The organism is Pseudoxanthomonas sp. CCNWLW251, from assembly GCF_037402255.1.
Classification (GTDB): Bacteria; Pseudomonadota; Gammaproteobacteria; order Xanthomonadales; family Xanthomonadaceae; genus Pseudoxanthomonas_A.
The window spans coordinates 1-57,275 of the sequence record NZ_JBBEGA010000005.1 but is presented as its reverse complement, the minus strand read 5'-3'; the positions used below and the strand labels follow the sequence as shown (position 1 = coordinate 57,275).

Here is a 57,275-nt window from a genome sequence, read left to right as displayed (position 1 = left end):
GGCTGCTGGCGAACGGCCAGCAAGCCCAGCCAGGCGAGCACGAGGCCCAGCACGCCACCGACCAGCCCGACCGTGCCCGCTTCCACCAGGCATTGCGCGAAGATGGCCTTGCGCGTTGCACCCAACGCGCGTCGCACGCCGATCTGCGAGGCGCGGCCCAGGAACTTCGCCAACAGCAGGCCGACGGTGTTGAGCAGGCAGACGGCCAGGAAGCCGAACGCCAGCCACACCTGCAGACGAACGTCGGCGGGAACGGCGCCCTGCTTGTCCAGCCACTGCATCACGTTGTGCAGGTCCACGTTGGCGGCTCGTTCGAAACGGCCGGCAGCACGCTGCTGGTCGGAGTAGTTCTTCAGGTAATGCTTGTATGCCTCGACCTTCGCTGGCGTGCCCAGCTCGACCCAGTACTGCAGCCACGCGCACGGCGCATTCGGGCCTTGCGAGCCTTCCTCCTCGGCGCTGGAATCTCCCCAGCAGTTCATGTTGCCCTGCGTGCCCATCTTCAAGGCGCGCGAGGTCCAGAACGGCACGAACAGCTGCTCCACTTCGGTGAAGCGGTCCTGGGTCATGTCGTAGAACTTCGGCGCGGGACGCCATTCATCCAGCACGCCGATCACGCGGAACGTCGCGCCGGAGGCCTTGATCTCGCGGCCCACGCTGTTGGCGCCGCCGAACAGTTTCTCGTTCAGCGCCTTGGAGATGACGGCCACGCGCGCGCGCGATTCGTCATCGGCCGCCGACCAGCCATTGCCGTAGCGGAATGGCACGTCGAACATCGGGAAGAAATCGGCCGTGGTGTAGCGCGAGTCGATGCGGAATGGTTCGATCCTGCCGTCTTCCGTCTCGATCGAAGAAGCGCCGCCGGTCATGAAGGCCTGCCGATCACCCTTCTTGTCGCGCAGCAGGCGCTCGGCGTCGTAGCGGGTGAACTGGTCTTCCGGCTCGTTGCCGGGCGTGAAGCCGTTCGCCGAACGCGGATCGATGCGCGGGTAGAAGAGCTTGTCGCTCTTCTGCGGGATCGGGTCGCCGGACAGTACATAGAACACCGTCAGCGTGGTCATGCTGGCGCCGATACCGAGCGCGATGGCCAGCACCATCAGGGAGGTCAGCGCCTTGTTGCGCTTGAAACTGCGCAGCGCCAGTGAGAAGTAATAGCCGAACATGCTTGGCTCCGTAGGGTGGGCCTTGGCCCACCATGTGGTCGTCTGGATTCTGTCTGAGGTGGGCCGGGGCCCACCCTACGCGGATGCGTTGGCTTCGGCGGCGTGCGCCGCACGGATCAATGCAGGCTCCACCGACAGGTCGGTGGCCATACCGTCCACGATGTGCACGTTACGCTGCGCGCGCGCGGCCAGTTCGGGGTCGTGGGTGACCATGATGATGGTCGTGCCCTGACGGTTGATCTCCTCCAGTAGCTCCATCACGCCGCGGGCCATCTGCGAGTCGAGGTTGCCAGTGGGTTCGTCCGCCAGCAGCAGGCGCGGGCTGCCAGCCAATGCGCGCGCGATCGCGGTGCGCTGCTGCTGACCGCCCGAGAGTTCGGCGGGGAAATGCTTCATGCGCGAGCCCAGGCCGACCCGGCCCAACGCATCTTCGATGCGCTGCTTGCGCTCGGCCGCCGGCATGCCGCGATAGCGCAGCGGGACATCGACGTTGTCGAACAGATTGAGGTCGGGGATCAGGTTGAAGCCCTGGAAGATGAATCCGATCTTGTGGTTGCGCAGCCGCGAGCGCGCGTCATCGCCCAGGCCGCTGACATCCTGGCCATCCAGCAGGAACTGGCCGCCGGTGAAGGTTTCCAGCAGGCCGGCGATGTTGAGGAAAGTGGTCTTGCCCGAGCCCGATGGGCCGGTGACCGCGACGAACTCGCCCTCGCGGACATGCAGGTCGAGGGAACGCAGCGCATGCGTTTCCACCTGTTCGGTGCGGTAGACCTTGGCGACTTGGCGCATCTCAAGCATGGCGGGTTCCTTCTTCTTCGGGTTCGGGAGTGGAGTGGGAGACGTAGGGGAGGGCTGGGGGTGATGATCAGTTGACCGAGACACGCTCGGCGTCGCCGAACTGGTCGCTGCCGGAAACGACGACCTTGTCGCCGGGCTGCAGACCGCTGAGTACTTCGACGTTGCTCAGGCTGCTGACGCCCAGTTGCACCGGGCGACGCACCGCCGAACTTCCATCCATGACGTAGGCGTAGCGACCGCCACCCTGTTCGAGGAACGGGCCACGCTCGACCATCAGCACGTTGCGGCGCGTGTCCATCAGGATGCGTGCGGACAGGCGCTGGTTCTGGCGCAGGCCGGGCGGCTGCTTGTCGGAGAAGCGCAGGCGGGTGACGACTTCGCCGTTCACCACTTCGGGCGACACCGCGGAAATTTCACCCGGATACGGTTGGCCCGCGCTGGTCAGGGTGGCGGGCATGCCGATGGCGAGGTCGCGCGCGAAGCTTTCCGGCACCTTGATCTCGACTTCGAACACCGACAGGTCCACCACGCTCAGCACGGGCGCGTTGATGGCGACGTTGGAGCGCTGCACTGCCTGGATCTGGCCGACCTGGCCGTCGAATGGCGCACGCAAGGTCAGTGCATCGACCTGGCGCTGCACTTCGGTGACCACGGCACGCTGGCGTTCGGCCAGCAGTTGCTTGTTGCGCGCATCCAGCCCGGCGCCCTGGCCCTGCAGCCCCGCATCCTTGCGTGCATGGGACAGTGCGATCTCGGCCTTGCGCAGGTTGTCCTCCGCTTCCAGCACGTCGACCTGCGGCACCGCACCGCCTTCGAAGCCGCGCTGATAGCGCTGCAGGGTGCGCTCGGCGGCCTGGCGCTCGATGCCGGCCTGGTCCAGTGCCTTCTGCGCATTGGCACGGGTGACGCTCGCATCCAGGGTCGCACGGCTGGCCTCGGCCTGCATGCCCGCCAGCGTGGTCTGTTCCTGCGCCAGCTTGCTGCGCAGCTCAGGGCTGTCGATCTCGGCCAACGGCTGGCCCTGCTTCACCTGGTCGCCCGCGACCACCTTCAGTGTGACCACGCCCCCGGCCACCGCGTACAGGGTGGGGCTGTTGGCGGCGATGACGCGACCGTCGGCGGCGATGTCGCGGACCAGATCGCCGCGGGTCACCTCGGCGATGCGCAGGCGGGCGCCGTCGATCGAGGTCGTGCCCGCCAGCCAGCCGCGCGCCGCGAACACGATACCGGCCAGCAGCAGTGCGCTACCGGCGGCGGGCCATACCCAGCGGCGCCAGGCCGGGCGGGTCTGCGAGGAACTGAGTACTCGGTCTTGCGCGGAGGTGTCCCGAATCATCGGCGGCATGCGTTCTTTGGAATGACCTGCCGTACTCAGCAGGATGCGTGCCAAACGCAAGCGATTGATTTACAAGGGGCTTGTCCGGGGCGGAGGACTGTCCGGGTGTCCGCGGACACCCGCCGGACAGGGGTTGTCCAGTGCCGGACACGTAGAATGTCCGTTCGTTTGACTCAGATGGAAGACACAGGCCTATGTGCGGAATTGTGGGTGCGATCGCCGATCGCGACGTGGTGCCGGTACTTATCGAGGGACTGAAGCGGCTCGAATACCGCGGCTACGATTCCGCCGGCATCGCCGTGGTCGATCAGCAGGATGTGCGCCGCGTGCGCCGCACCGGTCGCGTGGCCGAGATGGAAGGCGCCGCCGCCGCCGAGGGCTTCAACGCGACGCTCGGCATCGGTCATACGCGCTGGGCCACGCACGGCGGCGTGACCGAGGCGAACGCGCACCCGCACATCAGCCACGGGGTGGCGCTGGTGCACAACGGCATCATCGAGAACCACGAGGAGCAGCGCGAGAAACTGCGCGCGCTCGGCTACGTGTTCGAGTCGCAGACCGACACGGAAGTGATCGCCCACCTGATGCACCACCACCTGAAGGGGGGCGACGACCTGCTCACCGCGTTGCAGCACACGGTGAAGGAACTCACCGGCGCGTACGCACTGGCCGTGGTAAGTCGCAAGGAACCCGACCGCATGGTCTGCGCGCGCATGGGCTGCCCGTTGCTGATCGGCCTGGGCGAGGGGGAGAACTTCATCGCCTCCGACGTGTCGGCGATCATCCAGGCCACGCGGCGCGTGATTTTCCTGGAAGAAGGCGATACCGCCGAAGTGACGCGCGAAGGCGTCAAGGTGTTCGACGGCCAGAATGAACCCGTGCAGCGCGACGTGCACGTGTCGGACGTGTCGCTCGCGTCGCTGGAGCTGGGCCCGTACCGCCACTTCATGCAGAAGGAAATCCACGAGCAGCCGCGCGCGATCGCCGACACCATCGAGGCGGTGGTCGACGGCGGTTTCTCGCCCGCGCTGTTCGGCGCCAACGCCGAAGCCGCGCTCAAGGACATCGAGGGCGTGCAGATCCTCGCTTGTGGTACCAGCTACTACGCCGGCATGACCGCGCGCTACTGGCTGGAAGCCATCGCCGGCGTGCCGTGCAACGTCGAGATCGCCAGCGAGTACCGCTATCGCGCCGCATATGCGAACCCGAAGCACCTGATCGTCACGATTTCGCAGTCCGGCGAAACCCTGGACACGATGGAGGCGCTGAAGTACGCCAAGTCGCTGGGCCACGAGCACACGCTGTCGATCTGCAACGTTCCCGAAAGCGCCATCCCGCGTGCCAGCGAACTGGTGTGCTACACGCGCGCCGGTGCCGAGATCGGCGTGGCCTCGACGAAGGCCTTCACCACCCAGTTGGCTGCGCTCTTCCAGCTCACCGTGGTGCTGGGCAAACTGCGCGGCAAGGTCACGCCGGAACAGGAAGCCGACTACCTCGAACAACTGCGCCACCTCCCCGGCAGCGTGCAGCACGCACTGAACCTGGAGCCGCAGATCGCCGCCTGGGCCGAGCGTTTCGCGCCGAAGTCAGACGCGCTGTTCCTCGGTCGCGGCCTGCACTATCCGATCGCACTGGAAGGCGCGCTCAAGCTGAAGGAAATCTCCTACATCCACGCCGAGGCCTACCCGGCCGGCGAGCTGAAGCACGGCCCGCTCGCGCTGGTGGATGCCGACATGCCGGTGGTGGTGATCGCGCCGAACGACATGCTGCTGGAGAAGGTGAAGTCCAACATGCAGGAAGTGCGCGCGCGCGGCGGCGAACTGTTCGTGTTCACCGACCAGGACAGCCACTTCAGCGAGTCGGAAGGCGTGCACGTCATCCGCACCCCGCGCCACGTCGGTGTGCTCAGCCCCATCGTGCACACCATCCCGGTGCAGCTGCTGGCCTACCACACCGCGCTGGCCCGCGGCACCGACGTGGACAAGCCGCGCAATCTGGCGAAGTCGGTGACGGTGGAGTGAGCGCTGTCGCCTTCCTGTAACAGGCGGCGCGCAGAATGCGACCTGCAACGAGGTCCTCTCTCCTCCCGCGTTGCACCGGAGCCCGGCGAAAGCCGGGCTTTGTGCTGTCCGGGTCCCGTGCCGCGCGTGGCATGCTTGCATGCATGAAGGATTGTCCATGCCGTTCCGTCGTCTGCTTCCCGTCCTGTTGGTACTGATGCCGGCCGCGTCCGTGCAGTCCGGCGACATGCCGTCCGACGTGGTCGTCGTCGCACACCGCGGCGCCAGCGCGCATCTGCCTGAGCACACGCTGGAGGCGTATGCGCGTGCAATCGAGGACGGGGCGGACTACATCGAGCCCGACCTGGTGTCCACGCGCGATGGCGTGCTGGTCGCGCGGCACGAGAACGAAATCGGCGGGACCACCGATGTCGCGCAGCGGCCCGAGTTCGCCGCCCGCAAGCGACAACAGGTAATCGATGGCGAGACGTTCGATGGCTGGTTCACCGAAGACTTCACCCTCGCCGAACTGAAGACGTTGCGCGCGCGTGAGCGGTTGCCCGAGCTGCGCGGTACGGCGCACGATGGCCGATACGACATCGCGACGCTGGATGAGGTCATCGCGCTGGCGGCGGAACACGCCGCACGCAGTGGGCGCAGCATCGGCCTGATACCCGAGATCAAGCATCCCAGCCACTTCCAGCGCCTCGGCCTGCCGATGGAGGAGCGCCTGCTGGAAACGCTGGCGGCGCACGCGTACACACGCGAGGCCCCGGTGGTGATCCAATCGTTCGAGCAGGCGAACCTGCGTGCGTTGCGCACGCGCCTTGGGCCGTCGCACGAGAACATCCGCCTGCTGCAGTTGCTGGGTCCCGCTGACGCGCAACCGGGCGATGCGCTGGCGGCGGGCAGGCCGACACGCTACGCGGACCTGATGACACCCGCCGGGTTGCAGGACATCGCCGGCTATGCCGACATCATCGGGCCGTGGACGCGCCTGCTGATGCCGGTTTCCGAGGACGGCGCGCTGGGAACGCCGACCGCGCTGATGGCGGATGCCCGCAACGAAGGCCTGCATGTGTGGCCATACACCTTCCGGCCGGAGAACCATTTCCTGCCGAAGGCACTGCGCGAAGGCGACGATCCGCGCATGCGCAGCGAGGCAGGATCCCTTGTCGAGATCCGCGCCTATCTCGCGCTGGGGATCGGCGGCTTCTTCACCGACGATCCGGCGCTGGGGCGGCGCGCGGTGGACGGGCGCTGAGCCGGGTCAGACCCGGCCGAACACCAGGCTGGCGTTCGTGCCGCCGAAGCCGAAGCTGTTGGACATCACCGTGGTCAGGGTCGCGTCGCGGCTCGCCTGCACGATGGGGAAATCCTTGGCGCCTTCGTCCAGCGTCTCGATGTTGGCCGAGCCCGCGATGAAGCCATCGCGCATCATCAGCAGGCAGTAGATCGCTTCATGCACGCTGGCCGCGCCCAGCGAGTGGCCGGACAGCGCCTTGGTCGAGGAGATCGGCGGCAGCGTATCGCCCAGCGCGGTGCGGATCGCCTCGAGTTCGATCACGTCGCCCAGCGGCGTGGAGGTGCCGTGCGTGTTGAGGTAGTCCAGCGGCGCGGTGACGCCTTCCAGCGCCATCTGCATGCAGCGCACCGCGCCTTCGCCGGACGGCGCGACCATGTCGGCGCCGTCAGAGGTCACGCCGTAACCCAGCAGTTCGGCGTGGATGCGTGCGCCGCGCTTCACCGCGTGGTCGTAATCCTCCAGCACCAGCATGCCGCCACCACCGGCGATGACGAAACCGTCGCGGTCCGCATCGTAGGGACGCGAGGCGTGCGCGGGGTCATCGTTGCGCTTGCTCGACAACGCGCCCATCGCATCGAACATCATCGTCAGCGCCCAGTGCAGCTCTTCGCCGCCACCGGCGAACACGATGTCCTGTCGGCCGGCGCGGATCAGGTCCGCCGCCGCGCCGATGCAGTGTGCCGAGGTCGCGCAGGCGGCGGAGATCGAATAGCTCACGCCCTTGATCTTGAACGCCGTGGCGAGGGTCGCCGATACGGTGGAGCACATCGTGCGCGGCACCATGTACGGGCCCACTTTGCGGATGCCGCGCGCGCGCAGCAGATCGGCGGCCTCGATCTGCCATTCGGCCGAGCCGCCGCCGGAGCCGGCGATCAGGCCGGTGCGCGGCTGACTGACCAGCGCGTCGTCCAGGCCGGCATCAGCGATGGCATCGCGCAGCGCGATGTGCGCGAACGCCGCAGCATCGCCCATGAAGCGCTTCTGCTTGCGGTCGATCTGCGCATCGAGATCGATCTCCGGCGCACCGCCCACCTGGCTGCGGAAGCCGAGTTCGGCGTATTGCGGGATATGGCGGATGCCCGAACGGCCTGCGCGCAGCGCGGCCGACACGGTATCCGCGTCGTTGCCGAGGCAGGACGTGATGCCCAGGCCGGTGATGACGACACGGCGCATCAGAAGCTCTCCGTCGAGGTGAACAGGCCCACGCGCAGATCGCGCGCGGTGTATATCTCGCGGCCGTCGACCAGCATGCGGCCATCGGCCACCGCAAGCACCAGCTTGCGGTTGATCACGCGGCTGATGTCGATCTCGTAGCTGACGCGCTTGGCGGTCGGCAAGACCTGGCCGGTGAACTTCACTTCGCCCGATCCCAATGCACGACCGCGACCGGGCGCGCCGATCCAGGTCAGGAAGAAACCGGTCAGCTGCCACATCGCATCCAGCCCCAGGCAACCGGGCATTACCGGGTCGCCGAGGAAGTGGCACTTGAAGAACCACAGGTCGGGGTGGATATCCAGTTCCGCGCGGATGAGGCCCTTGCCGTGCGCACCACCGTCCTCGCGGATCTCGGTGATGCGGTCGAACATCAGCATCGGGTCATTGGGCAGGCGGCCGCTGTCGGGGCCGAACAGTTCGCCGCGCGCGCTGGCCAGCAGCTGTTCGCGCGAGAAGGAAGCAGGGGCGGTCATTGCATGGTCCGTTCTACGAAGCTGCAAATAATGCACACATGTGCATACGCTTGTCTTGATGCAAATCAACCGGGTTTTTTCCATACGCCGGCGTACCATCGGCGAGGCGTAATTGCGGCAAGGGTTTCGCACTCTCTGTCCGCATCTCCAAACGCAACCGTATCGTTCCCGCCTGCGTCCATGCGATCGCGTACGGCGGCCGATATCATCGCGTGATGCGCAAGATCATCCACATCGACATGGACGCCTTCTACGCGTCGGTCGAACAACGCGACGATCCGTCGCTGCGTGGACGGCCCGTGGTCGTCGCGTGGCGCGGCGAGCGCTCGGTGGTGTGCGCGGCATCGTACGAAGCCCGCGTCTTCGGCGTGCGCTCGGCGATGCCGGCGGTGCGCGCGGAGCGGCTGTGCCCGCAGGCAGTGTTCGTGCCGCCAGACTTCGCGCGCTACAAGGCGGTGTCGCGACAGGTGCGCGAGATCTTCCTGCGCCACACCGACCTGGTCGAACCGTTGTCGCTGGACGAGGCCTATCTCGACGTTACCGCGACAAAGTCCAACCTGCCGACCGCCACCGCGGTGGCCGAAACGATCCGTGCGCAGATCCGCGAGGAAACGCAGCTCACCGCGTCGGCCGGCGTGGCGCCGAACAAGTTCCTCGCCAAGATCGCGTCCGACTGGCGCAAGCCCGATGGGCAGTTCGTGCTGCGGCCGCACCAGGTGGAGGCGTTCCTGACGCCTTTGCCGGTGGAGCGCATTCCGGGCGTGGGCAAGGTGATGCAGGGCAAGTTGAACGCGGCCGGCATCCATACCGTCGGCGATCTGCGCACCTTCGAGCAGCGCGATCTGGAACAGCGCTTCGGCAGCTTCGGCGGAAGTCTCTATCGGCGCGCACGCGGCATCGACGAGCGACCCGTGGAGCCTGACCAGCCGGTGCAGTCGATCTCGGCCGAAGACACGTTCGCCACCGACCTGTTGCTGCCCGAACTGGAACCGCACATCGTCCGTATCGCGGAAAAGGCCTGGGCCGCCAGCCGGAAGACGGAGCGCGTGGGCCGCACGGTGGTACTGAAGCTCAAGACCTCGCAGTTCCGCATCCTGACCCGCAGCTTCACGCCGGAGTCGCCTGCATCCTCCGCGCAGGAGTTCATCGATATCGCGCTGGCATTGCGCGAGCGCGTGGACCTGCCTGCTGCGACTCGGTACCGCTTGGTCGGCGTAGGCCTTTCCGGGTTCCGCGATCGTGAGGAGTTGGGAGTACAGGCGAGCCTGTTCGATGTGATGGACGTGTAGCGCAGGGTCATGCAGCGTGCCAGTCGAAGGCGGGGTCTTCGTTGCGCTCGAAGCATCGCAGGTGCGAGGCCATCGCGTTCTGCAGACGCGTGCGCGGTCCGGCGTCGGGCTGGTACAGCGTGGTCCGCAGTCTTGTGGCCGCGGGGACGAAGCGGCAAAGCCGGCAACGGAGCAGTCCATTGCCGGCCTTCCCTCGGGCGTACGACTCAGTCGCGCGCGCTGTAGCGCAGGCTCAGGCCGTACTCACGACCGGGCTGGTTGTACCAGGCGATCGTTTCGTACTGGCGGTCGAACACGTTGCTGGCGCGTGCCTGTAGCGACCACTCGTCCGTGATTGCGTACTCCAGGCGCAGGTCCAGCGTGCCGTAGCCGGCCAGTCGAACGCTGTTGGCAGCGTTGTCGTAGCGGTGGCTGGCGCCATTGGCGGTCAGGCCGACGCGGAAGCCGCCGAAGGCACGGTCCACATCCACGCGTGCCGTGTTGCGTGCGCGGCGCGCCAGCAGGTTGTCGTAGTTCAGGCCGGCGGTGTGGTTGCGCGGATCGACATGGCTCACCTGGGCGGCGATGTCGAAGCCGGCCAGCGTCATTGTGCCGGTCAGTTCGGCACCGCGGATGCGCGCTTCTTCGGTATTCGCCGGCAGCCAGTTGCTGTCAAGCGCAATGAGGTCGTCGATACGCGTCTCGTAGACGTTGAACGACCAGTTCCAGTTGTCGGCGTACTGCGCCAGGCCGATGTCCAGGGTCTTCGAACGTTCGGGCTCGAGGAACTCGTTGCCGGAGAACGGGTAGTACAGGTCGTTGAACGTGGGCGCCTTGAAACCGGTGCCGGCGGTGACGCTGAGCTTGAAGCCGCTGCCGAATCCGAGACCCCAGCCGAGGCTCCCGGTCACATGGTTGCCGAACTGGTCGTTGTCGTCGTTGCGCACGCTGGCTTGCACCTGCTGCGCGCCGAAGCGTCCCTGATACTCGACGAAGACGCCGGTGTTGTCGCGGCTTTCGATCGGCGTCAGGGCGCTGTCGGCAAAGGTCACCGTGCTGGTGACCTCGTCGCGCTGCCAGTCTGCGCCGGCGGTCAGCAGGTGCCGGTCAGCGAAGACGAAGTCGCCCTGCAGCGAGGCGGTGTCGCGCCGAGTGTCGAACGTGCTGACGAAGGTGCGTGTGCCGGCGGCGGCATCGGCGAAATGGTTGTCCGACTTGTCGGAGGCGCGGCCGACTTGCGCGGTGAGCGTGGTGGCGGCGGAAGGCTTCCACGTCAGCTTGCTGCCGAGCACTTGCTGCACGTTGTCGGCCTCGTTGCCACCGAAGATGCTGCCATCGAACTCGTTGAAGGCATCGGCGTTCAATGCGTGGCCTTCCAGCGTCAGCGCATCGGTCAGCCTGTAGCCGCCGCGCACGTTGAGCGAGACGTTGCGGTAGCCGTCATCGTCTGGCTCGTCGGTGAAGCAGCCCTGGAAGACCGGAAAGCCGGCGCCACGACAGGCGTTGGTGCCGTCGGTTTCCTGGTACGCGGCATTGGCGCCGATCCAGCCACGTTCCCCGCCATAAGCGAAGCCGCCGCTGGCTTCGCGCAGATTGTTGCTGCCACCGCCGACACGCAGTTCGCGCGACAGGCCCTTGCCGCCGCGACGGGTGAAGATCTGGATCACGCCGCCGATCGCCTCCGAGCCGTACAGGCTGGAGCGTGGGCCACGCACGATCTCGATGCGCTCGATCTGGTCCACCGGCAAGTCCTGGAACGACGCCAGTCCCGCGGTTGCCGAGCCGATGCGGATGCCATCCACCAGTACCAGCACGTGGTCGGATTCGGTGCCGCGGATGTTGATCGTGCTCAGCTTGCCCAGGCCGCCCTGGTTGGTGAAGCCGATGCCGGCACGGCCCTTGAGCAGATCGATCAGCGAGCGCGACTGGCTGCGTTCGATGTCCGCGCGCGCGATGACCTGCACCGGCGCCAGGCTGTCGCGCACGGCCACATCGGTGCGGGTGCCGGTGACGACGACTTCGTCCAAGTCAGTGGCGTCCTGCGCCTGCGCCGCGAACGGCAGCGCCAATGCGACCGCGAGGGCCAGGTGGGAAAGGGGAAAACGGCTGTACATCGGATTCAACTCCATCGCGCGCCCCGCGCGCATTCTTCGGCGTGGAGTTGCGACGGGGAAGGGAGCGTTGCGGACAGCGCAGCAGACAGGCAGCGGCGCGGCACGCCGCGACGCCCTCCGCATCGCAACCAGTGGACTCCCAGGCCGGTCTCCGGGCTTGCGAACGAGTGCAGGGCACTCCGCCTTGGCGCCTTCCCATGCAATGCACAGTGGCCGATGCCGCGGCTGTTGTTCGCCTACCGTTGCGGGGGCAGCGCCGGAATGCCGCGTATCGCGGGTCACCGGCTTCCCGTTTCAACCCGGGCGTGGAAGCCGCGGGTCACCTGAAAGCGCGCGCAGTATACGGGAAGCCCGCGCGTTCCTGCCCGCACAGGTGCAGGAGGGGCTTCAGTCCCGATGCTCTTCTGGCAGCCCCTGACGCAGTGGCTGAAAAGCATCGGGGCTGAAGCCCTCGTGGAGGAATCAGTCGTCGCCGCCTGGCGAGTCGAACAGGTTGAGCGGAGGGCCCGTGTCTTCTTCGCGCTCGGTGTGCGTCGTGGTCACCGGGCCTGCTGCGGGTCGGCCGCGCGGCGGCGGCAGCAGGGCGGCCGCCGCGTCGTAGGCCACCAGCAATGCGCTGCGGCGATCCTCGGGCAGCTGCTGCCAGTGGCAATCCAGCAGGGCGCCTTCCAGCGCATAGAGCAGGTTGAGGCTGGGCCGGAACCCCGCGCGCTTGACCCGTATGAAGGCTTCCACCGCGCCGACGCCCTCCAGGTCCTCCTGCGTGCGCAGGCCGACCTGGCGCAGCCAGGCGGCGGACTTGGGGCCGATGTTGCGCAGCTTGGTGCCTGTCATGTCAGCGAATCCACGAAGATGGCGGCGATGCGTTCCATGCCCGCCTGGTCGTCGGCATCGAAGCGCGCCAGGCGTGGGCTGTCCAGGTCGAGCACGCCGACCAGTTCGTCCCCTTTTACCAGCGGTACCACCAACTCCGAGCGTGAAGCGGAATCGCAGGCGATGTGGCCCGGGAAGGCCTCCACATCGTCCACGCGCTGGGTCTGGCGGGTGCGTGCGGCGGCTCCGCAGACCCCCTTGTCCAACGGGATCCGCACGCAGGCTGGTAAGCCTTGGAACGGGCCAACGACCAATTCCCGGCCATCGAAGAAGTAGAAGCCGGCCCAGTTGAAGTCCGGCAGGGCGTGGTAGAGCAGTGCGGCCAGGTTGGCGGCATTGGCGATCCGGTCCGGTTCGCCGGCCAGCAGGGCACGGGCCTGCGCGGCCAGCTGTGCGTATTGTTCCGGCTTGCTGCCGGTGAGCGTCTGGGAGGCGAATGACATGGCGTCGATTCTACTCCCGCGTCCTGCGGGACGGCCCGATATGATGCGTCCCATCCGCATGGGCTGACGGGGGCGACAGGTGGGCGCGAATGCACGCGATGAAGAAGAAGCGGGTTGGCGTGGCCATGGCGTGACGCGGCTGGAGGCATTCGTCGATGCGGCGTTCGCGTTCGCGGTCACTTTGCTGGTCATCTCGGTGGAGCGCATTCCTGACAGCATCGGCGGCGTACTGCAGGCGCTGAAGAACATACCGGCGTTCGCCGCCAGCTTCGCGATGGTGGCGATGTTCTGGTACGCGCATGTGCGCTGGAGCCGGCGCTATCGGCTGGGCACCGTCCCGGCCACGCTGCTCAGCCTGTTGCTGGTGTTCCTGGTGCTGGTCTACGTGTATCCGCTGCGGCTGCTGCTGGGTACGTTCTTCGGATGGATCACGGGCGGGTGGCTGCCGATGCCGCTGTCCGACGCCAACGGTCCGCGTCCGCTGGCCTTCATGTTCATTTTCTACGGGCTCGCGTTCGCGTCGATGTCCGCCTGCGTAGGCGGTCTGTATGCGCTCGCATGGCGCGCGCGTGGCCGGTTGCGGCTGGACGGCGATGCCGCAGCCAACGCAGCTGGGGAAGTCGCATCCCACGCCTATTTCGTTCTCGTCAGCCTGGTGTCGGTGCTGATCGCGCTGCTGCTGACCGAGCACTCGCGGTCGTGGCAGGTCGCATTGCCGGGCAGCGTGTATTTCCTGCTTTCGTTCACCGGCCTGGTGCATGTGCGTGGCCAGCGCTGGGGCGCGCGCCGCTGGCCGGAGCGCGCAGATGGATAGGCCGATGGACCGGCTGTTCGTCACCGGTACCGACACCGGCGTCGGCAAGACCGTCGCCAGTGCCGCCTTGTTGCATGCATTCCGCGCGCGCGGGTTGCGCGCGGTCGGCATGAAGCCGGTTGCCAGCGGCTGTACCCTCACGCCGGCCGGCTGGCGCAACGACGATGCACTGGCCCTGCAGGCGGCGAGCGATCCCGTGCCGCCGTACGAGGACCTCAATCCGTATGCGCTGCCCGCTCCGCTGGCGCCGGAGATCGCGGCCCGCGATGCAGGCGTGGACGTCCAACTGGGGGTGCTGGTTTCAGCGTTCGAGCGCCTGCATCCGCTGGCTGATCTGGTACTGGTGGAAGGCGTTGGCGGCTGGGCCGCGCCGCTGACGGCGACGCTCGATCAACGGCACCTCGTCGAGGAACTGCGCCTGCCGGTGGTGCTGGTGGTGGGGATGCGGCTCGGCTGCATCAACCATGCACGGCTCAGTGCGCGCGCCATCCAGGACGACGGGGCACGGTTGGTGGGCTGGATAGCGAACGAGGTCGATCCGGAGATGGAACGCCGGGACGAGAACTTCGCCCTGCTGTCCGCGCGCATGCCGGTGCCGTGCTGGGGGAGGTTGCCACATGCGCCGGACATCGACGCCAGGCAGCTCAGCCGGCATATCGCGATTTCCCTGTAGGAGGGCCTTCAGGCCCGACAGGCGTTGCCGGAAAAGCATCGGGCCTGAAGGCCCTCCTGCAAGTACCTGGGTGCGCGGGCAATAAAAAACCCGGCAGCGTGGGGGCTGCCGGGTCGGCTGCGCGGAGGGAGGGGGAGCCGCGCAATAAACGTTGGACGCGCAGGTCCTGGGGCGGGTCTTACTTGCCTTTGGCGGCCTTGGTCGCCTTGGCCACGGAGGCCTGGACGTTGTCGGTCGCGGTCTCGAACTGGGTCTTCACCAGCTGGCCGAAGGCCTCACCGGTCTTCAGGCCCAGGCCGAACACTTCCTGGCTGGCGGCGACGACGCGCTCGGCGTTGTCCTTGGCCACCTGCATGCCCTTCGGCCACAGGGTCTTGTAGCCTTCGAGGTCGCGGGTTTCAGCCAGCTCGCCGAAGAAGGCGGTGGTGGCGTCGATATTCTTTTCGAAGGTCTTCAGCTGCACGCCGAACACGGTCTCGGCGCTTTCCAGGGCCAGACGGTTGGCGCGCGAGGCAGCGGCGGCGAACTGGTGCGTGAACTGGCTGAAGCTTTCGTTGAATTGCGTGGTCATGGCGTGCTCCTGAAAGGGGATTCCCATCTGTTGCGACGCAGCATAGACATATCCATGTTGCAGTGCAATAAGTGGCGTATGGAAATCCGACGAACGGTCAGGAGCCGTTAAAAATCAAACGCTTGTATGTAGTGGTATGAAACCGGTTTCTTGCCTCAGGGGCCCGTATAGCGGCACCCGGACGTGCAGGTTTCATGCACCACGATGGCGCTCAGCAGCGGCAGCACCGGTTTGGTCTGGTCCCAGATCCACTTCGCGAGCTGCTCGCTGGTCGGGTTGTCCAGGCCGGGGATGTCGTTGAGATAGTGGTGGTCCAGCCGGTCGTAGATCGGCTGGAAGGCCGCCTTCACGTCGGCGAAGTCCATCACCCAGCCAGCGTGCGGATCGACCGGGCCGGAGAGATGCAGTTCGATGCGGAACGAATGTCCGTGCAGGCGCGCGCACTTGTGCCCGTCCGGCACGTGCGGCAGCCGGTGCGCGGCTTCCACGGTGAAGACCTTGAAGATATCCATGCGACGATTCTAGAGGGCGTGGCAACCAGCGTGCGGCGCCGGTGAGGGCGCCGCACGATCGACTCAACGGGCAGGGCGTGCCTGGCTAGGGCGCGCACCGCCGGGGCGGCGGTCGCCTTCGCGACGCGGGCCACTGCTGTGCTTCTTCGGGCCGGCGTGGGCGTGGCGCGGGGCCTCGCTGTGCGGGCGGCGCGCATGCTTCTGCGGGCCGTTGCGGCGCGGGGTGCGCTCGCCGGCGGGCTGTTCGGCCTTGCCCGGCGCACTGTTGCCCCAGCGGATCGGCGTCTGCGGCTCGAAGCCCGGCACGTCGCGCAGGTCCACGTCGCGGCCGAGCATGCGCACGATGGCGCGCAGGTACTTGGCTTCATCCTGCGCCACCAGCGAGATCGCCTCGCCCGTCGAGCCGTTGCGGCCGGTGCGGCCGATACGGTGCACGTAGTCCTCGGCCACCATCGGCAGGTCGAAGTTGATCACCTGCGGCAACTGGTCGATGTCGATGCCGCGCGCGGCGATGTCGGTGGCCACCAGCACGTTGATGCGGCCGGCCTTGAAGTCGTTGAGCGCGCGCTGGCGTGCGCCCTGCGACTTGTTGCCGTGGATCGCCGCGGTCTTGATGCCGCTCTTGTCCAGGAACATCGCCAGCTTGTCGCTGCCATGCTTGGTGCGGGCGAACACCAGCGTCTGCAGGCGGCTGTCCTTGGCCAGCAGGTGCAGCAGCAGGTCGCGCTTGCGGCTGCCATCGACCGGGTGGACGCGGTGGGTGATGGTCTCGGCGACGGTGTTCTTGGGCGTGACCTGGATCTGCTTCGGATCACGCATGAATTCCATGGCCAGTTCGCGGATCGGTTCGGCGAAGGTGGCGGAGAACAGCATGGTCTGGCGGTTCTGCTTGGGCAGCTTGGCCAGGATGCGCTTGATCGAGGGCAGGAAGCCCATGTCGAGCATGCGGTCGGCCTCGTCCAGCACCAGCACCTCGATGCCGGACAGATCGATGCTGCGACGCTCGATATGGTCGATCAACCGGCCCGGGCAGGCGATCACCATGTCCACGCCACGGCGCAGCGCGTCCAGCTGGTTGCCCATGCCCACGCCGCCATAGATGGTGGTGCTGGGAATGCGCAGGTACTTGCCGTAGCCACGCAGGCTGTCATGCACCTGCACGGCCAGCTCGCGGGTGGGGGTCAGCACCAGTGCGCGCGGCTTGCGCGGGCCACGGGTGGCGACTTCCTGCGGCGTGGTGGCCAGGTACTGGATCAGCGGCAGGCCGAACGCGGCGGTCTTGCCGGTGCCGGTCTGGGCGCCGGCCAGCAGGTCGTGCCCGGCCAGGGCCAGCGGGATGGCCTGTTCCTGGATGGCGGTGGGCTGGGTATAGCCCTGTTCGTCCAGCGCACGCAGGAGGGCGGGCGCGAGGCCAAGGTTTTCAAACGTCATGGTGGAAGCTCCAAAGCCGGCCGGCCGGACACGCACGCAACGCCGGCACAGCGAAGTGCGGCAACGTGGGACGCGCGGAATGCGGTGAGGCCGTGACTCGAAGCGTTCCCTGAAACCGCGCTGCGAGAAGGGGTGCGGAGGCGCCAAAGCGGCGGATCCGGGCTTGCCCACGAAAGAAGTCGGGGCGGGGCGGGCGCGGGAGGTCGTGTGGACATCCCGGCGCCGGCGGACCATGGGGAAACGAACGGCCGCAGGCAAGCGGCGCGCACTGTAACCGAATCCGGGCCTGAATGGGGGAATGGGTGCTGAAACCCGGGTCTGCGACCAATTGTCGCAGCCCGGAAATCAGTGACTTGCGGGCGTATCATGGCCTGGGAAGACCACGTAGCCGACCGCCATGAGCCTTCGCATCCTCCGCCAGAACGACGCCCCGGTGACCCGTGCGCCAGCCGATGGCGTGGTCTGCCAGGCCAATTCGCGCGGTTGTGGCGGCTGCCTGGTCCGGCACCTGGCCATCTGCGCGGCCCTGCCGGTGGAGAAGGCCCATGCCATGGAGGCGCTGGCCGATGACGTCCGGCTGTCCGCGGGCGAGGCGCTGGTGCGCGAGGGCGAGCCGCGGCGGGGCGTGTTCACGGTGACCAAGGGCGCGTTGCGCCGCATCCGGCTGTTGCCGGACGGGCGCCGGCTGGTGGCGGGGTTCCTGATGCCGGGCGACTTCATCGGCTTCAGCGGGACCTCGCACTACAAGCACACCATTGAGGCGATCACCGACAGCACGCTGTGCGAATTCTCGATGGCCGACATGCGCGGCCTGTGCCACGACCACCCGGAGCTGGAGCGCGAACTGTTGGAGCGCGCCTGCGTCGAACTCGACGCCACCCGTGGCAACCTGATGTCGCTGGCCCGCCTCAATCCGATGGAGCGCCTGTCCGGCTTCCTGGTGGACATGGCGCAGCGTCGTCGGCGCCAGGGCCAGGACGACACCGAAGTAATCCTGCCGATGACGCGTACCGACATCGCCGACTACCTGGGCCTGACCGTCGAGACCGTCAGCCGCAGCTTCACCCGCCTGCGCCAGGAAGGCAGCATCGCCACCGACGACCCGCACCACGTGCGCCTGCTCAACCGCAAGCGCCTGGACGCCCTGGCCGAAGCGCGCGCCTGAGGCTTTTTTGCTCTCTGTAGGAGCGACGTAAGTCGCGACCGTATGCCCCGCGAACAATGGGGCGCAACAGGGTATGCAGGTGTTTCCGCAGCGCTGTTCCACCCGACGGTGCAACGGTCGATCATTCGTGCGGTCGCGACTTACGTCGCTCCTGCAGGGGGATGGCCTCCTTCACCAGCCTGCCATCGCGCAGCCGATACCGCGTATCCACCACGCCATCCGGCAGCGTCGCATGGCTGATGATCAGCACGCTGCGCCCCTCGCTGGCGGTCGCGATGTCGCGCATCAGGGCGTCAGCGGTGTCCTGGTCGAGGCCTTCGGTGGGCTCGTCGAGCAGCAGCAACGGTGCATCGCGCAGCAGCGCACGCGCCAGCGCCAGTCGACGTGCCTGGCCCGCCGACAGCGTCGCGCCGTTCTCGCCGACCCAGGTATCCAGACCGTCGTCCGCATCGCGGAAGCGGGCGTCCAGCTTCACCTGCGCCAGCGCCTGCCACAGGCGCGCATCGTCGGCAGCGGGATCGCCGAGGCGCAGGTTTTCGCGCACGCTGCCGGAAAAGACCGGCGCGTCCTGCGGCAGCCAGGCGATGCGGGTGTGCCAGAGTGCAGGATCCAGCGTGCGCAGGTCGTCGTCGGCGAAGCGTACTTCCCCTGCGTTCGGCGTACACAGTCCCAGCGCCAACGCCAACAAGGAGGATTTGCCTTCGCCGCTGTCGCCGGAGACCAGCACGCGCTCGCCCGCTTTGATGCGCAGGCTGGCGCCATCGAGCACGCGCCGCGTGCTGCCGGGCCAGGCGAACACCACCTCGCGGAACCACAGCGCACCGCGTGGCGCTGGCGGTTGCGCACCCGTGCGCCCGTGGCTTCGGGCTTCGTGCTTCGGCTCCACCACTTCTTCAAGCCGTCCGGTTGCGGTGACGGCGGCACGCCATGCCTGCCAGGCCGGGGCGATGGCGCTGCAGGCTTCCAGTACGGCGACCGTCATGAAGAACAGGCCGCCCGCGGCTGCGGCGCCGATGCGTTCGGCATACACCGCCGATAGCAGGACCCACAGCATCGCCGGCAGCGTGGCGGCCGTGACCAGGGCATGCGCCAAACTGGCGAGCGCAAGCCGGCGCTTGCGCAGGTCTTCCCACTGCGCCACCTCGCGGCTCCGCGCATCCAGCGCTGCCAGCCACGCCGATGTGGCATCCATCGCGACGAGGTCCTGCTGGCCTTCGATGCCTTCCTGCACCGACGCGCGCAGGCGCATGCGGGCCTCGGCGCGTTCGCCTTCCAGCGCCGCCACGCTGCGCGCCGCCAGCCACGGCGCCAGCGCACCGATCAGCAGCAGCGCGACGAGCAGAAGGGCGCCGGCTGCCGGCAGCGCGAACGTCGCCACCAGCGTCGCCAGCGCGCACAGCGACAGCACGGCCAGCAGCGGGCCGAGCGCGCGGACCAGCACGCCGTCGACCGCTTCGATGTCCGCCATCAACCGCGCCATCAGTTCGCCGATGCGGAAGCGGCCCAGGCCCAGCGGCGCCAGCGGCAGTGCGCGGCGGAAGAACCACACCCGCAGGTCGCGCGCGAGCCGCAGCGTGGCATCGTGGCCGAGCAGCTTCTCCGCATAGCGTGACAGGATGCGTACGAAGGTCAGCGCACGGATGCCGGCCGACGGACCGAAGAAGTTGAAGCCGAGTGCGGTACTGCCCGCCAGTGCTGCGGCAGTGAGGAAATGTCCGGACAGGCCCAGCAGTGCCGTGCCTGCGAGCAGCGTCAGCAACAGCAGCGCGATGGCGAGCAGGATGCTCCTGCGGTGGCGCAGAACCACCTCGCGCAGGCGCACCGGCAGCGTGTCGTTGCGGTCGGTCATCGGGGCGCTACCGCGGTCGCATGCAGCTTCCCGCCATGCACGCGCCAGGTCTGCGCCATCGCCGCCTGCGCGGCGGCGCTGTGCGTGGCCATCACCAGCCCGCGTCCGCGTGCGAAGTGCAGGATCGCCCGCAGCACGGCGGCTTCCGTGTCCGGATCGAGGAAGGCCGTGGGCTCGTCGAGCAGCAGTAGGTCGGGGTCGCGCAGGAACACGCGCGCCAGCGCGATGCGTCGCGCTTCGCCGCCGGACAGGCCGAAACCGCGTTCGCCGATCACCGTATCCAGGCCGTCAGGCAGGCGGTCCGCGAAACGCAGCACCTGTGCCGCTTCGGCCGCTCGCCGCAGTTCGTCATCGTCCGCATCCGGTTTCGCCAGGCGCAGGTTGTCGAGCAGGCTGCCTGCGAACAGGAACGGACGCTGCGGCGCGTAGCCGATGCGCAGGCCGGGTGCGCGCTCCACCGTGCCGGTCGTGGCCGGAATCCAGCCGGCCAGGGCTTCCAGCAGCGTGCTCTTGCCGTCGCCGCTGGCGCCGACGAGGGCGATGTGCTGGTCGCGATGCAGTGCCATATCGACATCGCGCAACACGTCGCGTGCATTGCCTGCATGGCGCAGCGTGACGTCGCGCGCGCTGATGAGGGTGCCCGCAGGCGCTGTGGTCGGAAGGACGGGCGACGTGACGGCGTCCGCATCGTCCAGTACCGGCGCGATCTCGTCCATCGCCGCCAGCGCCGCAGCGCGGTCGTGGTAGTGCGTGGCCAGCCGTCGCAGCGGCGCATAGAACTCCGGCGCCAGCAGCAGGCAGAACACGCCCGCGCTCAGCGTCAAGGGCTGCGCGCGCAGATCGATCATGCCGAGATAACTGAGGCCGAGGTACAGCGCGATCATCGCCACGCTCAGCGAGGCGAAGAACTCCAGTACCGCCGACGAAAGGAACGCGATGCGCAGCACGCGCAGGCTGCGCAGGCGCAGTTCCTCGGCGGCGGAACGGATGCCTTCCAGTTCAGCCTCGCCACGCCCATACAGGCGGATCAGACCCAGTCCGCGCAGACGGTCGGCGAAGTGTCCGCCCATGCGCGCGAGTGCCTGCAACTGCCGTTGGCTGGCGGCCTGCGCGCTCCAGCCGACCAGCATCATGAACACCGGCACCAACGGCATCGTCAGCAACAGGATCAGGCCGACCGTGCGATCCACGCAGAACGCCGCCAGCAGGATCGCCAGCGGTACGCCCACCACCTCCGCGCGTACTGGCACGAAGCCGCCGAAATAGCCTTCCAGCGCATCCACGTGCGCGCCCATGCGTTCGGCCAGCGCGCCGCTCTGCTGGCTGCGCACCCAGGCGGGACCACGCGCCACCAGGGCGCGCGCGATGCTGCCGCGCAGGTCGACGCGGATGCGCTCGACCGCATGGTCGGCGCATCGCCGGCTCGCCCATCCCAGTCCGGCGCGCAGCAGCAACAGGATCAACAGGCCGCCAAGCAGTGGCAGCAGGACGAGGGGCGGCTCGTGGGCGACGAACGCGCGCTGCATGCACACGGCGATGAGCGCGGCCTGCGGCACGAGCAGCCAGCCAGCGAACAGGGCGAGCGCGCTGGCGGCCCGCAAGGGATCGCGCGCCACGCGCCCCAGCGTCTGCAGGCGCATCTTCGCGTTCGCGCCTTCTGAAGCCGGTGTCGCATCCGCCCTCATGGTGGCAAGGGCTGGCAGCCCAGTGCCGTGAGCACGCCGTGCAGCGCCGGGTGCCGCATCAACCAGGGCGAGGCGATGGTCAGCAGGCCCGCCGCGAGCACGAAGGTCGCGGCCACGCGCCGCACGGCCGGTTGCTGCCAGCGCCGCCCCAGGCGTGCGCCGGACCAGGTCAGGGTGACCATCATCGGCAGTGTGCCGAGCCCGAACGCGGCCATGGTCAAGGCGGCATCGCGCGCATTGGCCTGCAGCCAGGCGACGGTGAGCAGGCTCAGGCTGAGTCCGCACGGCAACCAGCCCCACAGCGCACCGGCCACCAGGCGGCGCGGCAGCGTGTCCGCCGGCAGCACGCGTGCATGCAGGGGCCGCAATGCCTGCCAGACCTTCGCACCGGGACGGGCAAGGAAATCCAGGCGGCCCCGCTGGTCGAACAGGCGCAGCGCCAGCACCACCAGGGCCAGTCCCACGCCGACGCGCATCGCGAGCACGGCGGTGTCGTGCCGTGCCAGCGCCAGCAGGCCACCGCCGAAGGCGCCGACGATCGCGCCCGCCAGCGTGTAACCGGCGACGCGGCCGAGGTTGAGCTGCAGGGCACCGCTCCAGCCTGGTTGCCGGGAGGACATCGCGGAGAAGCCGGTGGCGATGCCGCCGCACATCACCGCGCAGTGCGTGCTGCCCACCAGGCCCGCCAGCAGGGCAGCGGACAGGACAGGGAGGTTAGGCGCCATCGTCGCCTTCGCGCGCGCGCGCGTCCTCGCGCTGTTTCGGCGGTGCATCGTCGAGGATGTCCAGCGCGGGTGTGTCGAGATCGTCGAACTGGCCCTTGCGCACGGCCCACGCGAACGCGGCGACGGCCAGGCCCAGCAGGACCAGGCTGATCGGCAACAGCATCAGCAGGATGTTCATGCCGCCATCTCCGTGGACGTGCGCGCCAGCCGCAGCGCATTGAGGGTGACCACCAGCGAGGATACCGCCATGCCCAGCGCCGCGATCCATGGCGTGACCAGGCCGGCGGCGGCCAGTGGCACGGCGAGCAGGTTGTAGCCGGCAGACCAGGCCAGGTTCTGCTTCACCAGCCGCCGCGACAGCCGCGCCACGCGCACGGCGTCGGCGATGCGCAACAGCGAAGGACCGGTGGCGACCAGGTCGGCCGCCCGCTGCGCCAGCGGCGCGCCTTCGCCCATCGCGATCGAGACATCCGCGCCGGCCAGCACCGGCGCGTCGTTCAATCCGTCGCCGACCATCGCCACGATGCGGCCTTCCGATTGCAGCTGCCGCACGCGTGCCAGCTTGTCCTCCGGCGATTGCCGGGCAAGCGTCGACGCGATGCCGAGGACGTGCGCCAGGCGCTGCACCGCGCCCTCGCTGTCGCCGCTGGCCAGATGGATGTCCAGGCCCTGCGCGCGCAGGGCCCGGATAGCGATGGCGGCATCCTCGCGCGGTCGCTCGTTCAAGGTGAAGCGGGCGACGCCGTGCGTGCCATCGCCCAGCCACAGGCCGCCATCGTCTGCCCGGTGTGCGGCCCAGTCCGCGCGCCCGAAGCGCCAATGGCGACCGTCGACATCGCCTTCCACGCCCTGGCCGGGACGCGCGACCACGGCCTGCGCCCATGCGCGTGCATCGACATCCGCGAATGCGGTCGCGATCGGGTGGCCGCTGTCCTTCTCCAGCGCGGCCACGATGCGCGTGGCGGCGTCCGCGTCCAGGCCGTCGAATACCTCCACGGCCACGCGTGCGGGACGGCCGTCGCTGAGCGTGCCGGTCTTGTCGAACACCACGTCGGTAGCGCGCGCCAGCGTGTCCAGCGCTTGGGGCCGCGTGGCCAGCACGCCGCAGCGCGCCAGCGCACCATGCGCGGCGGCGAGCACGGCGGGCACCGACAGCGACAGCGCGCAGGGGCAGCTGATGACCAGCAGGGCAAGGGTCACCTCGAACGCCCGTTCGGGCTGGTACATCCGCCAGCCGATGTAGACGCACGCCGCCAGCACCAGCAGCGAGACCACGAAATGCCGGCCCACGCGATCCGCCAGTTGCGCCAGTGGCGGGCGATGGCCCTGCGCGCGGTCGACCAGTTCCGCCAGCTGCGACAGCCGCGTCGCCGTGCCGGTGGCGGTCACGCGCAGCCGTGCGGGGCGCTCGCGGCAGGTGGTGCCTGCATACACGGTCTCGCCTGCATGCCGGCGCACCGGTCGCGATTCGCCGGTCAGCAGCGCTTCCTCGAAATCCGCGGCCGCGTCCAGCAGCACGCCATCGGCGGGCACGCCCTCGCCGGCGGGCACGCAGACCACGTCGGCCACGCGCAGCGCCGACGGCGGCACCGATTCGCGCGTGCCGTCATCGCGCTCGCGGATCGCGAACACGGGCTGCGCGCGCGCCAGCGCATCCACCTGTGCGGTGGCGACGTTGCGCGCACGCTGTTCCAGCATGCGCGCGGCCAGCAACAGGAAGACGAACATCACCGCCGCGTCGTACCAGACATGCGTGCCGCCACGGATCGTCTCGACCAGGCTGGCGACGTAGGCGAGCAGGGTGGAGCTGGCGATCAGCGTGTCCATGCCCACGTGGCGCGCGCGCAGTTCGCGCGCCATGCCGGCGAGGAACGGCCAGCCGCTGTAGAACACCACCGGCGTGCTGACCAGGAAGGTGAGCCAGCGGAACAGGTCGCGTGTCGGCAGCGGCATGGTGGCGTTGACGTCCAGGTACAAAGCCTCGGCCAGCATCATCGCCTGCAGCGAACCGAGGCCGGCCACGCCGAGTCGCAGCAGCCAGCGGCGGCGTTCGGACAGGCGGGCCTGTTCACGTGCGTCGCCGGTGGCCAGATACGGTCGATAGCCCAGCATGGCCAGGCGGTGCAGCAGGGCGGACAGGTGCGTGCGTGCCGGGTCCCAGGCGATGCGGATGCGGCCGGTCACCGCATTGGCGGTGGTGTCGAGTACGCCGGCTTCGCGCGCCAGTGCGCGGTCGATCAGCCACGCGCACGCGGCGCAGCGCATGCCGTCGGTGAGCAGCACGATCTCGCGGCCACCGTCGATGGCGCGGCTGTGTTCAGCCTGCAACTCGGCACGGTCCCAGCTTGCAAGATCCAGCCGGTCGGCCTGCACGCGGTTGGCGCTCGCGCTGCGCAGGCGGTAGTAGCTGCCCAGGTCCGCATCCTCGATCCACGCGGCGGCCGCCGCGCAGCCTTCGCAGCAGAACGACCGCTCGCCCGCATCGACCCGGCGTGCGGCATCGCCGACCGGCTCGCCGCAGTGGTGGCAGGGCACCACGGGGATGTCCATGCAGGGGCGCTCAGCCGCTCCCATGCGAGGGAGCCAGTCGCACGGCCTGGGTGTCTTTCTGCAGGCGTCCCCGGATACGCCATGCGCCGTCCTGCGGCGCGAGCTGGATGTTCCAGTCGTGGGTGGTTTCGATTTCCGCGGGCGCGGTCCAGCCGGCGGTGTCGCGTGCCAGGGTCAGGACGACGTCCTTCGCGGCTTCGGTCGGATGGGCGAGCGTCAGCACCAGCGGGGACGTGCCCGCGAAGTCGCCGGTGACGGCGATCATCTCCACGTGATCCGTGCGGACCTGCACGATCGCACTGAGCTTGCGCTGCGCGGCATTGTCGTCGGGGCCCAGGTCGGTGGTCTGGATCTGCGACACCCGCTGCACCTTGTCGGTGACGGAATCCGCTCCTCCCGCCCGCACGGCGACCACCACCAGCCAGAGGCCGGCGATGACCGATGCCAGCGGCAGGCCCCAGACCAGCCACACCATCGGCTCTTTCCAGAACGGGCGCGCGACGGCGGCGGAGGGATCGGGCTTCGTGGTCATTGCATGGGTCCGAAGTAGCTGCTTTCCACGGTCTTCCCGGTGCCGGTATCGACATCGCGGACAGTGAACGTCACGGCATGGCGGCCGCGCAGGGTGGCAGGGGCGGTGGCGGTGACGGGCAGCGACAGCACTTCCTCGGGCGCTGCCTGCACCATCAGTTCGCCGTCGCGCAGGCGGATGCCGGGCTGGCCGGACGCCAGTGTCACGCGGTAGCGGTGCGATTGCTGGTCCTTGTTCACCAGTTTGAGCGTGTAGCTGTTTTCGACCTGGTCGCCGGCCACTTCGCGGTACAGCGCGTTGCGGTCGCGCAGCACTTCCGCGATCAGCACGTCGCGGTTGAACACGCCCCAGCCCCACGCCGCCACCAGCGCCAGCAGGATGGTGCCGTAGACGAAGATGCGCGGTCGCAGCACCTTCGACGGTTTTCCGTCGATGGCGTTCTGCGTGGTGTAGCGGATCAGGCCCTTCGGGTAGCCCATCTTGTCCATCACGTCGTCGCAGGCGTCGATGCACGCGCCGCAGGCGATGCACTCGTACTGCAGGCCGTTGCGGATATCGATGCCGGTGGGGCAGACCTGCACGCAGATCGTGCAGTCGATGCAGTCGCCCAGTTGGTCGGGGACGAATTTCGGCAGCGGTTCGATCACCGCGCCGGCACCGGCGAAGGTGATGGTGCCGTGCGCGCCGAGGCGCTGGTCGGCGGCGCTGGGATGTGCGTTGGCACGTACCACGTAATCGTAGGCGGTGACCTGGTCGAGCAGGCCGCGCGCACGTTCCAGCACGCTGCCCAGGCCGCGCTTGCGCGGACCGCGCGGCTCGCCGCGCATCGGGTCGTAGGCGATGATCAGGGTGTTGCGGTCGAACATCGCGCTCTGGAAGCGCGCATACGGGCACATGTACTTGCAGACCTGCTCGCGCAGGAAGCCGGCGAAGCCCCACGTGGCCAGCGCGTAGAAGAACACCCAGAACGTCTCCCAGCCGCCCCAGGCGAACGGCCACAGGCGCGCGCCGAGATCGAGGATGGGCGTGAAGAAGCCGACGAAGGTGAAGCCCGTCCACAGTGCGAACAGCGCCCACAGCACGTGCTTGCCGCCCTTGCGCATCACCTTGTTGGCGCTCCAGGGCGCGGCATCCAGCTTGATGCGCGCGCTGCGGTCGCCTTCGGTCCAGCGCTCCATCCACAGGAACACTTCCGTCCACACCGTCTGCGGACACGCATAGCCGCACCACAGGCGGCCTGCCAGCGCGGTGAAGAAGAACAGCGCCATCGCCGCGATGATCAGCAGCACCGCCAGCAGCAGGAAATCCTGCGGCCAGAACACCAGTCCGAACACGTAGAACTTGCGCGCGGGCAGGTCGAACAGCACGGCCTGGCGGTCGTCCCACTTCAGCCACGGGAACACGTAGTACATGCCCAGCAGCCACCACACCGCCGCCACGCGCAGGCGGTTGAGCGTGCCCGCCACATCGCGCGGATACACCTTGCGTTCGCTCACGTAGAACGAGTTGCCCTGCGCATCCACCACGTCCAGCGGAATGCGCCGCTTGGCGGTGTCAGGGGCGGGAGAGGGAGGAGGTGCTGGCGTGGACATGGGCGACTCTGTCTTGGCTGGCGTCATGCTCGCGCCGCGTCGGCACGCGAGGGAGCGACGGTTTGTCGCAGGCCGCGCTCAGTCCGGCGGCAGCGCGCGGTTGAAGCGGCTGGCCGGACGCAGCAGGATCCAGGTGAACAGGCTGCTGGCCGACGTCGCCAGCCAAAACATGAAGAAACCCAGCGTGTAGCCGAGTTCGCGGCTGATCGCCAGGTCGGGAAAGGTCATGTCGCGCAGCGTCAGCGGGTCGACGAAGGCGAAGAACACCATCGTCGCCACGCCGGCGGCGAAGAAGCTGGGCCACAGCACCGCCCCGATGCGCTGTGCGAGCGGTCGGGGCGGATGGTCGAGGCGGGGCTCGGTGAAATCGGTCATTTCGCGCCGGCGGTCGCCTGGCCCTGCTTGTGCGAGAGCGACCAGACATACGAGGCGACCAGGCGGGCACGTGTCTCGCCCAGCAGTTCGCGGTGGGCGGGCATCACGCCATGACGGCCCTTGCTGATGGTCGTGCGCATGCTCTCCTTGCTGTTGCCGTACAGCCAGTAATCGTCGGTGAGGTCGGGGGCGCCCAGTTCCTGGTTGCCCTTGCCGTCCACGCCGTGGCAGGCCACGCAGAGGCCATCGTACAGCGGCTTGCCCTGGGCAGCCATGAAGTTGTTCTTCATGCCGTCCTGCGGGTTGTTCAGCACGTTGACGTAGGCGATGACGTAGTCGACCGCGTTGTCGCCGCCCATGTTGGTCAGCGCGGTGCCCCATTCCGGCATCACGCCTTCGCGGCCATCCAGCACCGTCTGCAGCACCAGGTCGGGCGTGCCGCCCCAATGCCAGATGTCGTCGCTGAGATTGGGATATCCGATCGCGCCCTGGCCGGTGGAACCATGGCAGGTGGCGCAGGTGTTGTTGAAGATGGACTGTCCCAGCGCCAGCGCCTTCGGATCCTTGGCCAGCTGGTCGATGGGCTGGTTGGCGAATGGTGCGAACGTCGCTTCCAGCTTCCTGTCCTGCACGGCCTTGACCTGGTCGTGCTCGCCTGTGGAGGACCACTTCGCGTAGCCGGGAATCACGCCCAGGCCGCCGTACCACGCGATGTAGCCGATGCTGAAGAAAATGGTGATGTAGAACAGGTTGATCCACCACTTCGGCAGCGGCTTGTTGTACTCGGTCAGGTCGCCGTCCCACACGTGCGAGGTGTCTTCCGGTGCGGGGTCGCCGGGCCGGCGGCGGCCGGTCCACCACAGCAGCCACACGCAGCCCAGGATGTTCAGTACGACCAGCGCGACGATGAATCCGATCCAGCCTGCGCTCATGGGTTGTTCTCCCCTTCCTCACCCAGCGGCATGCGTGCCGCATCCTCGAAATCCGCCTTGCGGCGCGGGCTCCACGCCCACACCCAGCCGGCGATGAACAGCACGATCAGTGCCCCGGTCACGATCCCCGATACCATGGCTCAGCCTCCCCTCGGCGCGGCCTTGCCCAGCCCTTGCAGGTAGGCGACCACGGCGTCCAGTTCTGTCCTGCCTTCCACGTCGGTGGCGGCACTGTTGATTTCCTCGTCGGTGTACGGATCGCCGATGCGCTGCAGCGTCTTCATGCGCTGGGCGACTTCGGCGCCGTCCACCTTGGCGTTCTCCAGCCAGGGGAAGGACGGCATGTTCGATTCCGGCACCACGTCACGCGGGTTGATCAAGTGCACGCGGTGCCAGTCGTCGGAATAGCGACCGCCCACCCGGGCCAGGTCGGGCCCGGTGCGCTTGCTGCCCCACTGGAACGGGCGGTCGTAGACCGATTCGCCGGCCAGCGAATAGTGGCCGTAGCGCTCGGATTCGAAGCGCAGCGTGCGCACCATCTGCGAGTGGCAGTTGTAGCAACCCTCGCGGATGTAGATGTCGCGGCCGGCCAGTTGCAGCGCCGGGTAGGGCTTGACGCCTTCCAGCGGCTTGATCGCCTCGGCCTGGAACATCAGCGGGACGATCTCGGCCAGGCCGCCGAACGACACCGCCACCGCGATCAGCACCGCCATCAGGCCGACGTTCTTCTCGACTTTCTCGTGTGAATTTCCGTTGCTCATGTCGGTTCCTCAGGCGCGCGCTTGGCTGGCATCGGGCGGCAGGATCGGCTGCGGTGCGGTGGACCGGGCCGCCTGGAAGGTCTTCCAGGTGTTCCAGGCCATCAGCAGCATGCCGACGAATACCAGCAGGCCGCCGCCCAGGCGGACCAGGTAGTAGGGATACGTGGCGTTCAGCGCTTCGACGAAGCTGTAGGTCAGCGTGCCGTCGGCGTTGGTGGCGCGCCACATCAGGCCCTGCATCACCCCGGCGATCCACATCGAGGCGATGTAGAACACCACGCCCAGCGTGTGCAGCCAGAAGTGCGTGTCGATGGCCTTGATGGAGAACATCTGTTCGCGACCCAGCAGCTTGGGCAGCATCGCGTACACCGAGCCGATGGTGATCATCGCCACCCAGCCCAGGGCACCGGCATGCACGTGGCCGATGGTCCAGTCGGTGTAGTGGCTCAGCGAATTGACCGTCTTGATCGACATCATCGGACCTTCGAAGGTCGACATCATGTAGAACGAGAGCGAGACGATCAGGAACTTCAGGATCGGGTCGGTGCGCAGCTTGTGCCACACGCCCGACAGCGTCATCACGCCGTTGATGGCGCCGCCCCAGCTGGGCGCCAGCAGGATCAGCGAGAACACCATGCCCAGGCTCTGCGCCCAGTCCGGCAGCGCGGTGTAGTGCAGGTGGTGCGGACCGGCCCACATGTAGATGGCGATCAGCGCCCAGAAGTGCACGATCGACAGGCGGTAGGAGTAGACCGGGCGGCCGGCCTGCTTCGGCACGAAGTAGTACATCATTCCCAGGAAGCCGGCGGTCAGGAAGAAGCCCACCGCGTTGTGGCCGTACCACCACTGCACCATCGCATCGACCGCGCCGCTGTACACCGGGTAGGAGTGCAGCAGGCCGCTGGGTAGCGCCAGGCTGTTGACGATGTGCAGCAGCGCCACCGCGATGATGTAGGCGCCGAAGAACCAGTTGGCCACGTAGATGTGCTTGACCGCGCGCTTGGCGATGGTGCCGAAGAACAGCACGGCGTAGGACACCCAGACCACCGCGATCAGCACGTCGATCGGCCAGATCAGCTCGGCGTACTCCTTGCCCTGGGTCAGGCCCAGCGGCAGCGAGACGGCGGCGGCCACGATGACCAGCTGCCAGCCCCAGAACACGAACGCGGCCAGCTTGTCGGAGAGCAGCCGCACGTGGCTGGTCCGCTGCACCACATGCAGGCTGGTGGCGAACAGGGCGCAGCCACCGAACGCGAAGATCACCGCGTTGGTGTGCAGCGGGCGCAGGCGTCCGTAGCTCAGCCACGGCAGATCGAAATTCAGCGCCGGCCAGTACAGCTGGGCCGCGATCAGCACCCCCACCAGCATCCCCACGATGCCCCAGACCACGGTCATCACCGTGAACTGGCGCACCACCTTGTCGTTGTAAGTCCCCTGGACGCCTTGCATGCGGCCTCTCCTATTCTGGTACGGTGGATTCTCGGGCCCATTCAGCCGGGCCGCATTGATCAGGATCAACCCCTTCCCGACAGCCGGTCGGCTGCGGGGCGCGCAGGATGCCGCAGGGCCGTGCGAAGGGGGGTGCGACAGATGGTCGCCCCCGTTCGCGACAGGCGGCGTCTAGAATCCACCACGGACACCCGGGAGCCGCATCGCCATGCCGGACATGACCGTCGTCGAACTGTCCCGTCTGCAATTCGCGCTGACGGCGATGTACCACTTCCTGTTCGTGCCGCTGACGCTGGGGCTGTCCTTCATGATCGCGATCATGGAGAGCGTGTACGTGATGACCGGGCGCGACATCTGGCGCCGGATGACGATGTTCTGGGGCACGCTGTTCGGCATCAACTTCGCCATGGGCGTGGCCACCGGCATCGTGATGGAGTTCCAGTTCGGCATGAACTGGTCCTACTACAGCCACTACGTGGGCGACATCTTCGGCGCGCCGCTGGCCATCGAAGGGCTGATGGCGTTCTTCCTGGAAGCGACCTTCATCGGCCTGTTCTTCTTCGGCTGGGACAAACTGTCGCGCGTGAAGCACCTGATGGTGACCTGGCTGGTGGCACTGGGCACCAACTTCTCGGCGCTGTGGATCCTGATCGCCAACGGCTGGATGCAGTACCCGGTCGGCGCCGAGTTCAATCCCGTCACCATGCGCATGGAGGTAACGGACTTCGCGGCCGTGCTGTTCAACCCGGTGGCGCAGGCGAAGTTCGTGCACACCGTGAGCGCCGGCTACGTGCTGGGCGCCGTGTTCGTGATGTCGATCAGCGCGTTCTACCTGCTGCGGGGACGCCACCCGGACCTGGCCAAGCGCTCGATGGCGGTGGCGGCCAGCTTCGGCCTGGCTGCGGCCCTGTCGGTGGTGGTGCTGGGCGACGAGAGCGGTTACGTGGCCGGCGAGAACCAGAAGATGAAGCTGGCGGCCATCGAGGCGATGTGGGAGACCGAGCCGGCGCCGGCGGGATTCACCGCCTTCGCGATTCCCGACCAGGAGGCGCGCGCCAACCGGTACGCCGTGCACATCCCGTGGGTGATGGGCCTGATCGGCACGCGCTCGTTCAACACCGAAATTCCGGGCATCGGGGAGCTGGTCGAACGTGCGGAGGGCCGCATCCGCAACGGACAGCTGGCCTACGCGGCGCTGCAGCAGCTGCGCGCCAATCGCGAGGATGTGCAGGCGAAGGCGGTGTTCGACCAGCACTGGCGCGACATGGGCTATGCGCTGCTGCTGAAGCGCTACCGCGAGGATATCGGCAGCGCCACCGACGCGGAAATCACGCGCGCCGCCGCCGACACCATCCCGCGCGTGGCGCCGCTGTTCTGGAGTTTCCGCCTGATGGCGGGCATCGGTTTCTACTTCATCGCGTTCTTCGCGCTGGCGTTCTGGCTGGCGACGGTGCAGAAGCTCGACAAGTACCCGTGGTTCCTGAAGCTGGCGCTCTACAGCCTGCCGCTGCCCTGGCTGGCGATCGAAGCCGGCTGGCTGATCGCCGAGTACGGACGGCAGCCGTGGGCCATCGATGGCGTGCTGCCGACGTTCATGGCCGCCTCGGGACTGCAACTGCACCAGGTCGTCATCTCGCTCACCGGTTTCGTGCTGGTCTACACCACGCTGGCGGTCATCGACGTGTACCTGTTGCGCAAGGTGATCCTGAAAGGCCCGGATGACGTGCCCGGCGGCGAACGGCGACCCGACCAGGCAGGCACGCCGCTGGCACCCGCGTCCACGACCGTGGCCTGACAGGAGGACGACATGGACACGATTCCCCTCGACTACGCGACCCTGCGCCTGATCTGGTGGTTGCTGCTGGGCATCCTGCTGATCGGCTTCGCCGTGATGGACGGCTTCGACCTGGGCATCGGCACGCTGTTGCCTGCGGTGGCGCGTACCGATGCCGAGCGCAGGCTGGTGCTGAACGTTGTGGGCCCGGTGTGGGAAGGCAACCAGGTGTGGCTGATCCTGGGCGGTGGCGCGATCTTCGCGGCATTCCCGGCGCTGTATGCAGTCAGCTTCTCGGGCTTCTACCTGGCGATGTTCCTGATCCTGTTCGCACTGATCCTGCGGCCGGTCGGCTTCAAGTTCCGCAGCAAGGTCGAAGATCGGCGCTGGCGGGCGGTGTGGGACTGGGCGCTGTTCGTCGGCGGCTTCGTGCCCGCGCTGGTGTTCGGCGTGGCGATGGGCAACGTGCTGCTGGGCGTGCCCTTCCATTTCGACGACACGCTGCGCATCCATTACGGCGGCGGCTTCTTCGCGCTGCTGTCGCCGTTCGCGGTGCTGTGCGGCCTGGTCAGCGTCGCCATGCTGGTGGCCCATGGCGCCAGCATGCTGGTGCTCAAGACCGACGGGCCGGTGGCGGTGCGTGCGCGGCGCCTCGGTTCGCTGGCGGCGGTGGCGACGGCGGTGTTGTTCGTGCTGGCCGGCGTGTGGGTGGCGAAGGGCGTGGACGGTTACGCCGTGGTCGGGGCCGCCGTGACCGATGCCGCGTCCAATCCGCTGTTCAAGCAGGTGACCAGCGCGCGCGGCGGCTGGATGGCGAACTACCAGGCCATGCCGTGGACCTGGATCTTCCCCGTGCTGGGCGTCACGGGCGCGCTGGCCGCCGCGCTGCTGTTGCGCGCGGGCCGCGGCATGGCGGCGTTCCTCGCCTCGGCGCTCGCCATCGCCGGCATCATCCTGACCGAAGGCCTGGCGGTGTTCCCGTTCCTTCTGCCGTCCTCCACCCATCCCGCGTCGAGCCTGACAGTGTGGGATGCGTCTTCCAGCCACCTCACGCTGTTCGTGATGCTGGTGGCCACCTGCGTGTTCCTGCCCCTGGTCCTCCTGTACACCGCCTGGGTGTACCGCGTGCTGCGCGGCAAGGTGAGTCCTGAAAGCCTGGAACAGAACCACAACGCCTACTGAGGAACGACCATGTGGTACTTCTCCTGGATACTCGGCGTCAGCCTCGCGGCCAGCTTCGCCATCCTCAATGGCATGTGGTACGAGATGCGCGAGAACGATCGCGCCAACGCGGCCGGCGACGCGACGTGACGCGCCTCAGGCGAGCGCGCGGTAGCGGAAGTCGCTGAACTCGACTGCGCCCATGCCGGCGCTGTAGAGCGCCAGCCGGAGACTGAGGAACCCGCCGAACACGTTGTGGTGGAGGCCGGAGACTTCCATCCGCGTGTCCAGCCGCTTCCACGTGCGGCCATCGTCGTGCGAGTGGTGCCAGGTGACCACGTGATGGTCGTGGGTCAGGCGGATGCATACGCGCCGTGTCGACACCGACTGTCGCGCCCAGGTCTGTTCCTCGGCGTACTGGAACACGCGCAGCCCGGCGGGCGTGAAGCCGAGCCCGACGAAGGCCTTGGGGTTGTAGAACAGCAGCAGGCCGCCTTCGCCTTCGCCCACCAAGGTCAGCGTGACCTCGGCCTGGTAGGCGCGGTCGCCGACGATGCAGGCCAGCGGGCTGCCATCGGCAGGCGAAGTGCCGGCGCCGGCGAGGCGGAGCGATTGCGTTCCGTAGCGGATGCGCTGCATCTCGTCAGGCCGCGGCGCGTGGAAGGCCCATTGCGTGCCGAGCCGGTCTGTCGAGAAATCATCGGACAGCGCGACACCGGCAATGCCGACTTTGCCACCCCGTGGAGCAAGCAACGGTTTCGATAGATCCCCGCCACGCGCATGGAACCAGCCGTCTTCCGTCCACTCGATCGGCTCCAGCAGCGTCTGCCGCCCGAGCGTGCGGTACCCATTCTCGTACCCGTGGTAGACCATCCAGCTGTCGCCGGCAGGGCCTTCGACCAGCGTCGCGTGTCCGCGCGACCACCAGGGTTCGGAAGCGTCCCGGGTCCGTACCAGCGGATTGTGCGGGCAGTGTTCCCATGGGCCGTGGATCGAACGCGAACGTGCGGCGATCACCATGTGGCCGGTCACCGGGCCGGCGGTGCCGCCGACGGCGGTGACCAGATAGAACCAGTCGCCGCGGCGCGTCAGCTTGGGGCCTTCCGGCGCGAAGTTCTCGGTGATCCAGTCGTCCGGATAACGCCACGGGCTGTACGCATGCTCCAGCGCCCCGTCGGTCGCCAGGCCATCGTCGGTGAGCCGCACCTTGCGGATGCCGTTGACGAACAGATACCGCCGACCGTCCTCGCCGACTGCGTGGCCGGGATCGATGCAGCCATCGATGTGCAGGTCGACCGGTTCGCTCCAGGGGCCACGGATGTCGTCGGCCCAGATGACGTGGATCTTCCACGCCCCGCCTTTCGCCAGGGAAGGCAGGTAGATGAAATAGCGGTCGCCGTGCTTGCAGAGATCGACGGCCCAGACCGTGCCGACCGGCGTGCGCAATGCGGGTCCGAGCGGCACCCAGTTGACCAGGTCGGTCGAATGCCAGATCACCAGGCCGGGATAGGCATCGAACGACGAGAACGTCATGTAGTAATCGTCGCCGTCCTTGAGGATCGTGGGATCGGGGCGGTCGCCCGCGACGACGGGATTGAGATAGGTGCCGTCGCCAAGATCGGCCTTGCGCTGGCCCTCGATGCCGGTGGCGTGCGGTGGCTGCGGTGCCGCGCATGCGCCCACCGCACTGGCACGCGAGGACAGCGGCCAGGCGACCAGTCCCGCGAGCCCAGCCTTGAACAACCCGCGACGCGAGGTACCCGACATGCGAACTCCCGTGATGGCGTGGTCAGCGACGGACGGCGTAGGGTCCGAAGGTGTTGCCGATGAAGCCGCCTGCGGTCTCCACGCTCAGCAGGCTCGCATCCAGGCCGGAGGCGACGGACCTCCATTCGCCTGGAGCCAACGCGTAATCGGCATCCAGGCGCGGTCCGTCGAGGCGGAAGCGCAGCGTGATCGGCATGGCGTTCGCATCCAGTGGGATGCGCGCCAGCCGTTCGCCTTCCTTCGCGCCATCGCGGCTGCTGCGCCGGTACAGCGACACCGCCAGGCCGCGCGCGTCGCGTTCGACACCGAGCACGTAGTGACCGTATTCGTTCTGCAGCAGGGCGAGTCCCGCCAACTCGCCTGGCGACGGGTCGAACGAGGCGATCGTCGTTTCCAGCGTGGCATGGTGGTGCTGAAGGCGGTGTGCGACATAGGACGGTTGGCCGGGCGTGGCGCCGAATCCGCCGAGCGGCATCGCGCCGGGCGAGAGTGCCAGGCCCTGTGCACCGGTGGTGTACCACCTCGTCTTCGGCGGATGCAGCGTCATCCACGACAGCGGCAGCGCCGGCGCGTCGAAGCGCTCCGTCCATGCGATCGGCCCACTGGTCGGCAGCGGCTGCGGATTGCGCGGCAGGTCCGGGCGCTTCACGACCATCGGCACGCGTTCGCCGCGCGGCAGGATCACCGGCCAGCCGTCCTTCCACGTGACCGGCAGCAGGAAGGTCTCGCGGCCCAGGTTGTACTGGTTGCCACGGTACGGACGCGTGGCAAGGAAGACCGCCCACCACGCGCCGTCCTTGAGCTGCATGAACTGCGCGTGGCCGGTGGATGTCACCGGATCGATGCGCGTCGGGTCGAGATCGCGCTGGGTCAGCGACGGATTGCCCGGGAACGCTTCGTACGGCCCCGTCAGCTTGCGGCTGCGCCAGACCATCTGCGCGTGCTGCTCGCCGGTGCCGCCTTCGGCGGCGGTCAGGTAGTACCAGCCGTCGTGCTTGAAGATGTGCGGCCCTTCGACGTGCTCGGGATTCGTCGACGGGTCCGCGCCGCCATCCACCAGCAGGACGCGCCCGCCCACGCGTTCGCGCTTGTCGAAGTCGAAGCGCTGCAGCCAGACCGCGCGGTGGCCGTCATAGCGCAGCGTTCCATCGGGCACGTCGTTGTGCACCACCCACGCGCTGCCATCGTCATCGAAGAACAGCGAAGGGTCGATGCCGCTGACGCCGAGCCAGATCGGGTCGGACCACGGGCCGGCTGGATTTTTTGCCGTCACCACGAAGTTGCCGCGGTCGCAGTAGAAGCAGGTGTTGGCCACGTAGAACGTGCCGTCGCGGTGGGCGAGGGTGGCAGCGAACAGGCCGCGCGTCAGTTCTTCCTTGTCGCCGTAGTGGATCTGGTCCGGGCGATGGATCGCGTTGCCGATCTGCGTCCACGACACCAGGTCGGTGCTGTGGAAGACCGGCAGGCCGGGGAAATAGCCGAAAGTCGAGGTGACGAGATAGAAGTCGTCGCCGACGCGGATGGCGGACGGATCCGGATAGAAGCCGGCGACCACCGGGTTGCGGAACTGCGTGGCGTCGACGGGCGGGCCACCGTCGTCGCCGGCATAGCGCACCTCGCGGAAGACGGCGTCACCCGCCCATGCGGACGCCATCGAAAGAGTGCCCATCAACACCAGTGCGCAACGCGTCAGCATCGTCTGCCTCCTCATGTGGTGGCGGCACTCGTGCGCCGTGACCACAGCGCATGCAGGCCGCGCGCGGCCAGGTCTTCGGGGTGTCGCTGCACACCGACGCCCAGCGCGGTCAGCGCGTGTGCGTACGAGCCCAGCAGTCGGTCGTTGCCGATCAGGTGCACCTGTGCGGGACGTGGCGCATGCGAGAACAGACCCGACGCGCGCAGCTCATGGCCGATCAGCAGGCCGGACAGGTACGACGGCAGCGCCGGTTCGGCGAGCTGCTGGAACAGGCCGGTGGTGCGTACGCCGAACAGATGGTGCAGCAGGCCACCCGCATCCGCGCTGCGCTTGAGACCGGCGTCGAACGCATAGCCATCGAAGCGCACGTCGCCGACGGGCATCAGCCGTCCCAGGATGCTGTGCTGGCGCAGGACCGCATAAAGCTCGCCGGTCATCGCGGTCGCGATCCGCTGCACCCTGCCGTCACGCACCGTGACCCATTTGCTGTGCGTCCCGGGCAGGCAGACCAGGTGCGTGCCGCCGGGCAGCACGTCCAGCAATGCCGCCAGTTGCGTCTCTTCGCCGCGCATCACGTCGGGCACGGTATCGGAATCGTTGTCGCGCAACCCCGGCACCAGCCACAGCGCCCGGTCGTCGAAGCCCGGAGGCTGGAAGCGCTGCATGCCCAGCGCCAGCGCATGGTTGCCGGCGGGGCACGGCAGGTAGGGCATTTCGTGCCAGCCGCCGCGACCGCCGACCATCCCGCACAGCAGGACGTCGGTGTCGTCCCAGCCTGCGATCTCCTGCGCCAGCACGTCGCCGAAACGGCCATCGCAGGCCATCACGCCGTGGTCGCTGCGACGGCGCTCGCGGACCTGGCCGTCGTCGGCCATGCGGTACAGGCGCAGCGTGCTGGTGCCCCAGTCGACGGCGATCATGGCAGCCGCACCCGGTCTTCCGCACGCGCGAGCGGACGCGTGATGCGATGGGAGAACACGCCGCCCGACAGGGGATGCGCGGCCAGCGCGGCGGCATCCAGCCCGACGCGGGCGCTGGTGATGTAGAGCGTGTCGTCGTGCAGCACGCAGCACGAAGGCTGCGGCGCGGGGACCGCCACGATGCAGTCGGTGCGGCCGTCGGGCAGGTAGCGCACCACGCGACCGGCTCCCCACTGCGCGTTCCACAGCGCGCCTTCGGCATCCACGATGGCGCCATCCGGCTCCGCACCGGGCGTGTCGAGTTCGACGAACACGGCGATGTCCGACACCGTTGCCGTCGCCGCGTCATAGCGGCACTGCAGGATGCGTGGCGCCACCGAGTCGCAGAAATACATGCGCGTGCCGCTTGCATCGAAGCAGATCGAATTCGGAATGGCGGCGCGCGGCAGCGCGAGCTCGCGCAGGCCGTGGGCGGCCGTGTACTGATGGAACCGGCCGGCGGGGCGCAGGTCGGCGTGTTCGCTCTTGGTGCCGAACACGAAGCCGCCATGCCGGTCGGCGCGGCCATCGTTGATGCGTGTCATCGGGTCGTCCGCTTCGACGTCCACGAGCTTTGCCAGCGGCAGGTCGCGCGCGACCAGGTGGGCTTCCACGTCGCTGGCATACAACCCGTTGGCCAGGCCCAGCAGCAGGCGTCCGTCTTCGCCCAGCGCCAGGCAGCCGAGCGGGGCCGGCAGCGACCAGGTGTGGGTGTGGCCGGTGGCGGGGTCGTGCCGCCACAGTTCGGCGGCGAGGATATCGGTCCAGTACAGCACCCGGCGGCGTTCGCACCACAGGATGCCTTCGCCCAGTGCGCAGCGGCTGTCGACGGCCAGGGTCGCCAGCGCCGTCGTCACGGCGTCACCACTCGGCCACGCTGCCATCGGCGTGCCGCCACAGCGGATTGCGCCAGCGCGGCGGCTGCCGGCTCGCTTCGACCAGGCGGGCTTCGTCGATCTCCACGCCCAGGCCCGGTTTTGGCAATGCGGCGATGCTGCCGGTGCCATCACACCGGAAGTCGTCCTTGTTGAGGACGTAGTCCAGCAGGTCGGCGCCTGCGTTGTAGTGGATGCCGATGCTCTGCTCCTGGAGCATCGCGTTGTGCGACACGAAGTCCACCTGCAGGCAGGCTGCCAGCGCCACCGGGCCCAGCGGACAATGCGGCGCCAGCGCCACGTCGTGTGCTTCGGCCATCGCCGCGATCTTCACGCACTCGGTGATGCCGCCGGCGTGCGACAGGTCGGGCTGCAGGATCGCCAGCCCACCGGCGGCGAGCACCGGCTTGAACTCGGCGCGCGAGTACATGCGCTCGCCGGCCGCAAGCGGAATGGAGGTGGCATCGGACAGCGGCCGGTAGTATTCCCACTGTTCGGGCAGTACGGGCTCTTCGACGAACAACGGTTTGAACGGCGCCAGTTCGCGCAGCAGCACGCGCGCCATCGGCGCACTGACGCGGCCGTGGAAGTCGATGCCGAAGTCCACGCGATCGCCCATCGCCTCGCGGATCGCCGCGACCTTGGCCACCGCGGCGTCGATCGCGCGCGGGCTGTCGATCAGCTTCAGTTCTTCGGTGCCGTTGAACTTGAACGTGTCGAACCCGAGCGACTGGTACCGCTGCATCTGCGCGACGATGTCGGAAGGACGGTCGCCACCGACCCAGCGGTAGGTCTTCATGCGGTCACGCACCAGGCCGCCGAGCAACTGGTACACGGGCACGCCAAGCGCCTTGCCCTTGATGTCCCACAGCGCCTGGTCGATGCCCGCGATGGCACTCATCAGGATCGCGCCGCCCCGGTAGAAGCCGCCGCGATACAGCACCTGCCAGAGGTCGTTGATGCGCGCCGGATCCTGGCCAACCAGATAGTCGGACAGTTCGTGCACCGCCGCTTCCACCGCGTGCGCGCGACCTTCGATGACCGGCTCGCCCCAGCCGGTGATGCCTTCGTCGGTTTCCACCTTGAGGAACAGCCAGCGCGGTGCGGCATGGTAGGTGCTGAGGCGGACGATCTTCATGCGGCGTGGTCCAGGTAGGCCTGCCGGAAACGCCGCGCGTGTTCGCGCGTGCGCTCGACCGGTTGGCCGGGCTTGTAAAGTTCGCCGCCGATGCCGGCGCCCTGACAGCCGGCTGAGAGGTAGCCGGAGAGGGTGTCGGGCGTGACGCCACCGACGGCGAATAGGGGGACGGGCGGCAGCACGCTGCGCAGGGCGCGCACCAGCGCCGGTCCGTGTACGGAAGCCGGGAAAAGCTTGAGCATCTGCGCGCCGGCATCGAGTGCGTCGAAGGCTTCGCTCGCGGTGGCGAAGCCGGCCGCCACCTGCAGGCCGTGCTCCACCGCGTGGCGGATGACCGCCGGACGCGTGTTCGGCGTCACCATCAAGCGGCCGCCGGCCGCCACCAGCGCATCGGCGGACGCCGTGGTCAGCACGGTGCCGGCGCCGATCATCGCGCGCTGGCCGAAGGCATCCACGGCGATGCGTACGCTGTGCTCCCAGTCCGGCGAGTTGGTCGGTATCTCGATCGCATCGTAGCCTTCCTCCACCAGCACGCCGACATGCGCAGGCACCTCGGCGGGCGTGATGCCGCGCAGGATCGCGATCAGCGGCAGGGCGAAAGGGAGGGGAGGGCTGTCCATGCGCTCAGTCGTGGTAGACCTGCGAACGGCCACCATCGATGGCGATGTCGGTGGCGTTGATGAAGCGGGCTTCATCGCTGGCGAGGAACAACGCGGTATAGGCCACTTCCTCCGGCGTGCCGATGCGTTGCGGCGGCAGCAGCGCAGTCTGTTTCTCGCGCGTGCCGGGCTCGCGTTCGAACCAGGCTTCGATGCGCGGCACCAGGATCAGGCCGGGCGAAATCGAATTCACCCGGATGCCGCGTGCGGCGTACTCGATGCCGAGCGAACGGGTCAGGCCGATCAGGCCGTGCTTGGCCACCGGATACGGAAAGCAGCCGGCGATGATCTTGTGCCCGTGTACCGAGGCGATGTTGACGATGGATCCGGCGCCCTGCGCCAGCATGGCCGGCAGCACCGCACGGCACAGGTGCCATGCGCCCTTGAGGTTCAGCGCGAAGCAGCGTTCCCAGTCTTCGTCCGACAGCGACAGCGGCTCGGAGAACACGTCGGCGCCGGCGTTGTTCACCAGCGCATCGATGCGGCCATGCCGCTCGCGCACGGACTGCACGATGGCATCGACGGCGGCGGCATCCGTGATGTCGGCGAGGTGGTGGGTGACGCCCGCGTCGGTGGACGTCACCGGTTGTCGATCGAGCCCGATGACGGTGGCGCCTTCGCGGGCGAACAGGCGCGCGGTCGCTGCGCCGATGCCGCTGGCGGCGCCAGTGACGATGGCGATCTTGCCGGACAGCCGGGTGCTCACGGGCGTGCACCTGCGGATGGCATGGACGCGACGATGGCGCCGGCACGCGAGGTGCCGTCGGACTGCGATGTCGCCATGGGGCCCTCCTCCCGGCGTTGATCGGATGCGGGATCACCGTGCGGCGGGCCTGTGCCGGCCGTCCGTGGGTGCCCCGTTGCGGGCGGCCCGATGTCCCGGCCAGCCCGCCCTTGAAGCGTGGCATAGCCTCGCGTGGGCATCTATGTACGACAAATGAAATTTTTGTCATAGGCTATTCCCAGTGCGAATAGGTCATTCGCCCGGAGGTTCCCATGGTCCAACCCACCACCGGCTGGTTCGGCGCCACCCGGCTCAAGACCCGCCATCTCACCCTGCTGCTGCACCTGTACGAGCAGCGGTCGGTGCTGCGTGCCGCCGAGGCCGCCAACATGACCCAGCCGGCCGCGTCCAAGCTGCTGGCGGAAATGGAAAGCCTGCTGGGCGTGCCGCTGTTCGAGCGGCACGCGCGTGGCGTGGAGCCCACCTGGTACGGCCAGGTGCTGATCCGCCGCGCGCGCTCCGCGCTGTCGGAGATCGGACGCGCCCATGACGAGATCGCCGCGCTGCGCAGCGGGCGGATGGGCCAGGCGTCCATCGGCACGGTGGTGAACCCGGGCACCACCCTGGTTCCCCAGGCGGTTGCCGCGGTGAAGCGCGACTTTCCCGACATCCTCATCAAGGTCGAGATGGACTACAGCCGGCCCCTGGTCGCCAAGCTGCTGGATGGGCAGCTGGACATCGTGGTCGGTCGCATCATGGGCCCGGAAGGCGCGGGCGAACTGGACTTCGAGCCGCTGGCGGACGAGCCGCATGCCGTCATCGTGCGCGCCGGGCATCCGCTTACCCGGCGCCCGCGCATCACCCACGCCGACCTGGCGGACTACGGCTGGATCATGCCGCCGGCCGCCAGCGTGCTGCGCTCGCGACTGGACGCGGTGTTCCTGGAACACGGCCAGCCGCCGCCACAGAACATCGTGGAAACCGCCTCGCTGCCGGTGATCATCCACCTGCTGCGCCACAGCGACATGCTCACCGCGTTGCCGGCCGAATCCGTGGGCCCGTACCTGCAGACCGGCCAGATGTGCGTGCTGCCGATCGAGCTGGGAGTGCGCATGGAGTTCTTCGGCATCGTGCGCCGCCGCGACCAGTTGCTGTCGCCAGGCGCCGAGCGCGTGCTGGAGGCGCTGCGGGCAACCGCCCGCCGGCTGTATGCCGAACCGGAGCCGCCGCGTCCTGCGGGTGCACCGCCGCCGGGCGAGGGTTCCCCGGGCTGAGCCGGGCCAGCTATTCGGGTTCGATATAGCTGGCGATCAATATTTCATTGGTACGGCATGTCAGCGCCGCCTATGCTCCCGCCGCAGTCACCCAGCGCGGTCCCATTGCCGCCGGTTGATTGTCCGGGCCCGCCCAGATGGCTTTCACCGCCCTGACATCCACCACGGATGGAACCGCACCACCGACGACCGCGGCCGGGGCCGCAGCCGCCACTTGCTTCATCCGGCCGAAAGACGCGCAGACGTCCGCGGATCGGGACCAAAACTCAATCGCTTGTCATGTGTCCTGGGAGGGAACATCCATGTCAACGCTCCAGCGCCGCCCTGCGGCGGCCGTCCGTGCCGTCCGCTCCGATGGCCGCAAGCTGCAACCCACCGTCCTCGCCCTGGGCATCGCCATGATGCTGGCCGCGCCTGCGTATGCGCAGGACACCGCGCCCGCCACGCAACAGGAAGAGGCCGCTACCGAGCTTGACGCGGTCGTCGTCACCGGCATCCGCGGTTCCGTCTACAAGGCGCAGGACATCAAGCGCGACGCCGATACCTTCGTCGATTCCGTCACCGCGCTCGACATCGGCGCGCTGCCCGACCGCAGCATCACCGAAACCCTGTCGCGCATCCCGGGCGTCACCATCGACCGTTTCCTGTCGGTCGGCGATCCCGAGCATTTCTCCGCCGAGGGCGGTGGCGTGCAGGTGCGCGGCCTGACCCAGGTGCGGTCCGAGTTGAACGGTCGCGACAGCTTCTCCGCTTCCGGCGGCCGCAGCCTGAGCTTCCAGGACGTGCCATCCGAACTGATGGCCGGCGTGGACGTGTACAAGAACCAGAAGGCCGACATGATCGAAGGCGGCCTGGGTGGCAGCGTCGACCTGCGCACCTTCATGCCGTTCGACTTCGAAGGCCAGAGGATCAGCGCTAGCTTGAGCGGGAACTACGGCGACTTCGCCGAGGAGTACAAGCCTACCGTCTCCGCCCTGTACAGCAACACCTGGGACACCGCCATTGGCAAAGTCGGCTTCCTGGTCGACATCACGCATTCCGAATTGGCCACCCGCACCGATGGCATGTTCGTGCGGCCGTTCTTCAAGAACGACAATAACGACCTGAATAACGACGGCACCAACGAGGAGCTCTGGCTGCCGCGCGGCGCCGATTGGCGCACGCTGGAGTACGAACGTGAACGCCAAGGCGCCTATCTTGCGCTGCAATGGCGTCCCAGTGACGACGTTGAGCTCTACGCAACCGCCTTCCAGAGCAGATACGACGAGCTCTGGAACGAGGATGCCATCTTCGTTTCGAACGATCCCCTCCAGGTCGCGCTCGACACCAGTCAGCCCTACGAACTGGACGGCGATGTGTTCCGCTCGGGTCGGCTCACTCAGGCTGGCGGTGTGCCGATGGGGACGGATATCCGCGCTTCCCATCGCGATTCCAAGACTACTGACTTCTCGCTCGGGTTGAAGTGGTCGCTCGGCGAGGGCACCGAACTTACCACGGACTTCCAGTACATCAAGGCTACCACCAAGAGCCTGGATTCCACGGTAGCGCTGGGCGTCAACGTGCCGTACATCGACGTCGACCTCCGGGCCGGCCTGCCATCCATCGGTGTCGACGAGCAGTTCACCGGTAATCCCGATAACTACTATTGGGGTTTCACGATGGATCATCAGGACGACAACGAGGCGGATGAACTGGCATGGCGCGCCGACCTCAAGCACAGCTTCGATGGCGGCTTCTTCAAATCGATCAAGGGCGGGGTGCGCATCACCGAGCGCAATGCCACCAGCATCGACACCGGCTACAACTGGCACGCGCTGTTCGCAACGTGGATGGGATTGCCGAGCCTGCCGGGGCTGGATCTGAATGGCCAGGTCAATTCCGACCTGACTCACTTCAACGAGTTCCAGAATTTCTATCGCGGCGATGCCAACACTCCGGGCGGTTTCTATGCGCCGCTGCTGTCCACGGCGCTCGGCTTCCCGGCCAGCTACGTGGCGCTGCACGATGCTGCTGTCGCCAATGGCTCCACTTGGACCTGGTACTCGCCAACAGTGATTGGCCCGCAACACACTAACAAGCAGTCCGAATCGACCGAGGCGGCGTACCTGATGGTCAACTTCGGCCTCGATGACGTGCTGTTCGACGGCAACATCGGCGTGCGCGTGGTGCGTACCGAGAATGCCGCGAGCGGTTATCTGATCTATCCGAACTATCAATACGCGCCGTATCTGGGGGCGGGGGAATTCGAGCCGATCACCGCTGAGAACTCGTACACCGACGTGTTGCCCAGCTTGAACCTTCGCTGGGAACCGGTCGAGAACTTGATCCTCCGCTTCGCTGCCTCCAAGGCCATCGCCCGTCCGAACTTCAGCGACATGCAGGCCTATCAGGTCCTGAACGCTAGCGCGCGGGACGGCATCACCCCGAACCCCGGCGACACGCTGACTCCCGACGATCTGAACCTGACCGGCAGTTCCTTCGACAACCCCTATCTGGAGCCGATGAAGGCCAACCAGTTCGACCTGTCGCTGGAGTGGTACTTCGATCCGGACAAAGGCGGCATGGCCTGGATCAACTTCTTCCACAAGGACGTCAAGGACTATTTTCGCCGCCAGACGCAGCTGGTCGCCTATCCCGGCGCCGACGGAAACGAGTACGAGTACCTGATCACTCGCCCTGTGAACGTCGGTACAGCGCGTATCCAGGGCGCGGAGATCGGCTGGAACCAGTTCTTCGATTTCCTGCCCGGCCCGCTTGATGGCCTGGGCATGTCGGCGAACTACACCTACATCGACAGCTCGACCAAGGTGCCGAACAACCTGGATACGCAACCCGTCGACACTGATGGCTCGACGTTCGGCGCCTTGCCGGCCGATGGCCTGTCCAAGAATTCCTACAACGTGGCTGCGTTCTACGAGAAGGGCCCGTGGCAGGTCCGCCTGGCCTACAACTGGCGCAGCGAGTACCTGCTGTCGATTGGACCCAATGGCTACAACGGTGGCGACGGCGGCATTGCCTGGAAACTGCCGGTGTACAGCGACGCCTACGGTCAGCTGGACGGTTCGATCTTCTACCGGTTCAACGACCATGTGCAGATCGGCCTGGAGATGAACAACCTCAACAACGCCGAGCAGCGCACGATCATGGACCAGAACGGCGCCGGCAGGCGCGTCACGTCCTGGTACGTCAACGACCGCCGCTACGCAGCAACGATCCGCTTCACGTTCTGATCCGCGCTTTGCGGGAAGGGCAGCAGCAACCGCCCTTCCCGCATCGCTCGCGGCTACCTGGGTGTGCTTCACGCTGGCGCACCGGCTCTCCCTCTCCACAGGAGACTCCGTGCACACGCTTCGCCTGATTCTCGCGCTGTCCGTCCTGCTGCTGGCACCCGCCGCCGCGGCGAAGGACGAAACCGCCGACTACCGCTGGCGCAACGTCGCCATCGGCGGCGGGGGCTTCGTCACAGGGCTGGTGTTCCATCCGCGCGAGAAGGGCCTGCTGTACGCCCGCACCGATATCGGTGGCGCGTACCGGTGGGTGTCGCGCGAACAGCGCTGGCAACCGTTGATGGACTGGATGGGCCACGAGGACAGTGGCCGCTTCGGCGTGGAAAGCCTGGCGCTGGATCCGTCCGATCCGGATCGTGTGTACCTCGCCGTCGGCACCTACCTGCACGAACGTGGACAGGACGGCGCGATCCTGCGTTCGACGGATCGCGGCGCGACGTTCCAGCGCACGTCGCTGCCCTTCAAGCTCGGCGGCAACGAGCAGGGGCGCGGCAACGGTGAACGACTGGCGGTGGATCCCCACGACGGGCGCGTGCTGTTGTTCGGCACGCGCGCCGATGGGCTGTGGCGCAGCGGCGATGCCGGCGCTACCTGGCGTGAAGTACCGGCGTTCCCTGCCATTGCGAAGGCGCGCTCGGCCTGGGCGATGGGCTGGCGCGAGCTGCGTCCTGTCGGCATCGCGTTCGTGGTGTTCGATCCCGCCAGCGGCACGTCGGGCACGCCCTCGAAGACCCTGTATGCAGGCGTATCGACGAACGAGACCAGCCTGTATCGCTCGCTTGACGGTGGCGTGAGCTGGCACGCGGTGCCCGGCCAGCCGGTGGGGCTGCGTCCCAGCCACATGGTGCGCGACGGGCGCGGGCGCTGGCTGCTCAGCTACGGCGACGAGCCCGGCCCCAACAACATGGCCGATGGTGCGGTATGGCGCTTCGATCCCGCCGGCGACCGCTGGGAAAACATCACGCCGGCACCCCGTTCCTCCGACGCGTCCGGCAAGGGGTTCGGTTGGGGCGCGGTCGCGGTGCAGGCCGACAACCCGGACGTGATCATCGCCACCACCTTCCGTCGCTACCAGCCGCACGATGACCTCTATCGCAGCGTCGATGGCGGCCGCACGTGGACGGCCACGCTGCCGCGCTCCCGCTTCGATCATTCGTCCGCGCCGTGGACTGCGGATGCGAAGCCGCACTGGATGGCCGACATCGAGATCGATCCGCACGATCCGGACCGCATCCTGTTCGTCACCGGCTACGGCGTGTGGGCGTCGACCAATGCGCGTGCATTCGACCAAGGCGCCGACATGCAGTGGCGCTTCGAGCAGGCGGGATTCGAGGAAACCGTGCCGTTGGCGCTGGCCAGTCCGCCGCAGGGCGCACATCTGGTCAGCGGCCTGGGCGATGTCGACGGCTTCGTGCATGACACGCTCGATGTATCGCAACCGCGCTTTGCCGGCGTGCGTTTCTCCAATACCGAAAGCTTGGCCTTCGCCGGACAGGTGCCGCAGGTGATGGTACGCACGGGCTATTTCCACAACCGGCCGGAAGGCGCGGTGCGTGGCGCATGGTCGAACGATGGCGGCCGCACCTGGACCGCGTTCGCGAGCGAGCCGCCGGATGGCGAGGGCGCGGGGCAGATCACCCTGGCCGCCGATGGCAAGCGCGCTATCTGGCATCCCCGCAACGGCGAACACCACTGGATCACCGCCGACATGGGTGGGCGCTGGCAGCAGGTGAAAGGCCTGCCGAAGACGGCGGTGGTGGAAGCCGACCGCGTCGATGAAGGCATCTATTACGGCTTCGATGCCATCAGCGGCACGCTGTATGTCAGCGGCAATGGCGGCGTCGCGTTCGAGGAAGTCCGCGCGCCGGTGGGCGAAATCGGCGACTGGTACCGGGCCGAGATCCGGCCGCATCCGCAGCGTGCCGGCGAAGCCTGGATCGCGTCGTCCTGGCGCGGCCTGCTGCATCTTTCCCCCGGCAAGCTGGCACGCGTGCCGGGCGTGGACAACGTGATGTCGGTGGGCCTGGGCAAGCCGGCGAAGGACGGCGATGCGCCGGTGCTGTTCGTGTTCGGCGAAGTGGGGGGCCAGCGCGGCCTGTATCGCTCCGGCGACAACGGCCGGCATTGGCAGCGGATCGATACCGACGCACTGCGGTTTGGCGGCATCATCCGTCATGTGACAGGCGATCCCCGCCTGCATGGCCGCGTCTACTTCGGCACCGAAGGACGTGGCATCTGGTACGGAGATCCGCAGTGAATCGAATCGCCCTCGCTCTTCTCGTTTTTCTCGCAATGCCGGCCGCACACGCCGTCGAACTGCCGCGCATCTTTGCCGATGGCATGGTGGTGCAGCGCGACCAGCCGGTGCAGGTCTGGGGTCAGGCGGCCCCGGGCGCACGCGTCGTGGTGGCGTTCGCCGGCCGTGACGGCGCGGCGCAGGCCGATGCCAGCGGCCACTGGTCGCTGGAACTGCCCGCGCTGCCCGCCGGTGGCCCGCACGTGATGCGTATCGACGATGGCACCGGCGCGCGCGTGCTGCAGGACGTACTGGTAGGCGACGTGTGGCTGGCCAGCGGGCAGTCGAACATGGAGTGGCCGATCGCGCAGTCGGCCGATCCGGAGGGGGAGATCGCACGCGCGACCGATCCGCAGATCCGCCATTTCAAGATCCCCAAGTCCTGGGCCGGCACGCCGCAGGCGCAGCTCGCAGGTGGCGAATGGGTCGCTTCGTCGCCGCAGGCCGCGGGCAAGTTCTCGGCGGTGGCGCATTTCTTCGCGCGCGAACTGCGCAAGGTCACCGGTGTGCCGATCGGCATCATCGACAGCACCTGGGGTGGCAGCCGCATCGAGGCCTGGATGGATGCGCCATCGCAGGGGCTGGACGAAAAGGCGCTGGCCCAGCAGGCCAGCACGCTGCGCGCACAGGATGAGCAGGCGCTGGCGCGGACGCGCCGCAATCTGGCGCGCTGGCCGGATCTTCCCGTCGATGATGCAGGCTGGCAGTCCGCCGCGACCGACGCGTCCGCGTGGACACCGATCAAGGTGCCCGCGCTGTGGGAAGCCACGGGCTGGAACGGCATGGACGGCGTGGCGTGGTACCGCACCACGTTCACGCTGACCGCCGAAGAAGCCGCTGCCGGCGTGACGCTGGGCGTGGGCCGCATCGACGATTCCGACACCACCTGGGTCAATGGCACCCAGGTCGGCCAGACGCACATGCAGTACAACCTGCCGCGCCGCTACACCGTGCCGGCATCGGCCCTGCATGCGGGCGTCAATCACGTGGCCGTGCGCGTATCCGACTTCGGCGGCGGGGGCGGCATCCATGGCGACGCGGCCGAGGTCTTCGTCCAGCCGCAGGGCGCCGCACCTCGCACGCTGGCGGACTGGTCGTTCCGGCCGTCCAGCGTCAGCGTCGCCCTGGTCGACGACAAGAACCAGCACCCCACCCTGCTGTACAACGCGATGATCCATCCGCTGCAGCCCTACGCACTGCGCGGCGTGATCTGGTACCAGGGCGAATCGAACGCGAACACCGTGGCGGACGCATTGCGCTACCGCCGCCAGTTCCCCGCGATGATCGAACAGTGGCGGGCGCAGTGGCGCACGCAGTGGGATGCGCCCGGCCTGCCGTTCCTCTGGGTGCAGCTGGCCAACTTCTCCTCCGGCACCGACAAGGGCGACGAGAGTCCCTGGGCGGTGTTGCGCGAGTCGCAATCGATGACCTTGTGGATGCCGGGCACCGCGCAGGTGGTGGCGATCGATATCGGCAATCCCGACGACATCCATCCGCTCAACAAGCAGGACGTCGGCAAGCGCCTGGCACTGGCCGCACGGCATGCGGCGTACGGCGAAGCCGTGGACTTCCATGGCCCGACGCCCCAGCACACCCGCTTCGAGGGCGGTGCCGCACATGTCGAGTTCGGCAGCGCGGGCGGCACGCTGGCGGTGCGCGGTGGCGGCACGCGCGTGCACGGCTTCGCGCTCGCCGGCACGGACCAGGTCTTCCATCCGGCGGAGGCGTCGCTCGTGGATGGGCAGGTGGTGGTGCGCAGTGCGGCGGTCCCGCGCCCGGTCGCCGTGCGCTACGGCTGGTCCGACAATCCCGCCGATGCCGACCTGATCAACACCGCGCAGCTGCCCGCTTCGCCTTTCCGCAGCGACACCTGGTGAACCTGGAGTCTTGTTGATGATGCCTCGTCTGCTTCGTTCTTCTGCGCTTGCTGGCCTGCTGGTCGCCAGTGTGCTGCTCGCTGGCTGCGAGCGTGCCGGTGATGCGGCAAAGCGGACCGGCAACACTCCGGCCGGGGATACGCACAACGGCGGCGAGGCCCCCATTCCGCAGATCGTCAGCAAGGACGGCCGCCATGCGCTGATGGTCGATGGCGCGCCGTTCCTGATCCTGGGCGCGCAGGTCAACAATTCCAGCAACTGGCCGCAGGCGCTGGACGACGTATGGCCGGCGATCGACGTGGTCAAGCCGAACACGGTGATGGTGCCGGTGGCATGGGAGCAGATCGAAGCGAAGGAGGGGACGTTCGACTTTTCCTTCGTCGATGTGCTGCTCAAGCAGGCGCGCGAGAAAAACGTGCGGCTGGTACTGCTGTGGTTCGCCACCTGGAAGAACAACGGCCCGAACTACGCGCCGGCCTGGGTGAAGCTGGACAACGCGCGCTTCCCGCGTGTGGTCACCGCCGACGGTCGCACGCTGAACTCGCTGTCGCCGCATGCGCAGGCCACGCTGGATGCCGACCGCAAGGCCTTCGTCGCGCTGATGACGCACCTGAAGGCCACCGATCCGCAGCGCACCGTCATCCTGGTGCAGCCGCAGAACGAGCCCGGCACCTACGGCAGCGTGCGCGACTTCTCGCCGCTGGCGCAGAAGGTATTCGAAGGACCGGTGCCGGACGCCCTGCTGAAGAAGCTGGGCAAGTCGCCGGGTACGTGGCGCGACGTGTTCGGCGTCGACGCGGATGAGGTCTTCCATGCCTGGCATATCGCGCACTACATCGACCAGGTGGCCGAGGCGGGCAAGGCGGTCTATCCGCTGCCGATGTACATCAACGCCGCCCTGCGCGGACCGTTCAATCCCGGTCAGCCGGGCCAGTACGCCAGCGGCGGGCCCACCGACAACGTGCTGGACGTGTACAAGGCCGCGGCGCCACACATCGACCTGCTGACGCCCGACATCTACATGCCGGAGTACACGCACTACACCACGGTGCTGGACCGCTATGCGCGCGCGGACAATCCGCTGTTCGTCTCCGAGACCGGCAACCGCGAGGAATACGCGCGCTATTTCTTCTCCGCACTGGGCGAGCAGGCCATCGGCTGGTCGCCGTTCGGCATCGACTACTCGCGCTATTCCAACTGGCCGCTCGGCGCCAAGCACATGGACGAAAAGACGCTGGCCACGTTCGCGATGAACTACGCGATGGTGAAGCCGGCGGCTCGCGTCATCGCCCAGGCGAGCTTCGAGGGCAAGGTGCGCGGTACCGCCGAACAGCCGGGGCAGGCGGTGCAGACGGTGAAGATCGATGGCCGCTGGAACATGGTGGTGACCTACGGCGTGCCGCAGTTCTGGTTCCAGGGCGAGCCGCCCGGCAATCCGGAGCCCATCGGCCGCGCGCTGGTGGTGCAGCTGGGGCCGGACGAATTCCTGGTCACCGGCGCGCATGCGCGCATCAACATCCACGCCGCCGATCCGGCGCTGGCCGCGCGGCAGATCTACGACTACGTCGACGAGGGCACCTACGTCGATGGCAAGTGGGTGTTCCGCCGTCGCTGGAATGGCGACCAGACCGACTACGGCCTCAATTTCTCCAGCGTCCCGCAATTGCTGCGGGTGAAGCTGGCGACCTACTGAACGATCCACGGGCCGGCACCGCCGGTCCATGAACCGGGACGCCTGCGGGCGCCCACGAGGAGCAAGCGATGGGTTACTTGAAGACGTTGACGGTGCCGCTGCTGGCCCTGGCTGCAGCGGGCGCCAACGCCGCGGGCAACGGGGCCGTCGAGAAGATCGACCACGGCGTGATCGTGCGCCCCGCCGACGCGACTGCCGCCGACGTGAAGGTGGAAGCGGTCGCGCCGGGCATCCTGCGCGTGATGGCCGATCCCGACGGCGACTTCGCCCGCACGCCCAGCCTGATGCGGGCGAAGACCGGTGCGCCGCCGGCAGTGAAGGTGGGCGAAGCCGGCGGGCAGGTGACGGTCAGCACGCAGGGCATTTCGGCGAAGGTCGATGCCCGCACGGGCCAGGTCAGCTTCTTCGACGCCGCCGGCAAGCCGTTGCTGGCGGAGCGTGCGCGCACGTTCACGCCGACGAAGATCGAGGGCAAGGACTACTACAGCATCCGCCAGCGCTTCGAATCGACGGATGACGAAGCCTTCTACGGCACCGGCCTGCACCAGCAGGGCTGGATGAACCTCAAGGGGCGCGATGTCGAGCTGCTCCAGCACAACATCGACAAGGCGATTCCCTATCTGGTCTCCACGCGCCACTACGGCATCCTGTGGGACAGCAACGCGATCACCCGCTATGGCGATCCGCGTGGCCTGCAGCCGCTGGGCGCGTCGCTCGACCTGTTCGACGCCCAGGGCAAGCCGGGTGCGCTGACGGCGCGCTACACGGTCAACGGCAAGCAGGTGGTTGAGCGTCGCGAAAGCGAAGTGAACTACCAGTACATCAAGGATCTCGCCAACTTCCCGGCGGCCGGCAAGAACATGGCGCAGGGCGGACGCAGCGACGTGGTGTGGGAGGGCGAGATCGCGGCGCGCACCGATGGCCGGCATACGTTCTCGGTCTACAACAGCGAATACGCCAAGCTGTACATCGACGGCAAGCTGGTCATCGACCGCTGGCGCCAGAACTGGAATCCGTGGCACCACGAGTTTGCGCTGGAGATGAAGGCCGGCCAGCGCCACAAGGTGAAACTGGTGTGGGACCGAATCGAGCCGGCCTACATCGCGCTGCTGCACCGCGATCCGCTGCCTGCGGAAGAAGCCAAGGACCTGTCGATCTGGTCCGAGGCCGCACAGGCCATCGACTACTACGTGGTCGCCGGCGACGACGCCGACCAGGTCCTGGCTGGCTACCGCACGCTGACCGGCAAGGCCGTGCTGCTGCCGAAATGGTCGTACGGCTTCTGGCAGAGCCGCGAGCGCTACAAGACCCAGGCGGAGCTGACCGGCGCGCTGGACGAGTACCGCAAGCGCAAGCTGCCCATCGACGCCATCGTGCTCGACTGGTCGTACTGGCCGGAAGACGCCTGGGGTTCGCACGATTTCGATACCAGGAACTTTCCCGATCCGGATGGAATGGTCGAGCACGTGCACGACCAGCATGCGCAGATCATGATCTCGGTGTGGCCGAAGTTCTATCCGACCACCGCGAACTACAAGGAACTCGACGCCGCCGGCCACATGTACCACCGCAACGTGGAAGTGGGCGAGCTGGACTGGATCGGCAAGGGCTACCTGAATTCGTTCTACGACCCGTACTCGAGGGAAGCGCAGGACATCTTCTGGCGCCAGGTCAACGGCAAGCTCAACGCCAAGGGATTCGATGCGTGGTGGCTGGACGCCAGCGAGCCCGACCTGCACAGCAACATCGACGTCGGCGAGCGCAAGGCACGCACCACGCCGACCGCGTTGGGCCCGTCGGTGGAGTTCTTCAACTCCTATCCGCTGGTGCATTCGGATGGCGTCTACCGTGGCTCGCGCGAGCAGGATCCGGACAAGCGCGTCTTCATCCTGTCGCGCGCGTTCTTCGCGGGCCAGCAGCGCGCAGGCGCGGCGTTCTGGAGCGGCGACATCGTGCCGCGCTGGGACGACCTGCGCGAGCAGATCTCGGGCCTCGTCAACGCCTCAATGGCCGGCGCACCGAACGTCAGCTTCGACATCGGCGGCTTCTCGCCGGAGCGGCGCTACGAGACCAAGGACCCGGCGCACCTCGCCGAGTGGCGCGAGCTGAGCCTGCGCTGGTTCCAGCACGGTGCGTTCGTGCCGATCTTCCGTCTGCACGGCCAGTTCCCGTACCGCGAGATCTGGGAGATCGCACCGGAAGGCTCGCCGCACTACGACAGCTTCGTCCACTACCTGAAGCTGCGCTACACGCTGCTGCCGTACATCTACACGCTGGCCGGCGATACCTGGCACCAGGACGGCACGCTGCTGCGCACGCTGGCGATGGACTTCCCGTCCGACTCGAAGGTGCGCGACATCGCCGACCAGTACATGTTCGGCCCGGCATTCCTGGTCGCCCCGGTCACCACGTTCAAGGCGACCACGCGCCCGGTCTACCTGCCGGCGGGCACGAGCTGGATCGACTTCCAGACCGGCAAGCGTTACGACGGTGGCCAGACCATCGACGCCAGCGCGCCGCTGCAGCGCATGCCGCTGTTCGTGCGTGCGGGTTCGATCGTGCCACGCACGGTAGTGCAGCAGTACGTGGACGAGCAGCCCGATGCGCCGCTGACGATCGAGGTCTACACCGGTGCCGATGGCACGTTCTCGCTGTACGAGGACAACGGTCGCAGCTACGGCTACGAGCGCGGTGAATCCAGCCGCATTCCGCTGGCGTGGAACGAGAAGACGGGTGAACTGCGCATCGGCGCGCGCGAGGGTCGCTATCCCGGCATGGTCGACCAGCGCGAGATACGCGTCCGCTTCATCGACGGTCCGCGCGCCGATGCCGGCACGCTGGAACCGGCGGCCGACGTCACCGTGCGTTACGACGGCAAGGCGCAGGCCGTGCGGTTTCCCCGCACTGCACGATGACAGCAGGGTGGTCGGGCGGCACCATGGAAACCGGTAGACAACACCTGTCCGGGAGGGCTGGATGATGCAGTCCTCGCGCCCGGGCATGTCGCCGGTCGCCGTCGACACCGGGCCACATGATCCCGGTCGCCGCACCCTGTTCAAGGGCGTGGCGGGCGGTGCACTGGTGGCGGGACTGCCCTGGGATGCCGCTGCGGTGCCGGCGGGCGCGACGACGGCACAGGACCTGCGCCTGTGGTATCGCCAGCCGGCGCGCGTCTGGGTGGAAGCATTGCCGGTCGGCAACGGCCGACTGGGCGCGATGGTGTTCGGCGGCGTGGCGCATGAGCGCCTGCAGCTCAACGAGGACACGCTGTATTCGGGCGGGCCGTACTCGGCGGTCAATCCCAAGGCGCGCGAGGGCCTGCCGCGGGTGCGCGAACTAGTCTTCGCCGGTCGCTACGCCGAAGCTGCGGCGCTGGCCGACGAGACACTGATCTCGCGCCCGGTGAAGCAGATGGCGTACCAGCCGCTGGGCAACCTGTGGCTGCAGTTCGACCGCCTGGATGGCGTGGCGGACTATCGCCGTGAACTCGATCTCGATGCGGCCGTCGCGCGCACGACCTTCCGCGTGGGTGCCGGCGTGCATCGGCGCGAGGTGTTCGTGTCAGCGGTCGACCAGTGCATCGTCGTGCGCTACACGGTCGATGGCGGCGACGCGATGATCGGCCGCCTTCGCACGGGCAACGAACATGCGACCACGACGCGCGTCGTCGATGGCGGCTGGCTGGTCAGCGGGCGCAACGTCGGCAAGCATGGCATCGAGGGGCGCTTGCGCTTCGCGTTTCGCGTGCATATCGCGCACCGCGAGGGCACGGTGCGGGTGGAGCAGGACCAGATCGTGTTCGACGGCGTGCGCGAGCTGGAACTGCGCATCGTCGCGGCGACCGGCCATATGGCCTACGACGATGTCAGCGGCGATCCCGACGCGATCACCGCCGCGCAGCTGGGGCGGGTGAAGGACAAGGCGTTCGATGCGGTGCTGGCCGACCATCTGGCCGAACACCGCCGGCTCTTCCGTCGCGTACGGCTGGACCTGGGCCGCACCGCCGCGGCCGACCTGCCCACCGACGAGCGCATCGCAGCGTTTGCGCAGGGCGACGATCCCGCGCTGGTGTCGCTGTACCACGCGTACGGACGCTACCTGTTGATCTGCAGCTCGCGGCCGGGCAGCCAGCCCGCCAACCTGCAGGGGATCTGGAACGACCTGATGGATCCGCCGTGGGAGAGCAAGTACACGGTCAACATCAATACCGAGATGAACTACTGGCCCGCCGAAGCGAACGGCCTGGGCGAGTGCGTCGAGCCGCTGCAGCGCATGCTGGAGGAACTGGCGAAGACCGGTGCCGGCGTCGCCCGCGACATGTACGGCGCCGGCGGCTGGATGCTCCACAACAACACCGACCTGTGGCGCGCGGCCACGCCACCGGATGGCGCGCGCTGGGCGCTGTGGCCGACAGGAGGCGCCTGGTTGCTGCAGGCGCTGTGGGACCGCTGGGACTACGGCCGCGATACGGATTACCTGAAGCAGGTCTGGCCCCTGTTCAAGGGCGCCGCGCAGTTCTTCGTCGAGACGCTGCAGGACGATCCGCAGACCGGGCACAAGGTCACCGTACCGTCGCTGTCGCCGGAGAACGAACATCCTTTCGGCGCAGCGATCTGTGCAGGTCCGACGATGGATGCGCAGATCCTGCGCGATCTGTTCAGCCAGTGCATCGAGGCGGCGCGCGTGCTTGGCGTGGACGCCGATTTCGCCGCGCGCTTGAACACGCTGAGCGCGCAGCTGCCGCCCAATCGCATCGGCAAGGCCGGGCAGTTGCAGGAATGGCAGCAGGACTGGGACATGCAGGCGCCCGAGATCCACCACCGCCACATCTCGCATCTGTATGGCCTGCACCCGAGTGCGCAGATCAACCTGCGCGACACGCCCGAGCTGGCGCGCGCCGCGCAACGCACGCTGGAGATCCGCGGCGATGACGCCACCGGCTGGGGCATCGCGTGGCGGTTGAACTTCTGGGCACGCCTGTGGGATGGCGAGCATAGCCTGAAGATCCTGCGCATGCTGCTGTCGCCGCAGCGCAGTTACCCGAATCTGTTCGACGCGCACCCGCCGTTCCAGATCGACGGCAACTTCGGCGGCGCGGCCGGCATCGTCGAGATGCTGGTGCAGAGCTGGGGCGGGTCGATCTTCCTGCTGCCGGCTCTACCACCGTCGTGGCGCGACGGCGAACTTGAAGGCGTGCGCGTGCGCAATGCCGCGCAGCTGGATCTCAGCTGGAAAGCAGGACGACTGGCACGCGCCACGCTGCATTCGGACACGGGCGGCCGCTACCAGCTGGTCCATGCAGGCCGCACGCTCGACCTCGAACTCGTGGCAGGTGCGTCGGCCACGGTGGTGCTGCGCCAGGGGGCGCTGGTGAAGACATGAAGAAGGGCATCCGATGAGTCTGGTTGCGGGCATCGACGCAGGCACGCAGAGCCTGAAGGTGGTGGTGTACGACGCTGCCACACGTGCGGTGGTGGCCAGTGCCAGCGC

Annotated in this window: 45 protein-coding genes, 1 pseudogene and 1 riboswitch (1 of these 47 running past the window's edge); of the genes and pseudogenes, 16 read left to right on the top strand and 30 right to left on the bottom strand. The window is 67.8% G+C overall.

The genetic code is table 11. The annotated features are described in order from the left end of the window. From WBN46_RS16805 to WBN46_RS16795, 3 genes are all read right to left on the bottom strand, one after another. A protein-coding gene (locus WBN46_RS16805) for an ABC transporter permease (RefSeq protein ID WP_337732582.1) crosses the window boundary here: on the bottom strand, positions 1–1,163 show its 5' portion. 148 nt of this gene lie to the left of the window's left edge; the window shows 1,163 of its 1,311 coding nt (coding positions 1–1,163); its start codon is at positions 1,161–1,163; its stop codon lies beyond the left edge, outside the window. A 75-nt stretch (positions 1,164–1,238) separates the two neighbouring features. Beyond that, positions 1,239–1,961 (bottom strand): ABC transporter ATP-binding protein, encoded by a 723-nt coding sequence (locus tag WBN46_RS16800; protein ID WP_192202941.1) that lies wholly within the window; start codon positions 1,959–1,961, stop codon positions 1,239–1,241. Positions 1,962–2,028: 67 nt separating this feature from the next. Next, a complete protein-coding gene (locus WBN46_RS16795) occupies positions 2,029–3,297 on the bottom strand; it encodes an efflux RND transporter periplasmic adaptor subunit (protein WP_337732765.1) in 1,269 nt (422 codons plus the stop codon). Positions 3,298–3,491: 194 nt separating this feature from the next. Between WBN46_RS16795 and glmS the strand changes: the two genes are divergently transcribed. Together glmS and WBN46_RS16785 are read left to right on the top strand one after the other, a co-directional pair. Continuing rightward, positions 3,492–5,318 carry a glutamine--fructose-6-phosphate transaminase (isomerizing) gene (gene glmS / locus WBN46_RS16790; RefSeq protein ID WP_337732581.1) on the top strand — a complete coding sequence of 609 codons (1,827 nt, stop codon included), beginning with the start codon at positions 3,492–3,494 and terminating at the stop codon, positions 5,316–5,318. Between the two features lie 196 nt (positions 5,319–5,514). Then, positions 5,515–6,561, top strand: coding sequence for a glycerophosphodiester phosphodiesterase (locus WBN46_RS16785; protein WP_337732764.1), 1,047 nt, complete (start codon positions 5,515–5,517; stop codon positions 6,559–6,561). Between the two features lie 6 nt (positions 6,562–6,567). Here the strand turns inward: WBN46_RS16785 and fabB are convergent, their stop codons facing one another. Continuing rightward, positions 6,568–7,776, bottom strand: coding sequence for a beta-ketoacyl-ACP synthase I (gene fabB, locus WBN46_RS16780; protein WP_337732579.1), 1,209 nt, complete (start codon positions 7,774–7,776; stop codon positions 6,568–6,570). Further along, on the bottom strand, positions 7,776–8,291 hold the full coding sequence (gene fabA, locus WBN46_RS16775; RefSeq protein ID WP_192202945.1) for a 3-hydroxyacyl-[acyl-carrier-protein] dehydratase FabA: 516 nt from the start codon (positions 8,289–8,291) through the stop codon (positions 7,776–7,778). Before fabA ends, fabB begins: the two co-directional genes overlap by 1 nt. Before the next feature lie 215 nt (positions 8,292–8,506). Here fabA and dinB point away from each other — a divergent pair, with 215 nt between their 5' ends. Continuing rightward, positions 8,507–9,580 (top strand): DNA polymerase IV, encoded by a 1,074-nt coding sequence (gene dinB, locus WBN46_RS16770; protein WP_337732578.1) that lies wholly within the window; start codon positions 8,507–8,509, stop codon positions 9,578–9,580. 206 nt (positions 9,581–9,786) lie between these two features. Here dinB and btuB read toward each other — a convergent pair whose 3' ends face one another. The 3 genes from btuB to WBN46_RS16755 form a co-directional block, all read right to left on the bottom strand. After that, positions 9,787–11,673: a TonB-dependent vitamin B12 receptor gene (gene btuB / locus WBN46_RS16765; RefSeq protein ID WP_337732577.1), complete on the bottom strand. Its 1,887-nt coding sequence runs from the start codon at positions 11,671–11,673 to the stop codon at positions 9,787–9,789. Positions 11,674–11,797: 124 nt separating this feature from the next. Then, positions 11,798–12,015: riboswitch (cobalamin riboswitch) on the bottom strand. 120 nt (positions 12,016–12,135) lie between these two features. Then, positions 12,136–12,507, bottom strand: a complete 372-nt coding sequence (locus WBN46_RS16760) for a TfoX/Sxy family protein (protein WP_337732576.1) — start codon at positions 12,505–12,507, stop codon at positions 12,136–12,138. Then, positions 12,504–12,989 (bottom strand): GAF domain-containing protein, encoded by a 486-nt coding sequence (locus WBN46_RS16755; protein WP_192202949.1) that lies wholly within the window; start codon positions 12,987–12,989, stop codon positions 12,504–12,506. The genes WBN46_RS16760 and WBN46_RS16755 overlap by 4 nt, the downstream gene beginning before the upstream one ends. Before the next feature lie 79 nt (positions 12,990–13,068). Between WBN46_RS16755 and WBN46_RS16750 the strand changes: the two genes are divergently transcribed. Both WBN46_RS16750 and bioD read left to right on the top strand, forming a co-directional pair. Continuing rightward, positions 13,069–13,803 carry a TMEM175 family protein gene (locus tag WBN46_RS16750; RefSeq protein WP_337732575.1) on the top strand — a complete coding sequence of 245 codons (735 nt, stop codon included), beginning with the start codon at positions 13,069–13,071 and terminating at the stop codon, positions 13,801–13,803. Further along, positions 13,796–14,476 (top strand): dethiobiotin synthase, encoded by a 681-nt coding sequence (bioD, locus tag WBN46_RS16745; RefSeq protein ID WP_337732574.1) that lies wholly within the window; start codon positions 13,796–13,798, stop codon positions 14,474–14,476. The genes WBN46_RS16750 and bioD overlap by 8 nt, the downstream gene beginning before the upstream one ends. 178 nt (positions 14,477–14,654) lie before the next feature. Here bioD and WBN46_RS16740 read toward each other — a convergent pair whose 3' ends face one another. The 3 genes and pseudogenes from WBN46_RS16740 to WBN46_RS16730 form a co-directional block, all read right to left on the bottom strand. Continuing rightward, on the bottom strand, positions 14,655–15,047 hold the full coding sequence (locus tag WBN46_RS16740) for a phasin family protein (RefSeq protein ID WP_192202952.1): 393 nt from the start codon (positions 15,045–15,047) through the stop codon (positions 14,655–14,657). Positions 15,048–15,202: 155 nt separating this feature from the next. After that, entirely contained in the window at positions 15,203–15,559 is a 357-nt protein-coding gene (gene queD, locus WBN46_RS16735; protein WP_337732573.1) for a 6-carboxytetrahydropterin synthase QueD, read from the bottom strand. Between the two features lie 141 nt (positions 15,560–15,700). Further along, positions 15,701–16,990, bottom strand: a pseudogene (locus WBN46_RS16730) (DEAD/DEAH box helicase); the annotation flags it as partial. Positions 16,991–17,387: 397 nt separating this feature from the next. On the opposite strand from WBN46_RS16730, the gene WBN46_RS16725 reads away from it, so the two are divergent. After that, positions 17,388–18,155 (top strand): Crp/Fnr family transcriptional regulator, encoded by a 768-nt coding sequence (locus WBN46_RS16725; protein ID WP_337732572.1) that lies wholly within the window; start codon positions 17,388–17,390, stop codon positions 18,153–18,155. A 121-nt stretch (positions 18,156–18,276) separates the two neighbouring features. On the opposite strand, the gene cydC is transcribed toward WBN46_RS16725, so the two are convergent. The 12 genes from cydC to ccoN form a co-directional block, all read right to left on the bottom strand. After that, the gene (cydC, locus tag WBN46_RS16720; RefSeq protein WP_337732571.1) at positions 18,277–20,004 is read right to left on the bottom strand and encodes a thiol reductant ABC exporter subunit CydC; all 1,728 of its coding nucleotides are present in this window, start codon (positions 20,002–20,004) and stop codon (positions 18,277–18,279) included. After that, positions 20,001–21,644, bottom strand: coding sequence for a thiol reductant ABC exporter subunit CydD (cydD, locus tag WBN46_RS16715; protein ID WP_337732570.1), 1,644 nt, complete (start codon positions 21,642–21,644; stop codon positions 20,001–20,003). The genes cydC and cydD overlap by 4 nt, the downstream gene beginning before the upstream one ends. 41 nt (positions 21,645–21,685) lie before the next feature. Further along, complete coding sequence (locus tag WBN46_RS16710; protein WP_337732569.1) at positions 21,686–22,414, bottom strand: sulfite exporter TauE/SafE family protein; 729 nt, start codon at positions 22,412–22,414, stop codon at positions 21,686–21,688. Next, the gene (gene ccoS / locus WBN46_RS16705) at positions 22,404–22,592 is read right to left on the bottom strand and encodes a cbb3-type cytochrome oxidase assembly protein CcoS (protein ID WP_337732568.1); all 189 of its coding nucleotides are present in this window, start codon (positions 22,590–22,592) and stop codon (positions 22,404–22,406) included. The genes WBN46_RS16710 and ccoS overlap by 11 nt, the downstream gene beginning before the upstream one ends. Continuing rightward, complete coding sequence (locus WBN46_RS16700; protein WP_337732567.1) at positions 22,589–24,964, bottom strand: heavy metal translocating P-type ATPase; 2,376 nt, start codon at positions 24,962–24,964, stop codon at positions 22,589–22,591. The genes ccoS and WBN46_RS16700 overlap by 4 nt, the downstream gene beginning before the upstream one ends. 10 nt (positions 24,965–24,974) lie before the next feature. Continuing rightward, positions 24,975–25,496: a FixH family protein gene (locus WBN46_RS16695; protein WP_337732566.1), complete on the bottom strand. Its 522-nt coding sequence runs from the start codon at positions 25,494–25,496 to the stop codon at positions 24,975–24,977. Then, positions 25,493–27,088, bottom strand: a complete 1,596-nt coding sequence (locus WBN46_RS16690) for a 4Fe-4S dicluster domain-containing protein (RefSeq protein WP_337732565.1) — start codon at positions 27,086–27,088, stop codon at positions 25,493–25,495. Before WBN46_RS16690 ends, WBN46_RS16695 begins: the two co-directional genes overlap by 4 nt. A 78-nt stretch (positions 27,089–27,166) precedes the next feature. Continuing rightward, entirely contained in the window at positions 27,167–27,463 is a 297-nt protein-coding gene (locus WBN46_RS16685; protein ID WP_337732564.1) for a hypothetical protein, read from the bottom strand. Further along, on the bottom strand, positions 27,460–28,395 hold the full coding sequence (gene ccoP, locus WBN46_RS16680; protein ID WP_337732563.1) for a cytochrome-c oxidase, cbb3-type subunit III: 936 nt from the start codon (positions 28,393–28,395) through the stop codon (positions 27,460–27,462). The genes WBN46_RS16685 and ccoP overlap by 4 nt, the downstream gene beginning before the upstream one ends. Further along, entirely contained in the window at positions 28,392–28,532 is a 141-nt protein-coding gene (locus WBN46_RS16675; protein ID WP_142126089.1) for a cbb3-type cytochrome c oxidase subunit 3, read from the bottom strand. The genes ccoP and WBN46_RS16675 overlap by 4 nt, the downstream gene beginning before the upstream one ends. A 3-nt stretch (positions 28,533–28,535) precedes the next feature. Next, on the bottom strand, positions 28,536–29,156 hold the full coding sequence (gene ccoO / locus WBN46_RS16670) for a cytochrome-c oxidase, cbb3-type subunit II (protein WP_185894374.1): 621 nt from the start codon (positions 29,154–29,156) through the stop codon (positions 28,536–28,538). Between the two features lie 9 nt (positions 29,157–29,165). Further along, positions 29,166–30,605 carry a cytochrome-c oxidase, cbb3-type subunit I gene (ccoN, locus tag WBN46_RS16665; RefSeq protein ID WP_192202965.1) on the bottom strand — a complete coding sequence of 480 codons (1,440 nt, stop codon included), beginning with the start codon at positions 30,603–30,605 and terminating at the stop codon, positions 29,166–29,168. A 208-nt stretch (positions 30,606–30,813) separates the two neighbouring features. Between ccoN and WBN46_RS16660 the strand changes: the two genes are divergently transcribed. Genes WBN46_RS16660 through cydX form a run of 3 tightly spaced genes read left to right on the top strand, consistent with a single transcriptional unit; the run spans position 30,814 to position 33,690 of the window. Then, entirely contained in the window at positions 30,814–32,400 is a 1,587-nt protein-coding gene (locus WBN46_RS16660; protein ID WP_337732562.1) for a cytochrome ubiquinol oxidase subunit I, read from the top strand. 12 nt (positions 32,401–32,412) lie between these two features. After that, on the top strand, positions 32,413–33,561 hold the full coding sequence (gene cydB / locus WBN46_RS16655; RefSeq protein ID WP_337732561.1) for a cytochrome d ubiquinol oxidase subunit II: 1,149 nt from the start codon (positions 32,413–32,415) through the stop codon (positions 33,559–33,561). Positions 33,562–33,570: 9 nt separating this feature from the next. After that, positions 33,571–33,690, top strand: a complete 120-nt coding sequence (gene cydX / locus WBN46_RS16650) for a cytochrome bd-I oxidase subunit CydX (RefSeq protein WP_298125812.1) — start codon at positions 33,571–33,573, stop codon at positions 33,688–33,690. Between the two features lie 6 nt (positions 33,691–33,696). Here the strand turns inward: cydX and WBN46_RS16645 are convergent, their stop codons facing one another. The 7 genes from WBN46_RS16645 to WBN46_RS16615 are packed head-to-tail and all read right to left on the bottom strand — an operon-like array spanning position 33,697 to position 41,340. Next, positions 33,697–35,307, bottom strand: coding sequence for a family 43 glycosylhydrolase (locus tag WBN46_RS16645; RefSeq protein ID WP_337732560.1), 1,611 nt, complete (start codon positions 35,305–35,307; stop codon positions 33,697–33,699). A 22-nt stretch (positions 35,308–35,329) separates the two neighbouring features. After that, positions 35,330–37,003, bottom strand: coding sequence for a glycoside hydrolase family 43 protein (locus WBN46_RS16640; RefSeq protein WP_337732559.1), 1,674 nt, complete (start codon positions 37,001–37,003; stop codon positions 35,330–35,332). A gap of 11 nt (positions 37,004–37,014) precedes the next feature. Continuing rightward, the gene (locus tag WBN46_RS16635) at positions 37,015–37,923 is read right to left on the bottom strand and encodes a 2-dehydro-3-deoxygalactonokinase (RefSeq protein WP_337732558.1); all 909 of its coding nucleotides are present in this window, start codon (positions 37,921–37,923) and stop codon (positions 37,015–37,017) included. Continuing rightward, the gene (locus WBN46_RS16630) at positions 37,920–38,846 is read right to left on the bottom strand and encodes an SMP-30/gluconolactonase/LRE family protein (protein WP_337732556.1); all 927 of its coding nucleotides are present in this window, start codon (positions 38,844–38,846) and stop codon (positions 37,920–37,922) included. The genes WBN46_RS16635 and WBN46_RS16630 overlap by 4 nt, the downstream gene beginning before the upstream one ends. Next, a complete protein-coding gene (gene dgoD / locus WBN46_RS16625) occupies positions 38,824–39,975 on the bottom strand; it encodes a galactonate dehydratase (protein ID WP_337732555.1) in 1,152 nt (383 codons plus the stop codon). The genes WBN46_RS16630 and dgoD overlap by 23 nt, the downstream gene beginning before the upstream one ends. Further along, a complete protein-coding gene (locus WBN46_RS16620) occupies positions 39,972–40,595 on the bottom strand; it encodes a 2-dehydro-3-deoxy-6-phosphogalactonate aldolase (RefSeq protein ID WP_337732554.1) in 624 nt (207 codons plus the stop codon). The genes dgoD and WBN46_RS16620 overlap by 4 nt, the downstream gene beginning before the upstream one ends. A 4-nt stretch (positions 40,596–40,599) precedes the next feature. Next, positions 40,600–41,340, bottom strand: coding sequence for an SDR family oxidoreductase (locus WBN46_RS16615; RefSeq protein ID WP_337732553.1), 741 nt, complete (start codon positions 41,338–41,340; stop codon positions 40,600–40,602). A gap of 290 nt (positions 41,341–41,630) precedes the next feature. Here WBN46_RS16615 and WBN46_RS16610 point away from each other — a divergent pair, with 290 nt between their 5' ends. The 7 genes from WBN46_RS16610 (at position 41,631) to WBN46_RS16580 (ending at position 57,167) form a co-directional block, all read left to right on the top strand. Further along, a complete protein-coding gene (locus WBN46_RS16610; RefSeq protein WP_337732552.1) occupies positions 41,631–42,632 on the top strand; it encodes a LysR family transcriptional regulator in 1,002 nt (333 codons plus the stop codon). Between the two features lie 302 nt (positions 42,633–42,934). After that, on the top strand, positions 42,935–45,862 hold the full coding sequence (locus WBN46_RS16605; RefSeq protein WP_337732551.1) for a TonB-dependent receptor: 2,928 nt from the start codon (positions 42,935–42,937) through the stop codon (positions 45,860–45,862). 109 nt (positions 45,863–45,971) lie between these two features. Beyond that, positions 45,972–48,176, top strand: coding sequence for a cellulase (locus WBN46_RS16600; RefSeq protein WP_337732550.1), 2,205 nt, complete (start codon positions 45,972–45,974; stop codon positions 48,174–48,176). 35 nt (positions 48,177–48,211) lie between these two features. Then, positions 48,212–50,092 (top strand): sialate O-acetylesterase, encoded by a 1,881-nt coding sequence (locus WBN46_RS16595; protein WP_337732549.1) that lies wholly within the window; start codon positions 48,212–48,214, stop codon positions 50,090–50,092. Between the two features lie 16 nt (positions 50,093–50,108). Beyond that, complete coding sequence (locus tag WBN46_RS16590) at positions 50,109–51,785, top strand: DUF5597 domain-containing protein (RefSeq protein ID WP_337732548.1); 1,677 nt, start codon at positions 50,109–50,111, stop codon at positions 51,783–51,785. Between the two features lie 68 nt (positions 51,786–51,853). After that, positions 51,854–54,700 (top strand): TIM-barrel domain-containing protein, encoded by a 2,847-nt coding sequence (locus WBN46_RS16585; RefSeq protein WP_337732547.1) that lies wholly within the window; start codon positions 51,854–51,856, stop codon positions 54,698–54,700. Between the two features lie 85 nt (positions 54,701–54,785). Continuing rightward, positions 54,786–57,167 carry a glycoside hydrolase family 95 protein gene (locus WBN46_RS16580; protein ID WP_337732763.1) on the top strand — a complete coding sequence of 794 codons (2,382 nt, stop codon included), beginning with the start codon at positions 54,786–54,788 and terminating at the stop codon, positions 57,165–57,167. Positions 57,168–57,275: the final 108 nt, after the last annotated feature.

Excerpts from the sequence above, each read along its gene's own strand:
- WBN46_RS16800 (WP_192202941.1), bottom strand. The coding sequence starts at position 1,961 with ATGCTTGAGATGCGCCAAGTCGCCAAGGTCTACCGCACCGAACAGGTG.
- WBN46_RS16795 (WP_337732765.1), bottom strand. The coding sequence starts at position 3,297 with ATGATTCGGGACACCTCCGCGCAAGACCGAGTACTCAGTTCCTCGCAG.
- glmS (WP_337732581.1), top strand. The coding sequence starts at position 3,492 with ATGTGCGGAATTGTGGGTGCGATCGCCGATCGCGACGTGGTGCCGGTA.
- WBN46_RS16785 (WP_337732764.1), top strand. The coding sequence starts at position 5,515 with ATGCCGGCCGCGTCCGTGCAGTCCGGCGACATGCCGTCCGACGTGGTC.
- fabB (WP_337732579.1), bottom strand. The coding sequence starts at position 7,776 with ATGCGCCGTGTCGTCATCACCGGCCTGGGCATCACGTCCTGCCTCGGC.
- fabA (WP_192202945.1), bottom strand. The coding sequence starts at position 8,291 with ATGACCGCCCCTGCTTCCTTCTCGCGCGAACAGCTGCTGGCCAGCGCG.
- dinB (WP_337732578.1), top strand. The coding sequence starts at position 8,507 with ATGCGCAAGATCATCCACATCGACATGGACGCCTTCTACGCGTCGGTC.
- btuB (WP_337732577.1), bottom strand. The coding sequence starts at position 11,673 with ATGTACAGCCGTTTTCCCCTTTCCCACCTGGCCCTCGCGGTCGCATTG.
- WBN46_RS16760 (WP_337732576.1), bottom strand. The coding sequence starts at position 12,507 with ATGACAGGCACCAAGCTGCGCAACATCGGCCCCAAGTCCGCCGCCTGG.
- WBN46_RS16755 (WP_192202949.1), bottom strand. The coding sequence starts at position 12,989 with ATGTCATTCGCCTCCCAGACGCTCACCGGCAGCAAGCCGGAACAATAC.
- bioD (WP_337732574.1), top strand. The coding sequence starts at position 13,796 with ATGGATAGGCCGATGGACCGGCTGTTCGTCACCGGTACCGACACCGGC.
- WBN46_RS16740 (WP_192202952.1), bottom strand. The coding sequence starts at position 15,047 with ATGACCACGCAATTCAACGAAAGCTTCAGCCAGTTCACGCACCAGTTC.
- queD (WP_337732573.1), bottom strand. The coding sequence starts at position 15,559 with ATGGATATCTTCAAGGTCTTCACCGTGGAAGCCGCGCACCGGCTGCCG.
- WBN46_RS16725 (WP_337732572.1), top strand. The coding sequence starts at position 17,388 with ATGAGCCTTCGCATCCTCCGCCAGAACGACGCCCCGGTGACCCGTGCG.
- cydC (WP_337732571.1), bottom strand. The coding sequence starts at position 20,004 with ATGACCGACCGCAACGACACGCTGCCGGTGCGCCTGCGCGAGGTGGTT.
- cydD (WP_337732570.1), bottom strand. The coding sequence starts at position 21,644 with ATGCGCCTGCAGACGCTGGGGCGCGTGGCGCGCGATCCCTTGCGGGCC.
- WBN46_RS16710 (WP_337732569.1), bottom strand. The coding sequence starts at position 22,414 with ATGGCGCCTAACCTCCCTGTCCTGTCCGCTGCCCTGCTGGCGGGCCTG.
- ccoS (WP_337732568.1), bottom strand. The coding sequence starts at position 22,592 with ATGAACATCCTGCTGATGCTGTTGCCGATCAGCCTGGTCCTGCTGGGC.
- WBN46_RS16700 (WP_337732567.1), bottom strand. The coding sequence starts at position 24,964 with ATGGACATCCCCGTGGTGCCCTGCCACCACTGCGGCGAGCCGGTCGGC.
- WBN46_RS16695 (WP_337732566.1), bottom strand. The coding sequence starts at position 25,496 with ATGACCACGAAGCCCGATCCCTCCGCCGCCGTCGCGCGCCCGTTCTGG.
- WBN46_RS16690 (WP_337732565.1), bottom strand. The coding sequence starts at position 27,088 with ATGTCCACGCCAGCACCTCCTCCCTCTCCCGCCCCTGACACCGCCAAG.
- WBN46_RS16685 (WP_337732564.1), bottom strand. The coding sequence starts at position 27,463 with ATGACCGATTTCACCGAGCCCCGCCTCGACCATCCGCCCCGACCGCTC.
- ccoP (WP_337732563.1), bottom strand. The coding sequence starts at position 28,395 with ATGAGCGCAGGCTGGATCGGATTCATCGTCGCGCTGGTCGTACTGAAC.
- WBN46_RS16675 (WP_142126089.1), bottom strand. The coding sequence starts at position 28,532 with ATGGTATCGGGGATCGTGACCGGGGCACTGATCGTGCTGTTCATCGCC.
- ccoO (WP_185894374.1), bottom strand. The coding sequence starts at position 29,156 with ATGAGCAACGGAAATTCACACGAGAAAGTCGAGAAGAACGTCGGCCTG.
- ccoN (WP_192202965.1), bottom strand. The coding sequence starts at position 30,605 with ATGCAAGGCGTCCAGGGGACTTACAACGACAAGGTGGTGCGCCAGTTC.
- WBN46_RS16660 (WP_337732562.1), top strand. The coding sequence starts at position 30,814 with ATGCCGGACATGACCGTCGTCGAACTGTCCCGTCTGCAATTCGCGCTG.
- cydB (WP_337732561.1), top strand. The coding sequence starts at position 32,413 with ATGGACACGATTCCCCTCGACTACGCGACCCTGCGCCTGATCTGGTGG.
- cydX (WP_298125812.1), top strand. The coding sequence starts at position 33,571 with ATGTGGTACTTCTCCTGGATACTCGGCGTCAGCCTCGCGGCCAGCTTC.
- WBN46_RS16645 (WP_337732560.1), bottom strand. The coding sequence starts at position 35,307 with ATGTCGGGTACCTCGCGTCGCGGGTTGTTCAAGGCTGGGCTCGCGGGA.
- WBN46_RS16640 (WP_337732559.1), bottom strand. The coding sequence starts at position 37,003 with ATGCTGACGCGTTGCGCACTGGTGTTGATGGGCACTCTTTCGATGGCG.
- WBN46_RS16635 (WP_337732558.1), bottom strand. The coding sequence starts at position 37,923 with ATGATCGCCGTCGACTGGGGCACCAGCACGCTGCGCCTGTACCGCATG.
- WBN46_RS16630 (WP_337732556.1), bottom strand. The coding sequence starts at position 38,846 with ATGGCAGCGTGGCCGAGTGGTGACGCCGTGACGACGGCGCTGGCGACC.
- dgoD (WP_337732555.1), bottom strand. The coding sequence starts at position 39,975 with ATGAAGATCGTCCGCCTCAGCACCTACCATGCCGCACCGCGCTGGCTG.
- WBN46_RS16620 (WP_337732554.1), bottom strand. The coding sequence starts at position 40,595 with ATGGACAGCCCTCCCCTCCCTTTCGCCCTGCCGCTGATCGCGATCCTG.
- WBN46_RS16610 (WP_337732552.1), top strand. The coding sequence starts at position 41,631 with ATGGTCCAACCCACCACCGGCTGGTTCGGCGCCACCCGGCTCAAGACC.
- WBN46_RS16605 (WP_337732551.1), top strand. The coding sequence starts at position 42,935 with ATGTCAACGCTCCAGCGCCGCCCTGCGGCGGCCGTCCGTGCCGTCCGC.
- WBN46_RS16595 (WP_337732549.1), top strand. The coding sequence starts at position 48,212 with ATGCCGGCCGCACACGCCGTCGAACTGCCGCGCATCTTTGCCGATGGC.
- WBN46_RS16590 (WP_337732548.1), top strand. The coding sequence starts at position 50,109 with ATGATGCCTCGTCTGCTTCGTTCTTCTGCGCTTGCTGGCCTGCTGGTC.
- WBN46_RS16585 (WP_337732547.1), top strand. The coding sequence starts at position 51,854 with ATGGGTTACTTGAAGACGTTGACGGTGCCGCTGCTGGCCCTGGCTGCA.
- WBN46_RS16580 (WP_337732763.1), top strand. The coding sequence starts at position 54,786 with ATGTCGCCGGTCGCCGTCGACACCGGGCCACATGATCCCGGTCGCCGC.